Origin of the sequence: Streptomyces sp. NPDC088116, from assembly GCF_044741745.1 — a bacterium.
Classification (GTDB): domain Bacteria; phylum Actinomycetota; class Actinomycetes; order Streptomycetales; family Streptomycetaceae; genus Streptomyces.
The window spans coordinates 115,344-173,014 of the sequence record NZ_JBIUTF010000004.1 but is presented as its reverse complement, the minus strand read 5'-3'; the positions used below and the strand labels follow the sequence as shown (position 1 = coordinate 173,014).

Here is a 57,671-nt window from a genome sequence, read left to right as displayed (position 1 = left end):
TATTGAGGAGTTTCATGGACGCGATCGTCTTCGGAGCGACCGGTTTCATCGGCCGTTCCCTCGTCGCCGAGTTGCTCACCCGTGGGCAGCGCGTGGCGGCAGCCGTCCGCGACGACACGCTCACCCCCTGGCTGACCGCCCAGGGCATCGACACCGGCGGGCTGGAAATCGTCACGGCCGACATCACGCGACCGCTGTCGGGGCTGCCCGAGGTGCGCGACGTCTACAACACCGCCGGTCGCTACGCCTTCGGCCTCGGCGTGCGGGAAGCGCGGGCGACCAATGTCACCGGGGCGCTCAACGTACTGGAATGGGCCGCCGAACTGCCAGCGCTGCGGCGGCTGGTGCACATCAGCGGCTACCGGGTGAGCGCGGCCGACGGCCACCCCGACTACGCCAGGCTGGGAGCGTACGAAGCCTCCAAGGCCGAGGCCGATCGCGCGGTGCGCGCCCGAGCTGACGAATTGAAGGTGCCGCTGACCATCGCCAACCCCAGCACCGTGATCGGGCCGGGCCAGTACATCGGCCTGGCGGCACTCGTCAAGGACCTGTGGAACGGGCGGCTCTCCGCGCTGCCCGGCGGCCACGACACCTTCCTGCCGATCACCACGATCGACTACTTCGTACGGTTCCTGGCGGAGGCCCCCGCGTCGCCCGCCGGTGAGCACTACTGGGTGCTCGACGACACCACCCCACTCCTGCCCGAGCTGATCGGTACGATCGCCGACCACATGGGCGTACGGGCACCTCGCCGGACCGTCTCGGCCGATCTGCTGCGGCGCCTGCCGCGCACGTTGACCGGCGCCGATCCTGAGACGCTGTCGTTCCTGTCGACCGACCGCTATCCGACAGCCTCCGCCGTCGCCTTCGCCGCGAGCGCCGGCCTGGAGATGCCTCCGGCCGCCGACGCCCTGCGCACCTGGGCCGACGACCTGGTGGCCGACCGCTTCGGTTCCGCGTCTCCCCGGCTGAGCCCGTACGGCTTCCGCGCCGTGGCGGGCAGCCGTACCTGGGTGACCGGGGAGCGGCACCGCCCCGCCCATGTCCTGTTGCACGGGCTGCCGATGAACGCCGACCTCTGGGCGCCCCTCGCCGCCCACCTCCCCGATCCGGTGCTGGCCCCCGACCTGCCGGGCATGGGTCGCTCGGCCGCCACGAACAGGCCGGTGGACGAGTGGCTGGCCGACCTGATGAGCCCGGTACGGACCCGTCCCACGCTGGTCGCACACTCCTGGGCGTGCGGGCCCGCACTGCGCTTCGTCGCCGATCATCCGGACCGCGTCAGCGGGCTCGTCCTCATCTCCCCGGCATTCGTGCAGGGCCGCCCCTCGCGGCTCGCCCGCTCGGGCCTGGCCGTACCGATGATGCGCCGCATGTCCGCCGCGGGCCTGGCCCGGACACTCGGCGTCCCCGAGGGGCCGGAGGTGGGGAGCGCCACAGCGGACCTGCGCCGTGGCGGAGTCGCGCGCCGGGTGGTCACGGCCATGCGCACGGATGTCGCCGAGCGAGAGCAGGCGCGGGCGCTGCTGGGCCGGGTGAGCGTCCCGGTCCAGATCGTCGTGGGCGCGGCCGACCCGCTGGTCGCGGCCGTCGGCCACCCGGTGGCCGAGATCGCCGGGGCCGGGCACTACCCCCAGCTGACCCATCCCGCCGAGGTCGCGCGCCATCTCGGCACTGTCTCCGCCTCGATCGGCGGGTAACACCGGGGGCGGTGACCCGGCCGCCGCGGTCTGCCCGGACACCGGCAGCCGGGACAACCGGCAGCCGGGACAACCGGCAGTGGGACCGGCAACCTTTCGGCCGTCGACGGCAACAGACAGGTGAACGGACACCGTGAGAGACAGCGGAGCAAGCCGTAGGAGCTCTTCGACGAGCCGTACCTCCCGCAGCCGTACCTCCCGCAGCCGTATCTCCCACATCTGTATCTCCCGCATCTGTACCTCTCACATCCGTATCGCCCACTGCGCATCCCCGTTCGCGTCCGCAGAGGAACCCGCTCGCCCCTTCGAAGGGACACACCCCCATGTCTGCCACCATCAGCCGGCGCCGCCTGACGGCCCTGCTCGCCTCCACCGCCGCCGTCCTCGCCGTCGGCGCCCTGCCGCAGCAGCCCGCTGCCGCCGCCGAGACCACCCCCATAGGCTTCGGCGCGGGCACGACCGGCGGTGGCAGCGCTTCACCCGTCACGGTCAGCACACTCGCCGCGTTCACCTCGGCCGTCGCGAGCGACACGGCGAAGGTCGTCCGGGTCTCCGGGCTGATCCCGCTCACCGGCCAGGTCGACATCGGGTCCAACACCACGGTGCTGGGTGTGGGTTCGGCGTCCGGCTTCACCGGTGGCGGACTGCGGATCAAGGAATCGGCCAATGTGATCGTCCGTAATCTCAACATCAGCAAGCCCATCGCCCCCGCCGACGGCATCACCGTCCAGAAGTCCACGAAGGTGTGGATCGACCACAACTCCTTCTCGGCAGACCGCACCCACGACAAGGACTACTACGACGGACTGCTGGACATCACGCACGCGTCCGACTCCGTCACGGTGTCCTGGAACACCTTCAAGGACCACTTCAAGGGCTCGCTCGTCGGCCACAGCGACAACAACCCCACGGAGGACACCGGGCACTTGCGCGTCACGTACCACCACAACCAGTTCAGCAACGTCTACTCGCGCATCCCCAGTCTGCGCTTCGGCACCGGCCACTTCTACGACAACTACGTCCAGGGCGCCGACACCGCCTGCCACTCCCGGATGGGCGCGCAGATGCTGGTCGAGAACAACGTGTTCCGCGACACCAAGATCGCCGTGACCACCAACCGCAGCAGTGACGTGGACGGTTACGCGGTGCTGCGCGGAAACGATCTCGGAGGCGCCGCGACCGAGATCTCCCAGACAGGCAGCTTCACCACACCGCCGTACAGCTACACGGCCGAGCCCGCGTCGAGTGTCGTCGCCTCGGTGACGTCGGGGGCGGGGGCCGGCAAGATCTGAGCCGCGGAACGGCGTACGTGGAGTCGTACGCGTCCGGCGGGGCGGGGGCCCTACCGCCCTCGCCCTCCTACCGGCGCGGAACCCACTGGTGAGACAGGTCAACCGGTGCGGCGCGGGGGTCAACTGCCCTTCGAACAAGCCATATGCGACGGGTGTCACCCGCGGTGTTGACGTGTCCCTTTACGTGACGGACTATCAGCGCATCCGCGCGACGGGGTGGGCACCGTGATGTCGAAGGAGCGGTTCATGGGCGGAAGCGGAACGGCCAGGAGCGACAGCGTGACGCGTCCTCGTACGCCCACGATCAGGATCCGGCCGTCGGCCGGAGGAGAGACCAGCGGCCTCGGCCATTCGACCGGCTCCTGATCGGGCCGCCGTGCCGGGCCGCTATCTCACCCTCGACGAACTGACCTCCTGCGCGACGGCGTTGGCCGTGGCGCACCCCGACCGGGCCGTCCTGCGGCGTATCGGATCCTCGAAGGCGGGAGAGCCGATCCGGCTGCTGTCCGTCGGGCGCGGGAGCCGGCATGTGCTTGTGGTCGCCGGGCCGCATGCCAATGAACCCGTGGGTGGCGTCACCGTGTTGAGGCTGGCGCGATATGTGGCGCGGTGCATGGCACGGGGCGGCCGGGCGGGCCGACCGGGCCGGTCGGCGGACAACGACAGGTACGTAGACACGGGTACGCCCGCATCCACTCGGGCGAACAACCACGCGAACAACCACGCGGACGGACGCGTGAACGGGCACACGGACATTCGTGTGAACGGGCAGAGGGCCAACTACCCGGCCAGGGATACGGTCAGGGAAACGACCGGCGATACGGCCGGGGATTCGACCAGGGACGTGAACCGGTTCGCCGACACGACCTGGCACTTCGTCCTCTGCCTCGACCCCGACGGTGCCCGGCGCAACGAGCGCTGGATCAACGGCCCGATGACCTTCGCCCACCACTACCGGCATTTCTTCCGCCCCGGTTTCGCCCGGCAGCCCGAGTGGCTGCCCACGGAACCCGGAGCGCGACCGATGCCCGAGACCCGCGCCCTGCTCGACCTCCAGGACGAGTTGCGTCCGTACCTTCAGTGTTCACTGCACGGTGTGGACGTGGGCGGCAGCTTCGTCCAGCTGACCAGGGGCCTGCCCGGCCTCGCCGACCGGCTCGCCCGGTCGGCGGCGGATAACCGGATCCCGGTGGAACGGGGACCGTACGACGCCTTCTTCTGGCCGAGTCCCGGGCCCGGGGTCTACGACATGCCACGGGCTCAGGAGGCCGACCAGTTTCTCTCGCTTCCGGCGGCCACGGCCGCCTCCACGTGGTTCCATCCGCGCGCGTACGGCACCGTCACCGCCGTCATCGAGGCGCCGATGTGGGGTGTGGAGGAGGTGGGGGACACCTCGCCCCACCCTGATCCGCACGGCGCGCTGGAGACCATCAGCCGTACGCTCCGTCAGGACGCGCGGCTGCTCGACGGGCTGCTGGAGCGCGTGCGACCGGGCCTGCCCGGCATCGCGGCGTCGCTGCTCGCCCCGGTCGAGGAGTACCTCGCCGTCTGCCCCGGGCTCGCGGACGAGTGGGCTCCGGAAGGGCCGCTCGGCGAGGCCGGCGGCCTGGAGGCCGGATACCTGCCGCTGAACCGGGCGCGGATCATGGCGCTCCGGATCGCCGCGCAGCGGCTCGTCGTCCGTACCGCCGGGCTGATGGACCAGATGCTCGACGCCGGGAGCGGACCGTCCGCGGCAGGGCGTGCGGCCGGAGCCGTGAACGCGGACGCGCACGACGTACGCGTCACACTGGACCGCTTCCTCACCCGGCGCTGCGAGATGTTCGAGGCCGGTTGCCGCGCCCGCTGGATCCCGGTCCACGACCAGGTGGAGCACCAGTTCAGGGTCGTGCTGGCCGCCGCCGAGCTGGCCACGCGGTTCGGCGAACCGAGTTCCGTCCAGGTGTGATCCGCCCCGTGCACCCCGAGCACGCTCGCCGACCCGGGGGCACTGTTCGACCGGGCGCGGTCGAACGGCCGAATTAGTGTCGATTCAGGTCCGCGCGGGTCGCTCCACGGCTACGCTCGACCGCGTGACCCGAGCGCGGCTCACCTGCCGCGATGTTCGAGGATGTTCGAGAAAGGGGAGGGATGCCGGTGTACCGGCCGGAGCACGAGGTCGCCCTCCCACTGCTGGAGCGCGAACCCGAACTCGCCACGGCGGCACACGCGGTGGAAGCGCTGGGCCGAGCGACTCCCTCCGGTGGGATCCTCGTCTACCGGGGCGCCGCCGGAGTCGGCAAGACGGCGTTGCTGTCCGAGGTGCGCCGGCTCGCGACGGGACGTTGCGCGGTGTGGTCCGCACGGGGCGGCGAGACCGTCACCTCCGTCCCCTTCCATGTCGTACGGCACCTGTTCCAGCCGGCCCTGGTGGGCGGGCCGGACGGCGAGACCACGGACGCGCGCGAGTTGCTCGGCGACCAGTACGAGATCGTCGGCCCCGCGCTCGGTATAGCGCCGCCCGGTGAGCAGCACGCCGACCCGCAGGGCGTCAAGGACGGCCTGGACGCCCTGGTCGTACGGCTCGCCGAGGTTCATGGCCCACTCGTCCTCATCGTGGACGACGCACAGTGGGCCGATCTGGAAACCCTCTCCTGGCTGGCGTCCTTCGCCCAGCGCCCGCCCGGCGCGCAGCCCGTCCTCGTCGTCATCGCCTACCGCACCGAGGAGGCCGTCGGCGAGACCGTGCGGCACCTTCATACGCTCGGGACGGCGGCCAAACTCCTCGTCAGCCTGCGCGAGTTGACCCCCGATGCCACGGCCGACCTCGCGCGTGCCGCGCTCGGTGAGCACGCGGACGGCCCGTTCTGCCGCGAAGTGTGGGCGGTGACCGGCGGCAACGCGTACGAGACCGTCGAACTGCTCGCGAAGGTGCGGGACAGTGGAATCGCACCTGTTGAGGAGTCCGCCGGTGAACTGCGCGCCCTCGGGGCGTCGGCGCGCGGCAAGGGCCTGATCGACAGGCTGGAGGAACTGGGCACGGCCACCACGCGGTTCGCCTGGGCCGCCGCGATTCTCGGCACGGACATCTCGCTCGATCTGGCCATCCAGTTGGCCGGCATGAGTTACGAGGAGGCCGCCGAATGCGCCGAACGGCTACGGGCCGCGCGCATCCTCGTGGGAGTGGACCCGATGGAGTTCGTCCATCCGCTCATCGCCGGCGCCGTCTACCGCGCGATCCCCGCGGGTGTCCGCACCGCGATGCACGGCCTCGCCGCCTGGGCGGTCACCCGCAGCGGCCGGGGAGCGGCGGCAGCGGCGCCGCATCTCCTCGAAGTACACCCGGACGGCGACGCCGAACTGGTCGAGCAGCTGCGCGAAGCTGCCGCCGAGCATCTCGCCGTGGGCGCCCCGGACGCAGCCCGTCGCTGCCTCGAACGCGCCCTGGAAGAACCGCCGTTGGAGACCATCCGGGCCAAAGTCCTGTACGAACTGGGCTGTGCCACCCTGCTCACCTCACCGGTCACCACGGTCGGCCATCTCCGCGCGGCGCTCGACACGGGGCGGCTCGACGAAGCGTCGCGGGTGGACGTGGTGTTCCGGCTGTCGCAGGCCCTGACACACAACGGCCAGGTCGGGGACGCCGCCCATGTGGTGGCCGCCGAGGCCACCCGTACGGACGACTGCCCCGCCAGGATGCGGCTCCAGGCCGCGCACTTCCTGTGGGAAGGCGTGCAGGCCGTCGAGGACGACGGACCCGAGCGCTCCGCCCGTCTCACCGCGATGGCGGACGGCCTCACCGGTCGCGACAGCACCGAACGGGTCCTGCTGATGCTGCGCGCCTTCGACGCCACGGCCCGCGGCGAGAGCGCCGAGGAGATCGTACAGATCGGTGAACGCGCCCTGCTGGACGGTGGATTGCCACCGGGAGTCGGCTGGACCGACACCGCGTGGGGCTTCGAACCCGCGGCGCTGCTCGGGCTGTCCTACGCCTTCGCCGACCGGCTGGACCGCGCGGAAAGCCTGTTCTCGGAGGCCCTGCGGGCCTTCGAGATCTCCGGCTGGAGCGGCGGCCATCTTGCCTTCGCCCACGCCCTCGTCGGCTACGTCCACCGCAGGCGCGGCCGCCTCATGGACGCCGAGATGTATCTGCGCGAGAGTCTGCGCCTGGCCGACCGGGTCGGCAACGGACTCCCGATGCACTGGGACGCGGCCTGCATGCTCATCGACACACTGCTCGCGCGCGGCCATGTGGACGAGGCACGGAAGGCGGCCGAGCGCTACGCCTTCACCACGCCGTACTCCTCCTCGATCGTGATCCCCGACGCGCCGTCCGTACACGGCCGACTGCTGCTCGCCCTCGGCCACAAGAAGGAAGCCATCGGCGAACTGGACGCGGTGGGAAAGGCGTTGACGGCCCGCGGACGGCACAGCGTTGTCATGGCGCCCTGGGCGTGCGACCTCGCGCGGGCGCTCGCCGACAAGGATCCGGCCCGCGCCGCCCAGCTCGCCTCGTACGCCCGCGACCGTGCCGAACGCTTCGGTACGCACACCGCGATAGGCGTCGCGCTGTGCTGCGCAGCGTCCCTGAAGGAAGGCCCGGCGCGGATCGAGCTGCTGGCCCAGGCGGTGGCTCATCTCGAAGCGTCGCCGTGCGCGTACGAACTGGCCGTGGCCCGTGTCGAGTACGGCATCGCGGCAGGGTTCCCCGCCGAACTGGCCAGCGGGCTCGAACTGGCCGAGCACTGTGGCGCCGACGGACTGGCCGCGCGGGCCCGCGCGGCGCTGGAGTCCCGCCACGCGCCGCGCTGACCGGGCCGTCCGGCACCTCCCGCGCCGTCGGCCACCGGGCTGACCCCGGGCGGTGACCCTGCGTGCCCGCGGGGCGGCGATGGGGTCCCGACCGTCGGCGGCCGACCGGCTCTGCCTCTGCCCCGGCGGAAAGGTACGCTCCACCGAGCCCGCCGGCCCCCCATACGCCCCGGTCCACCCAGACTCAGCACCCGCGACAGGAGACCGGACACCTTGTCCGAGAAGTACGTCCCGACCACCCCTGCACACACCTTCCGTGAACCGCCCGGGGACGGACAGAGCACCACCACAGGCACAGGCACAGGCACCACAGGCATCGGCGCGGGTACAAGCGCCGGCCTCGCAGCCCGCCCCGACCTGCGGGCCGACTGCGAGAACTGCTTCGGGCTGTGCTGCGTCGCCCTGACCTTCGCGGTCTCGGCCGACTTCCCGGTCGACAAGGACGCCGGGGAACCCTGCCGCCACCTGCGGACGGACTTCCGCTGCGGTATTCACCAGCGCCTCAGGCAGCGGGGCTTCCGAGGATGCACGGTCTACGACTGTTTCGGCGCGGGCCAGAAGATCTCGCAGGTCACCTTCGGCGGACAGGACTGGCGGCGAGACCCGGGGACGGCGGAGCGGATGTTCGCCGTACTGCCGGTCATGCGGCAGCTCCAGGAACTGCTCTGGTACCTGAACGAGGCCCTGACCCTGGAGCCGGCCCGGCCGGTCCACGGGGAGATCCGCGGCGCGCTGGACGAGATCGAAGGCCTCACCCGGACCACCGATTCCGACGCCCTGCTGGAGCTGGACGTGGCGGCGCGACGAGCCGCCGTCAACCCCCTCCTGCTGCGTACGAGCGAACTGGTGCGGGCCCAGGTCCGGGGCAGGAAGAAGAACCGCAGGGGAGCCGACCTCTTCGGCGCGAAGCTCAAGGGCGCCGACCTGAGGGGCGCCGATCTGCGCGGGGCGTATCTGATCGCCGCCGATCTGCGGGGTGCTGATCTGAGGCTGGCCGATCTGATCGGCGCGGACTTCAGGGACACCGATCTGCGGGGCGCCGATCTGACCGGGAGTATTTTCCTCACGCAGTCTCAGGTCAACGCGGCGAAGGGCGACTCCGCCACCGCACTGCCGTCGTCGCTGGCCCGCCCCGCCCACTGGTAGCGCGGCTCAGCCTCGGTCGCCCATTGCGCGGGGACCCCTCACTCCCACCACTCGCCCTGTGGGCGGCGCCGGGCTCTGCGCCGTACGAGGAACAGCGCGACCACGGCGAGACACGCCGAGCCGGTGAAGACCACCGGCAGCGGAAAACCGGATCCGGGTCCCTCGCCGTCGGCCCGTGCGGACCGCTCCGCCGTCGTCGCGGGTGCGGTACGTACCGCCTTCGCGATCGCACCGGGCCCGGCGGGCCCCGCCGTGGCCGTGGGACTCGGCGGAAGCGGCGGGACCGGTGGCGCGGGCGGCTGGAGCGAGCCCACCGGCCTGGCCCGCCCCTTGACGTCGAAGCCCCAGTCCAGCAGCGACCTGGCCTCCTCGTACACCTGATGCCCCGAGCCCCACTGCGGGTTCATCACCGTCACCACGAGGGTGCGACCGCCGCGCCGGGCCGCCGCGACGAGGGTGTAGCCGGCATCCGACGTGTAGCCGTTCTTGATGCCGATCAGCCCCGGATACGGCTCGACCCCGTCCTCGCCGCTCAGCAGCCGGTTGGTGTTCACGATGCCGAAGGTGCCCCCGTACCCGGGGAACTGCGCGTCGACGGTCGAGCTGTACCGTACGAACGCGGGTGAGGCCAGGCCCGTACGGCCGAAGACCGCCAGGTCGTACGCCGAGGACACCTGCCCCTCGGCGTCGTAGCCGTCCGGCGAGACGACATGGGTGTCGAGCGCTCCCAGCAGCTTCGCCTTCTCCTGCATCTGAACGACCGTCGCATCCCAGCCGCCGTTCATCTCGGCGAGCGCACGCACCGCGTCATTGCCGGAGCTGAGGAACACGCCCCGCCACAGATCCGCCACTTCGTACGACTCGCCCGCGTTGATACCCACCAGACTGCTGCCCGGTCCGATGTCCTCCAGCTCGGACTCCTTGACCGTGTGCCGGGCGCGTTCGGACAGATGAGGGAGCGCGGTCACGGCGAAGAGCGTTTTGAGGGTGCTGGCGGGCGGCAGTCTGCGATGCGCGTTGCGGGCGGCCAGCACCTCACCCGTACGGGCATCGGCGACCAGCCAGGACAGTGCGGACACGTCGCCCGGCGGCTGGGGAGCGCCGGGCCTGAGCCGTACCTGCGTCCCCGACCGGTACAGCAACGAGCCGTCCACGGGTCCTTCAGGGGCCGCTCCACGGGCCGCTCCGCCGCCCGCTCCAGGGGTTGCCGAGCCGCTGGAGGCAGGGGCCGGAGGCGAGGCCGTGGACGGTCGGGAACCGGGCAGGCCCGAGGTCCGGCCGGGCGGATCGGTCCGGGCAGCGGCGATGGCGGTGGCCGGTGCGGTCACCGGAGGAAGGACCAGCAGGCCGGCGGCGAGTGCCGCCGTCACGGACGCCGTCTTGGAGAAGGCGGAGCGCGGCACGGATCTGATGACCATTCGGCCACGGTAGGAACGGACCGGGGCCCGCGCACCGCGCATGAGCCGACCGGACGTATCCGCGCCCGGCGCCGGGGTGTGCCGCCGGGGCCGTTCCCCGCGCTCGGAGGGGCGCGGATATGTCCGGCAGGCACACGCGTGCTACCGGCGGAAGCCGCTCGGCCGCGTTGTGGAAGTCCCACTCCCCGGCACGCGTGTCACACGCGATAGCGCGAATGGGTGACGTCCACGCCCCGAGCCGTTGACAGCGGGCTCCCCGGCTTCACCGGAGCGCTGCGTGTGACGACGCCTGCGGGTCACCCGGTCGGGTGACCCGCAGGCGTCGGGTGAGCAGCCGCTGGCCGACGACACTCATCGGTCGGCGGAGGCGGCGGCCTGGTCCGTCGCGGTGTCCGGGCCGTGGGGCTCCCCGGCTTCCCGTTCCGGCTCCCGCGCCGGCCCGGCCGGCTCCCGTACGGTCCCGGTGCCGAGCGCGTCGAGCAGCCGGAGCCGGTCGGCGGCCGCCGTGCCGGGCGCGGCGGAGTAGGCGGCGATACGGAGATCGCAGCCCGGCACGGTGAGGGTGTCGCAGTCCAGCGTCAACGGACCGACGTCCGGGTGGTGCACGGTCTTGACGCCGGTGTCGTGGAAACCGGTGATACGGGAGTTCCACAGCGCAGCGAACCGGCCGCTGACGCGCCGCAACTCCCCGATGAGGAAACGCAGCCGTACATCGGTGGGGTAGTGGACCGTGGCGGCCCGGAGATCGGCGACCAGGGCCGCCTCGAACCGCGCCTCCTGCTCCACGGTGTGGGTGATCCGGCTGGGCGCGCCCGTGAAGTGCTGCCAGGCCGCGTTCCGGCCGCGCCCGGAGAGTTCCGACGGGTCCCCGACGAGCGCCGCCCACAGCGGATTCCAGGTGAGCAGGTTCCAGGTGGCGTCGTAGACCCCGACCGGGGTCCCCGGAAGGCGGCCGAGCAGCCGCCGGACGCTGGGGGGCACGCGCTCCGAGACCCGTGCCAGGGCGGGCGGGGACTGTCCGGCGAGCAGGAAGAGGTGCCGGCGCTCGTCGTCCGACAGCCGCAGGGCGTGCGACAGCGAGGCCAGGACCTGTACGGACGGTGAGGTCGCCCGCCCCTCCTCCAGCCGGACGAGATAGTCCACGGACAGGCCGGTCAGCTGGGCCAGTTCCTCGTACCGCAGGCCGGTTTCCGGGCGGGGCTCGCCCACGGGCAGCCCGGCCTCGGCCGGTGCCATCCGGTCACGCCAGCGATGCAGGGCCGTGCCCAGCTCTCCGTGTCGGGTCATGCAGTCAGTATCAGTGGGTACGGCGACGACCGCCTGATACCGCCGGGTACCCCGCGCGGGCGGCGTGGCGGTACGTCGTGGGCGCCGCCCCGGGGACGGTCCTGTGCCGTGACGAAACTTTTCTCCATCACATCGTTCGGGGTGTGTCCCCGGCGCCGGACCTCCCGGGCCACGCACACGACCGGGCGGTCGGCCGTTCCCCGAACACCGTCCCCGGCGAAAGGCGTTGCGAGAAGACGCCAACCGTTCACCTCTCGCCAAGATCCGGATTACGGTTGATCCCGAAACGTGGCGCGGCCTCTGCCGAGCTTCGCCACAGACCGGGGAGCGGGGGAGCGGGGCATGCTGGATCCCATTTCGCTGGGAGCGATCGGCGCGGTGCTGGGCGCCGTGGGCGCGGGAATGGGCAATGAGGCCGGGAAATGGGCCTGGGAGTCGGCCGGCGGCCTGGTGCGCCGCATCGTGGGGCAGGAGGTGGCCGCGCCCGCCGGGCCCGCCGAAATGGAGTCCGTCGCGCAGCGGATCCATCAGGCGGTGCGGACCGATCCGGCGCTCGCCCGTGCCTGGACACTGTTCGCCCGCACGGCTCCCGGTCTCGCGGCGGCCGACGCCGTACCGCGTCTGCCCGCCTCCGTACGGTTCTTCACGGACCGTCAGGGACCGATGAGGCTCCTGGAGCGGGAGGCCTCGCGCAAGGCGGACGGACGGCCCCGGGTCGCGCTGATCCATGGCCCCGAGGGCATCGGCACCAGCGCCCTCGCCCTTCACTGGGGGAGCCGGAAAGCGGACCTCTTCCCGGAGGGACAGCTGTACGCGGACCTGCGGGGCGCCTCGGCGGGGACCGCCGTGGACACCTCCGTCGTGCTGCGGAGCCTGCTCGTCCGGCTGGGAATGAGGCAGGAGGAGATACCGCGGAGTATGGCGGAGCGGCGCGAGACCTTCCGGCGCTGCGTCGCCGACCGGCGCCTACTCGTCGTGCTCGACCACGCCCACTCGGCCGCGCAGGTCCTGCCGCTGCTGACCTCCGCGCCGGGGGTGTTCACCGTGGTGGTCGCCCGCCGCCCGTTGCCCGGTCTGGACGCGTGGAAGGTCCCGGTGGGGCCCCTGTCCGACAGGGACGCGCGCCGGCTGCTCGCCGACCTCACGGAGCAGGAGACACTGGCGGCCGCCCGCCCCGTGCTGCCGCGTGTACTGGAGCGGTGCGCTGGTTCGCCGTACGCCCTGCGGGCAGTGGCACCACAGCTCTCGGAGGAGCACCGACCGCCGGGACCGGCGGGGCTCTCCGGACCGGCGGGGCTCTCCGGACCGGCGGGGCTCTCCGGACCGGCGGGGCTCTCCGGACCGGCGGGGCTCTCCGGACCGGCCGGGTCGACGGAACCGCAGAGGGAGGAGACGGCTGTCATGTCCGGGAGCGACCCCGTCCGTACCGCCGCCGAGAGCGTGTACCGCGCGCTGGAGCCCGGCGTCGCCAGGGTCTACCGGCTGATGTCACTGCGCGAGTGGCCCGCGTTCGACGCGGCGGTCGTCGCGCACACCGTCGGCATACCGGAGGCCGAGGCCGTCCGGTCCCTCGCTGAACTCGCCGACCGGCAGCTGCTGGAGCGGACGGACACCGACCGCTACCGCTACCGCCCGGCGGTCCGTGCCCATGCCGAGGAGGCGGCGAGCCGCGAGGACCGCATCGCGGCCTGCGCCGCGGCTCTGACCCGCACGGTCGAGTGGTATCTGCGCCTCGCCGTGCGCGCACGGCTCGCCGCCCTGCCGCAGGGCTGGGGGATCGGCCCGCTCTACGAGGAGTTGGCGCAGAGCCCTTCCCCGTACGGCGACGAGGGCGAGGCACTGACCGCGCTGGGGGACGAGCTGGGCAATCTGATCCAAGCGGTGTACACAGCCGAGGAGTTGGGCGATCCGGACTCGGTCTACCAACTGTGCCAGGCCTTCTGGCCGCTCCAGCTCAAGGCGGGCCGTCACGACGAACTCCTCCCCGCCCTCCGGGCCGGAGCGCGGGTGGCCGAGGCCCGGCATCCCCGGTCCCGTATGGCGGGGCGGATGCACTCACTGCTGGCGCTGGACCTGATCGAGCTGCGCCAGTACGAGGAGGCCGAGCCCCAACTGGTCGCCGCCGCCGAGGCCGAGGCGGCATCCGGGCATCTGCGCGGACACGCCTCGGCCGTCGAGTCGCTGGGCCTGTTGCGGCTGCGACAGTGGCGCCATGAGGAGGCATACGCCTGCTTCGGCGAAGCCGGCTCCCTTCTCGACGGGATCCGCCCGGGGGACGAGGGCGAGCGCGACCTGCCCCGGGCCCGCGCCCTGCTGGAACGGCACAGCGGCCGGGCGCTTCGCGACCTCGGCAGGTTCGCCGAGGCCCATGAACGGCTGGGCACCGCACTGGAGTTCTTCCGCGCACACGACGCGTACAACGCCGCCCGTACGCTCACGGACCTCGCCGAGACACATCTCGCCGAGGGAGACGCGCGGGGCGCGCTGCCGCTGATCGAGGAGGCGATGGTCCCGCTCGACAAGGAGAAGGCCGGCTACCACCTCGCCCATCTGCGGGCCCTGCGCGAGCGCTGCCTCAACTCGCAGGAGTCGCAAGCGTGACCGATACACGGTGCGAAGCGCCGCCGGTCCGTACGGTCATCCCGCCCGCCGTCAGTTCCTCCAGGGCCTTGCCCGCCGCCAGCCAGGCGTGCAGGGCGGAGGCATAGGCGGCGGGGTCGGCGGCCGGGGGATCGCCGACGAGGCGTAGCAGCGAGCCGTCCCGAGTGCGGACGGTGCAGCTGCCGCCGTCGGTGACGTACGACGCCAGGGCACAGTGCGGATGGCGCGCCAGCACCTCCGCCGACCACTGCCCCGGAGTGCCGAACCGGACGTCGTCCGCCATGCCGTACCGGTAGATCACATCGGCCAGGGCGAGCCTGCCCGGATCGAGGGTGTCCTCGTGCACGGCCGTGTGCGCGTCGCCGTCTCCCGCCGGTTCCGACCGGGGCTCCGCGTAGCGGCTCACCCCGATGTCGCCCGTGCCCAGCAGCCTGGTCACCACACGCATCGGAGCCGTCCGTTCCACCCGTTCGTACGGCGGCAGCGGCAGCGGGTCCAGCAGGGCGGGTTCCGGCGGCTCGGGGGCACCGATGAGCTGGTAGAAGTGGCGGCGCAGCAGTGTCGCGGCCTCTCCCGGTACCGACGAGACCAGCTCCGCGGGACCCGGTGCGGGCAGGTGCTCGGGCCGCGGTCCCGGCCCGTCCAGCAGGGCGTCCAACTGGGCCCGCAGCGGTGCGGACGGCGCGAGCCGCGGAGCCTGCCGTACGAACGCGGCCACCGGGGAGCGCGCGTCGAGGCCGTGGGCCGATCCCGCTCCCAGCAGTACGGGCGTGCCGAGTGCCGCCGCGTAGTAGCTGACGGAACCGGTGTCCCCGATGACCACGTCGGCCGCGATGAGCGCCTGACGCCACCCCTCCAGCGGATCCACCAGGGCCAGCCCGCCCCGCCGTGCCCGGTCCGTCCAGGCGCGGATCTGCCCGGGGCCGTGACCGTTCCAGATATTGGGGTGCAGCACGGCCACCGGCCGGTACTCGTCCGCGGGGAGTTCGGCGGTCAGGCGTGGCAGCAGCGACGGCAGGAGGTCCTCACCGCCGCTGTCCCCGAAGAGGGAGTCCGGGTTCCAGGTCGAGTTGAGCAGGACGAGCCGCTGGCCTGCCCGTACATCGAGGGCCCGGCGGAAGCGTTCGCGCTGGGGCAGGGCTGCCCGTATGCGGTCGAAGCAGGGATCACCGGCGAGGACGGCGGTCGAAGCCGCCTCAGGGCAGGCGGCGCGCAGCCGCTCCAGCTGTTCGGGGTGGGAGAGGACCATCGCGTCCGCGATGGGGGAGCCGTCCGAGAGCAGCCACTCGGGAGACATGCCGAAGACGGGCGGAGCGGCAACGGGATCGGGATCGGGATCGGGATCGGGCGAAGGGCGCCCGGTGTCCGGTGTCCGGTGTCCGGTGTCCGGTGTTGCCAGCCTCTTATTGTAGCCAACGCCATGCGAGAGAACGGTCAATCTGCCGTCTATTCGGTGAAGTTGGCCGCCGAAACTCGCGGAGATGGCCAGCTCCACCGGGAGGTCGACCGCCTGTTCCCACGGCAGGACAGGTACGCCTGTCCCCGCCAGCAGCTCGGCCACGCCGGCCTGGAACGGCGAAGACCCGGTGCAGGTCGCGAGCAACTGCACCCGCAGGTCGTCGCGGAACAGCGGCAGGACGTCCAGCAGCCGGGTGGCCGAGGTCACGTTGTGCACGACGAACAGGACCCGCAGGCATCGTCCCCGTGTCGCCCAGCGTGCCGAGCCGGCCCCCACCGGCACCCGGATCCAGTCGGTCCGCCCCTCGATCACCGTGTGTCCCCCCGCTTGACCGCCACGCCCTCATGGCGCTCACTGGCCTCATCCGTGACCGGCCACGATAACCAAAGCCCCCTGTTGTGGAGTGCGGGGGCGGTTGGCTTCAGGGCAAGCGCGAAGCAAGTGAGGCCCTGTCAGGGGCTGTTGGCCATGACGTATCCGTGGCGGGTGGCCCCGTAGTCGTTTCTCGATCAGGGGTTCCCCGGTCGCGCAGAATCGTCACTCGTCGTGCTGTCGCGTGAGCGCAGCGTGTAAACGCGCGAGTCTATGTCCGATGGGGTGGCCTGTGTGTGGGGTTGCAGAAATATGCGGATGTGGCGAACCGGTCGGGCTAAGCTCTGGCGGAGCGCGCCGAGTTGATACGTAATCAGGCACTTGTTCCCATGTGTCTCGATCGTTCGAATGACCCCGATTGAATCGACCGCCAGAGGGCTTACATGGTTCGTCTCGAAGCACCCCCGAATGAACAAGCGTCCCCAGCCGCCCGTGCTCTGGTCATCCCCGCCGTCCTGACGGCGGCGGCTACGGCCGTCGTGATCGCCGCGACCCCCGAGGCCGCCCGGATACCGCTCGTGCTGTACGGCACGGTGGCGACCGTCGTCGTCGCCTGGTGCGTGATGGAACTGTCCCGCCGCGCCAGGACGGTTCGTATGCTCCACGAGCACTACGCCCAGCGCGTCGCCTCGTTGGACCGGCGGCTCGCCGAGCACGACGAGGAGACCGTACGGCTCGGCAAGGATCTGATGCCGGCCGCGATCCACCGCCTTCGTCAGGGCGAATCACCCATGGAGGTGATGCGCGCCGTCGTGGACGGTGACGAGCGGTACCGCGAACTCCCCGAGGCACAGCGCTCCTTGCTCCACTCCGTCCTGCGGATCATCGACGACGAGGAGGCGATGCGTGAGTCCGCGCAGCGTTCGTTCGTCAACATCGCCCGCCGCGTGCAGTCCATCGTGCACCAGCAGGCCAGCGAGCTGAGGGAGATGGAAGATGCCCACGGCCGGAACCCCGAGGTCTTCGACGACCTGCTGCGGATCGACCACGGCACCGCGCTGATCGGCCGGCTCGCCGACAGTATCGCCGTGCTCGGCAAGGCCCGCCCCGGACGCCAATGGCCCAAGCCCGTACCGCTGTTCAGCGTGTTGCGGGGTGCGATGTCCCGGATCCTGGAGTACCAGCGGGTCGATCTGCACTCGATCGCCAAGGTCGCCATCATCGGCACGGCCGTGGAACCACTCATTCACGCGTGCGCCGAACTCCTCGACAACGCCACCCGCTACTCGCCGCCGCAGACCCGCGTCCATGTCACCGCCGTCGAGGTGCAGACGGGGATCGCGATCGAGATTGAGGACGGTGGCGTCAGCCTCAGCGAGGAGGCGCGGACCCGGGCCGAACGCATGCTCGCGCAGGCCCAGGCCGGTATCGACCTCAACGACCTCGGTGAGACACCGAGGCTCGGTATGGCCGTGGTCGGCCGCCTCTGCCAGATGTACGACTTGCAGGTGTCCCTGAGGCAGTCCGCGTACGGCGGTGTCCGCGCGGTCCTCATCGTGCCGCGTGATGTCGTCACCACCGGACCCGCGCCCGGCATCGCCCATGGCATCGGCGCCTCGGCGCTGCCCCGCGGCAGCGGCGCCGGGCTGCCCACGACGGACGTGCTGCGTCCCGCCGACCGGGTACCCCGGCCGGCCGGCGGTCCACAGCCGTCCGCACCTCTGGTGGTGAGCATGGACGACGACGTACCCGTGGTCACGGAGTGGACGGAGAACGGGCTGCCGCAGCGGCGCAGCCGCGGCCGCGCCCCGCTCGGCTCGCACAACCTCGGCCCCCGGGGCGGGGCGCACGCGCCGGCCGGCGGGCGCCGTAACGGAGTGCCGAACAGGGCCCCGTTCGGTACCCGTTCGGGTATCGGCAACGGTGTCCCGGCCGACGGCGGCAGGGACTCGGAGAGGGGTTATGGCAGGGACGGGGGTCACGGCACCCGCCGGGGTCCCGGCAATGGTCGCGATCCCGGGAACAGCCCTGACTCCGGCACCGGCCACCAAGGCGGTACGGCGGACAGCGAACCCGGGCCCGGCATCTGGCTCGAAGCATTCACCAAGGCGGTCAACGGCACTCCCCAGCAGCCGTCGACCGGTTCCGGGGAGACGTCGGCACAGCCCGGCAACCGCGGAGATTCCGACGATTTACGGGGCAAGGGAGATCTGAAGTGATCCAGCAGCGGGCGAACATGGACTGGATGCTCAAGGAGCTGGCCGACGGGGTGCCGCAGATCCAGCAGATCGTGGTGCTCTCCGCCGACGGGCTCCGGATCGCCCGGCACGGCGGCGATCCGGATGTCGCCGACCGGCTCGCGGCCGCCTGCGCCGGACTTCAGAGCCTCGCCGCCGCCGTGGCGGTCGAAATCCCCCACAGCGACGGCCGGATGCGGCTCGTCGTCATCGAGGTCGGGGGCGGCTTCTTCTATCTGATGGAGGCCGGGGCGGGCGCGTATCTCGCGGTCCTCGCCGACGAGACGGTGGACGCGGGGCTGGTCGGGGCCCGGATGCGGGACATGGTCGTCCGTATCGGCGCCCATCTGACAAGTCCCCCACGCCACGACGGGCAGGCCGGATGACCCCGCCTCCCCGACGAGAACGCCGGCACCCCGAGGCGGAGGCGGTCGACCCGGAACGGTTGTACGTGATCACCGGCGGGCCGGACGGCGCCGAACGGGCACCGTTCGATCTCGTCACCATGATCGTGGCGCGTGACGAACCGTCGCCGACGGTGCAGCCGGAACAGGCCGCGATCCTGCGGCTCTGCCGGGCACCGCTGTCCGTGGCCGAGATCTCCGCCTACCTCAGCCTCCCCTTCAGCGTGGTGACCGCGCTGCTGACCGAACTCCTCGCGACCGAGCTGGTCGAATCGCGCGCGCCCATAGTCCGCGCCGCGCTTCCCGACCGGTCCCTTCTCGAAGCGGTGATGCATGGACTTCAGAAACTCTGACACGATCACGGGCCCCAGGAGCGAGGACGTCCTGCCCACCACGGCCACCTCCGCGGTGAAGGTCGTGATCGTGGGCGGATTCGGGGTCGGCAAGACGACGATGGTCGGCTCGGTCAGTGAGATCCGTCCGCTCACCACCGAGGAGACCATGACCCAGGCCGGGGTGGGGGTGGACGACAACTTCGGGGTGGAGAGTAAGACCGCCACGACCGTCGCCATGGACTTCGGCCGGATCAGCATCACCGAACAGCTGGTGCTCTACCTCTTCGGCACACCTGGCCAGGAGCGCTTCTGGTTCTTGTGGAACGGGCTCTTCGAGGGGGCTCTGGGAGCGGTGGTGCTGGTCGACACCCGGCGTCTCGAAGTCAGTTTCGACGTGATCGGACGGCTGGAGGAGCGCGGCGTACCGTTCGTCGTCGCGATCAACACCTTCCCGGACGCGCCGCATCACCCCGTCGAGGCGCTGCGAACCGCCCTGGACCTGCCCGACGAGGTCCCGATGGTGGACTGCGACGCGCGGTTGCGGGCGTCCAGCCGCGATGTCCTGCTGACGCTGATGCGGTACCTGCACTCGCTGACCGTGTCGCCCGGCTGACGGATCTCACCGTAAGCCGGGCTCCACCAGCGCGTCGCAAGCCGTGCCCCACGAGCGCATCGCAAAAGCCGTGCCCCACGAGCCCTACGAGACCCACGAGTTCTACGTGCCTCATATGCCCCATGAGTCCCACGCGCCCCTGGCGTCTTCGCGAGCCGTGCTCCGTCCGTACGAGCCCCCATCCCCGCGCGGTCGCACCCACCCCGGCGCGGCGGGTGCCCGTGCGCCCCGAGAGCTGTCCCCGTACCTCTTCGGCCTGATCCCCGAATCGGCCTGATCCCTGGAGTGACCGTGACCACCCCCTTTTCCCACCGGCCCGGACCGGACGGCCATGCGGCGCCGCCCCCCGGCTGCCCGGCCCACGGCCTGACCGCCAACGGCTTCAGCGGCAAAGGCCTCACCGCCGACGGTGACAGCTGCACCGGCCCCGCCTCCACCCGCCCCCGGCGGCTGTACGGGCCGGAGGCCGAGAACGACCCCATGGGCCTGTACGAGAAGCTGCGCGCCGAACACGGCTCCGTAGCACCGGTGTTGCTCCAGGGCGACGTGCCGGCCTGGCTCGTCCTGGGACACAGCGACAACCTGCACATGACGCGCACACCGTCGCAGTTCTCCCGGGACTCCCGGCGCTGGCGCGCGCTCCACGACGGCACCGTGGCCCCCGATCATCCCCTCGCCCCCATCTTCACCTGGCAGCCCCTCTGCGTCTTCGCCGACGGCGCGGACCATGAGCGGCTGCGCGGCGCGGTCACCGAGTCGATCGCGCGCATCGACCACCGGGGCGTCCGGCGCTACATCAACCGCTACAGCAACCGGCTGGTCAACGAGTTCTGCCAGGACGGCAGGGCCGACCTCGTCAGCCGTTTCGCCGAGCATCTGCCGATGATGGTGATGGCACAGATCCTCGGTATGCCGGAGGAGTACAACGAACGTCTGGTGCAGGCCGCCCGCGACATGATCAAGGGCACCGAGACGGCCATCGAGAGCAATGAGTACGTGATGGCCGCACTGCGCCGGCTGGTGGCCCGCCGCCGTGACGCGCCCGAGGAGGACTTCGCGACCTGGCTGACGGAGCACCGCGCGGGGCTCACCGACGACGAGGTCAGCCAGCACCTGCGGCTGGTCCTCATCGCCGCCTACGAGACCACCGCCAACCTCATCGCCAATGTGCTGCGCATGGTGCTCACCGACCCGCGGTTCCGGGCCCAGCTCAGCGGTGGCCATATGACCCTGCCCGAGGCGGTCGAGCAGACGTTGTGGGACGAACCCCCGTTCACCACGATCTTCGGCCGCTGGGCGGTCGGCGACACCGAGCTGGGCGGACAGCACATCAAGGCGGGTGACGCGCTGGTGGTCGGGATCGCCGCGGCCAACGTGGACCCGGTGGTACGCCCCGACCTCGACGCCTCCATGCAGGGCAACCGCGCCCATCTCGCCTTCAGCGGCGGCCCGCACGAGTGTCCGGGACAGGACATCGGACGGGCCATCGCCGACACCGGTATCGACGCGCTGCTGATGCGATTGCCGGATCTGCAACTTGCCGTGGAGGAGCACGAGTTGCGCTACTCAGCGGCTCTGATGTCCCGTCAGTTACAGGAACTGCCGGTGACGTTCGCGCCGAGGCCACCGCAGGACATCACCGGGCCGCCGAGCCCGTCCGCCCCCGTACCGCGTCCGCAGTGGCAGGTGGATTCACCCCGGCCCGGCTCCGTACCGCAGTCTCCGGCCGCTTCGGCGGTTCCGCCCGCTTCCGCGGCTCCGCCAGGAGCGCGGCAGACCGAGGAACCGGCGGCATCAGCACCGCCCGCGGAACCGGCGGCGGTGATCCCGGACCAGCGCTCGGACAGCGCACCGCGGCGCGCCTGGCAGAGCGTGACCCGCTGGTGGCGCGGGTACTGACGGGCGGGTCCCGGCGGGGAGCCCATCGCGCCGTATCCGCAGGTCGGCGGATACGGCCGGTGTCCCGAGCCGTCCCGTGCTCTCCGCCCTCGACCGATCGCCACCGAAGACCGGCCGCCGACACCGTTTTGCCGGATCGGCAACGGGAGTGGCGTGACCGGGATACGGCGGGCGAGGGTGGTCCCGTGACCAACGACATCGCAGCGGGATCGCCCGCATCCGACGCCCCTTCGCCTGCCGACGGATACATCGGAGACCCCGCGCTGCGGGCGGAATGGGACAACCGGTACGCCGACCGACAACAGCTGTGGAGCGGCCGGCCCAACGGTGCGCTGGTGGCCGAGGTCGCCGGGCTCACCCCCGGGCGGGTGCTCGACATCGGCTGTGGCGAGGGCGCGGACGCCGTCTGGCTCGCGCGTGGCGGCTGGGACGTGACCGCGCTGGAGGTCTCGGGTGTGGCGCTGGAGCGGGCGGCCGGGCACGCGCGGGACGCCGGCGTCGCCGTTCGCTGGGTACACGCCGCGCTGACGGAGGCGGCGCTCCCGCCGGCCTCCTTCGACCTGGTCTCCGCGCAGTACCCAGCCCTGCTGCGTACCCCGGACGCCGCGGCCGAGCGGGCGCTGCTCGCGGGCGTCGCGCCCGGGGGCGTGCTGCTGCTCGTACACCACGCGGGGATGGACACCCAACAGGCGCACGACAGCGGGTTCGACCCGGCCGACTACGTCTGGCCCTCGATGGTCTCCGCTCTGTTCGACGACGACTGGGAGGTGGAGGTCGACGAGCAGCGGCCACGCGTGGCACCCGAGGGTGGTGCGGGCGCGCACCATACCGACGACCTGGTGCTGCGTGCGCGTCGGCTGCGCTGACCTTCGCTCATCAGTCCGTCGCGTCGCGTCGCTGAGCAGCGCGTTGAGTGGCGCGCTGCTCGGTTCCCCGGCCCGGTCGTCCTCGTGGGTGGTGATGAGCGCGGCCGCGATCGATCCGCCGCTGAAGGAGCCACTCGCACCACTCCCGAGGTCAGTTCGGCTGCCGACGGGCCCGCTTCACCTCGCGGTCGATGGCCCAGGCGTCGGCGACCGGCCCGATGTGGCGGATCTTGTCGGGATTGAGCAGCCCGCGGATGGTCTGAATCCGCCCGTCGAGCACCTCGACGACCATGAGGTAGAGCACCTTGCCGTCCCGGTCGCGGAGGATCGCGCCGGGCTGGCCGTTGACCTCGTGCGGCTCGATCGACACGTCGATCCGGAGCAGCCAGGGGAAGGCCGCGCCCAGCACCCGCGCCACGTTCTCCGCGCCCATGATGGCCTTGGCGAATTGCGGGGCCTTGCCGCCGCCGTCCCCGACCAACTGCGCATCGGCGGCCAGCAGATCCGTCAGCCCGCCCACATCGCCGTCCTTCAGCGCGTCGAAGAACCGCGTCGCCAGCTCCTGCCGCTCCTGACCGTCCGCCGCGAACCGCGGCCGCCCGGCCTCCATGTGCCGCCGCGCCCGTACCAGCAGCTGCCGGCACGCCGCCTCCGAGCGCCCCACCGCCGCGGCGACCTCGTCGAACCCGAAGGCGAACACCTCCCGCAGGACAAACACCGCCCGCTCCAGCGGGCTGAGCCGCTCCAGCAGCAGCAGCGCGGCCATCGACACCGAGTCGGCCAGCTCCACCGACCGCGCCGGGTCCTGATACGGATCGCTCAGCAGCGGCTCGGGAAACCATGGCCCGACATACTGCTCCCGCCGCACCCGGGCGGAACGCAGCACATCGATCGAGATCCGGGTCACCGCGGTCGACAGAAAGGCCTTGGCCGACGTGGGCCGGGTCGCCGAGCCGTCGAAGCGCAGCCATGTCTCCTGCACCGCGTCCTCGGCCTCACCCACACTGCCCAGAATCCGGTAGGCGATCGAAAACAGCAGCGGCCGCAGTTCCTCGAACTCCTCGACCTTGCTCACACTGAATCCTCTCCCCGTGAAGTCCCGTGAAGCCCTCCCACCCCGGCGTACTCGCCGGCGCGGGCGGCCTCCGGTGACATCCGGACCACTGGTGGGCCAGAGTAATGCCCCGTGCCCCCGTCCCGGAGCCCTCAAGCACCCGAGCCCGGAGCCCTCAAGCACCCGAGCCCGGAGCCCTCGGCCGGACCCCGGGCCGGTCATTGATGCCGTTCAGTGAAACTGTCCGGGCTCGTAGTCGCCGGCCGGCCGCTGGGCGATGACGTTCAGCCGGTTCACCGAGTTCATGAAGGAGACCAGGATCACCAGGGCGGAGAGCTGCTCCTGGCCGTAATGCTTGGCGGCGTGCGCCCACACCTCGTCGCTGACCCCGCCCGCCGCGTCCGCGACCCGGGTCCCCTCCTCCGCCAGCTCCAGAGCCGCGCGCTCGGCCTCGGTGAAGACCGTGGCCTCCCGCCACGCCGCGACCAGGTTCAGCCGCACCGCGGCCTCACCGGCAGCGGCGGCCTCTTTGGTGTGCATGTCGATGCAGACGGCGCAGCCGTTGATCTGACTGACGCGAAGAGCCACCAGCTCCTGCGTGACGAGCGGCAGCGGCGAGTCCTTGAGGACCTTGCCCAACGACATGAAGTACTTGAGGGCCTTGCCGGCGGTCGGGTCGGCGAAGTAGTCCAGTCGCGCGTCCATGGTGTGCTCCTTCGGGGTCGTCAGTGGCTACACCCCTTGAGACGAGGCAGGCCGCTCCCCTGTGACATGGCCCAAGGACTCTTCCCGCACATGATCTTCCCTCCCCGCCGCGGCCGGTGGTCATGTGGTCATTGATGTGTCCTGAAGGGCGAGGTCTCCGAAGTCGCTTTGCGGACGGTTGAGTTGGGCCAGCCGGCGGCCGTCTCGTCAGCACGCCGTGTCCAGTTGGTCCCACCACCAGGCGATCGTGGGAATCGGAAGCGGCTCCAGGCTGTTGTCGGCCGGCTGCTGCTTCCACCATCCGCCGGGTGCCGCCCTCGGGCCCGACGGTACGGAGTAACGGGGGCAGATCGACGCCCAGTCGAGATGGCCCCGGACGAACTGCCCCAGCCCCTTCACGTACTGCCGCAGACCGCTGTCCGCCTCCTTGAGGACCTGTGCGGCCAGCCGGTCGAAGAGCACCATGACGCGGTCCCGCATGGCCACGGCGCGTACCAGGGCGTGACGCGGGCCGCAGTCCTGCTCCTGGCACAGGACATCGATCAGATTGAGGTTGTCGCCGGCCCGCAGCAGTTCCTTGTTGCGGGAGTAGAGGTCGTTGTCCCAGCTGACCAGTGTCCAGGTGATCTCCGTGAGGGCACGCACCCGCGCGTCCTGCATGGCGTCCTCCGCCACGGAGAAGCCGCCGACCACCTCGATCATCGCGGTGGAGGGGGCCATCCCGATGGCACGCATCCACAGCGTGATGTAGTCGTCCAGCGAGGGCAGTTCCGCGTTGCGGCGCCAGGACGCCTCCCACACCAGTCCCGACGTGTAGACGCGCATCGCCTCCGTCAGCCGGCGTACCTGGACCGGTGACGCGAATCTCTCCAGCTCCAGCCTGAGCCGGCGCAGCGCGGTCGTGTGCGGTGAGTCGCTGGGCGCCCGCGCGTCCGGGGCCTCCACGGCGCGCATGATGCGCGAGGTCTCCTGGGCCAGCAGGTCAGGCGTGGCTTCGGATTCGTCGCACACTCCGTCGTCCAGCGAGAAGAGCACGGCGTGGAACTTGGCCATCAGGGCGAGTGGTTCGAGCCGTCCGTACGGCATGGTCGCGGCGGCCAGGCCGCCGAAGTCGCAGATGGCGAGACGTTTGAGCTGGTGTTCGTCGGTATCGAGCCGTTGTTTGAGCATCCACCGTACGGTCTGGTCATTGAGGACCTCGACGGACGGATGTCTGGCGGGCGGAACCGGACAGTAGAACGGCACTGCCGGAAGCTGTTGGACCAGACTCTGTTCCAAGACATCCGGGACACAGGTCATGAGTCGGCCTCCTGGTGCAGCATGCGGGGCGGCTGGTGTGGCTGGGACAGGTGGGGCGGAGATGCGGTGGGGCGTTGTGCGTGGGCGAGCGTATATGTCCGTGTCGGATCGTTGGCAACTATGCAAGTGGGCAATGCCTGGCCGGAATTGACTACTTACGAGGCGGGTTTATCACTTCCTGTAGGGATTCCGCGAGACCTCGGACAGAACGCGTTCAGCTCCCCGAACAGCGCCCGCCCATTTGTCTACTGGCCTCGACCGCTCTCCATGTGGCCAAAACGCCGCTGCCGGTGGAGCATTTTCAGCATGCCCCGGAACGGATATGGGCAGGGCCCGGAAGGTCGGCCGTACATAGATCGGCGTAGGTAAGGCTGGTACGGATGTACGAGGGTTCTTCTGGACGTGCCAGTGCTGGTACCGGCGGCCGGTGGGGCCGGGCAGCGGGCGTGCGGACGGCATCTTCCTGCACTTCGGCGGGAGTTGAGATGGATGGCGGCGACACCGCCGCGGCCGTGTCGTTGACGAAATCTGTCCGCTCATGCCGGTGGGCCCTCCCCCCAAGGAGGGCCCACCGGCCGGGAAGTGCGCCGCTCCCGTCCCCACGGTGCGGCGCGGGCGGGTCGTCGTCCTCCGCTCGGACGACGACCCGCCGGTCATGAGGGCGCGGGAACTCGCAGCCCGAGCGCGGGGAAGACGGAGGCCTCCAGGAAGCGGTTGAGATAGGCCTCGTCCACGGGCCGGCCGTCGATCATCATCCGGGCCCGCATGACGCCGATGAGCTGGACGGCCACGAACTCGACGGCGGGGTTGCCGGCCTCGATCTCGCCGCGTGCCACGGCGCGGCCGATCATCGCCTCGATCGCCGTGATCTCCGGCTCTATGACGGCCTCGCGCAGCGCCTGGAGCAGCTCCGGATTCTGCAGGACCGCGTGGCCGAGCGCGTGCATGAGCGCGGTGTCGCGGCCGGATCCCACCACCGCGGAACGGGTCGCCGCGCGCAGATCCCCCGCGAGGGTCCCGGTGTCGACGTCCGCGAGCCTGACGCAGCTGGTGCCCCGGAGCGCGGCGGCGACGAGCTGCGGTTTGGTGCGCCACTGGCGGTAGAGCGTGGACTTGCCGCAGCGGGAGCGCGCGGCGACACCCTCCATGGTCAGCGCGTCATAGCCGCTCTCCCTGAGGAGATCGAGGGCGGCCTCGTAGAACTCCCGTTCCCGTTCCGGCGTGATCTTGGAGCGGCGCTGTGGCGGCGTCATCGTCTCTCCTTGTCCGACCCTCGCGGGCGTCGGTACGACAGTGTACCGATACGCCAGTGTACCGATACGGAACCGTATCGGTACACTGGCGTATCGATAGGGCGGGGTCCCGCACCACGCCACCGCACCACCACGCCGTCACCTCGCGACGTGCCGTCCCATGCAAGGGGGCCGGGTGATACCCACCCGCACGGGGCCCGTCGAACGGGAGCAGGACACTTCCGCCCGACCGCCCCTCGTACGAGAGCTGCCATGCGTCGTGCCGGGCACGCCACCGCATGTCTCACCGGGCGTTCCGTCAGGGGCGGCCCGATGAACGGCGCGATGCCGGTCGCCGTCGTGCTGTCACTGGTCTCCGCCGTCGCGTACGCCTCCGCTGCCGTGGCGCAGGAACGGCTGGCCGCCCGCACCGAAGCCGGCGTCGGGCTGCTCACTCTGCTGGGGCGCGGTGCCTGGTGGGGGGCGGTCGGGCTGAACGCGACCGGGGCGCTGCTGCATGTGGTGGCGTTGACGTACGGGCCGCTCACCGTGGTCCAGCCGTTGGGCGCGCTCACGCTGGTCGCGGCCGTACCGCTGGGCGCGCGCCGGGCCGGGCGGCAGGTCAGCCGAGGCGAGTGGCGCGGCACGGCCTTCACGCTCCTCGGCCTGGCGGTGATCCTGCTGACGGCCGCGGGCGCTGCTCCGAACGTCACCCTCACCCTGCCGCAGGCGCTCGCGGCCGCGGGTGTCGCGATGGCGCTGGTGGCCCTGTTGACCAGGCCGGGAGCCCGTCCGGGGCTGCGGCACGCGGCGGCCTCGGGGATCACGTCGGGGGTTGCCTCGGCGCTCACCCAGACGGTGACGGTCGCCGCCACGGCGCGCGGCGCGGACGCGTTGCCGCTGTGGCAGGTGGGGGCCGTGGCGCTGGTGGTCGCGGCCTTCGCGTCGGGCGGTCTGCTGCTGTCCCAGACCGCCTACCGCGGCGGACTGGGGGCGCCCCTCGCGGTCCTCACCCTGGCCAACCCCGTCGCGGCGTCGGTCATCGGACTGGTGCTGCTCGGCGAACGCCTCCAGGGCGGCGCCGTGGGCGTCGCGGCGGCGCTCGTCGGCGCGGTGGTCGCGGCGCGTGGGGTGGTCCTGTTGACGCGGGCGTCGGCCACGCGGGCGGGGGAAGCGGGACTCGGGTGGGATCCGGCGGAGGTCTCGGATCCAGAGCGAGAGCCAGAGCCGGATCCGAAGCCGGATCCGGAGCCGGGACCAGATCCGGAGCCGGGACCAGATCCGAAGCCGGATGTGGAACTGGTGTCCCTGGATTCCGTGATGTCTCCGGGGGCTGTGGTGCCTGCGGGGTCTCCGGCGGTTCCGGGGCCCTCGGCGGTTGCGCCGGAGACATTGCCCGCGGCCCTGGCGATGTCCGGTTCGCCCGGCGGCACCACCCGGTTGGCCGTGCCCAGGGTCCCCGTCCGGGGAGCACCGGTTCCCCTGTCGCCGTTGCCCGGCGACCTTACCGGGCAACCGTCCTCCCTGGGCCCACAAGGGCGGGCGCCGAAGCGGCGGCGGTGCAGGAGGCGTTCCCGCGCCGGGGCGTGAAGCTGCGCTGTTGGGCCGGTTAAGAAATCCTCGATGGACTGGACCGGTCGGTGATCGGCAGATTGGTGCACGACCACCGATCAGTGATCACCGCCGCGATCGTCGATCACGCGGAGAGCACCGATCACCGATCACCAATCACCGATCTCGACCGTGATCGACGATCTCCGCACGATCACTGATCACCACGGAGCGCACCGATCTCCGTCGCGATCACCGATCAGCACCATCACCCCGGGAGCCGCGCCCATGAAGGCACTTGTGAAACAGAAGGCCGAGCCGGGGCTGTGGCTCATGGACGTGCCGGAACCGGAGACCGGGGCCGGGGACGTACTGATCAAGGTGCTCCGTACCGGCATCTGCGGCACCGACCTGCACATCCGCTCCTGGGACGGCTGGGCCCGGCGGGCCGTCGACACGCCCCGCGTCCTCGGCCACGAGTTCGTCGGCCAGGTCGCCGCCGTCGGCGCCGGTGTCGAGGACATCTCCGTCGGCGATCTCGTCAGCGGTGAGGGCCATCTGGTCTGCGGCAAGTGCCGCAACTGTCTCGCCGGCCGACGGCATCTCTGCCGCAGTACCGTCGGCCTCGGCGTCGGCCGCGACGGAGCGTTCGCGGAGTACGTCGCTCTGCCCGCCTCGAACGTCTGGGTGCACAGAGCCGAGGTGGACCTCGATGTCGCCGCGATCTTCGACCCCTTCGGCAACGCCGTGCACACCGCGCTCTCCTTCCCGCTCGTCGGTGAGGACGTACTGATCACCGGCGCGGGCCCCATCGGGATCATGGCGGCGGCCGTGGCCCGGCACGCCGGCGCGCGCAATGTCGTGATCACCGACGTGAGTCCGCACCGCCTCGCCCTCGCCCGCAAGGCCGGTGCCACCCTTGCCCTCGACGTCTCCGGCGCGGGCACCGGCATCGCGGACGCGCAGCGGCAACTCGGCCTCAAGGAAGGCTTCGACATCGGCCTGGAGATGTCCGGACGGCCCGAGGCGCTGCGCGACATGGTCGACAACATGACGCACGGCGGGCGCATCGCCATGCTCGGACTGCCCGCCGAGGAGTTCGCCGTCGACTGGTCGAAGATCGTCACCTCGATGATCACGGTCAAGGGAATCTACGGCCGCGAGATGTTCGAGACCTGGTACGCGATGACCGTGCTGCTCGAAGGCGGGCTCGACCTCACGCCCGTGATCACCGGCAGTTACGCGTACGAGGACTTCGACGAGGCGTTCGACGAGGCGTCCACGGCCCGCAGCGGCAAGATCATCATCAACTGGGCGGCGTGAACCGGTCCGTAGCCGGACCCCTGTACCGGACCGTGAACCGGTCTGTGAGCCGCCTCGTACCGAAGGCCCGTATCGCGCCCACCGGCCCCGGCCACCCCGCCGTAGGCGAACCGAGACCCCGACACCCCAAGGAGCCCTCCATGTACGCGTCCGTCAGGGACGAACTGTCCGCCACCCTCGGCGAGATCCGCGAGGCCGGTCTCTTCAAGCCCGAGCGCGTGATCTCGACCCCGCAGAGCGCCTCCGTAGCCGTGAGCACCGGAAGCACTCCCAGCACCTCCCGTACTCCCAGCACCTCCCGTACTCCCAGCACCTCACGTACCCCCGGCGCCGGCACCGCTCCCGGCGAAGTCCTCAACTTCTGCGCCAACAACTACCTCGGCCTCGCCGACCACCCCGCGGTCGTCGCCGCCGCCAAGGACGCGCTCGACCGCTGGGGTTACGGCATGGCGTCCGTACGCTTCATCTGCGGCACCCAGGAGATCCACAAGGAGCTGGAACAGCGCCTGTCCGCGTTCCTCGGCCAGGAGGACACGATCCTCTACTCCTCCTGTTTCGACGCCAACGGCGGCGTCTTCGAAACGCTCCTCGGGCCGGAGGACGCGGTCATCTCCGACGCGCTCAACCACGCCAGCATCATCGACGGCATCAGGCTCTCCAAGGCCCGCCGCCTGCGGTACGCCAACCGCGACCTCGCCGAACTGGAGACCAGGCTCAAGGAGGCGCAGGACGCTCGCCGTCGGCTGATCGTCACGGACGGCGTGTTCTCCATGGACGGGTACGTCGCCCCGCTCGCCGAGATCTGCGACCTCGCCGACCGCTACGACGCGATGGTCATGGTCGACGACTCGCACGCCGTGGGCTTCGTCGGTCCCGGCGGCCGAGGTACCCCCGAACTGCACGGCGTGATGGACCGTGTCGACATCCTCACCGGCACCCTCGGCAAGGCGCTCGGTGGCGCCTCCGGCGGCTATGTCGCCGCCCGCGCCGAGATCGTCGCGCTGCTGCGCCAGCGCTCCCGTCCGTACCTCTTCTCCAACTCCCTCGCCCCCGTCATCGCCGCCGCGTCGATCAAGGTGCTGGATCTGCTGGAGAGCGCGGGCGAGCTGCGGGACCGGCTGAACGCCAACACCGCGCTCTTCCGAGAGGAGATGACCGACGCGGGCTTCGAGATCCTGCCCGGCGATCACGCCATCGCCCCGGTCATGATCGGCGACGCGGCGCAGGCGGGCCGGATGGCGGAGCTGCTGCTGGAGCGCGGCGTCTACGTGATCGGCTTCTCGTACCCCGTCGTCCCCATGGACCGCGCGCGGATCAGGGTGCAGCTCTCCGCCGCGCACTCGACCGACGACGTGGAGCGTGCGGTCGCGGCGTTCATCGACGCGCGCGAGGCGATGAAGCGCGAGCGGGGCTGAGGGGAAGAGGACGGGCCGACGACGTGCCTTCGCGCCCCGGCCCGGCTCGCCCGAATCGGCCCGCCCCACCTGGCAATATGGCCGAGTGATCGACTCCCGACGGCTGCGCCTCCTGCGGGCCGTGGCGGACCACCGCACGGTGACCGCCGCGGCCGCGGCGCTGTACCTCACCCCCTCCGCCGTCTCCCAGCAACTCGCGGTGCTGGAACAGGAGACCGGTCACGCCCTGCTGACCCGCAGCGGCCGGGGTGTACGGCTGACCGCCTCCGGCGAGATCCTGCTGACCCACGCGCACGCCGTCCTCGCCCAGTTGGAGCGGGCCGAGGCGGAACTCGCCGCGTACGCGGGCGGCGTGGCCGGGGAGGTCACCGTCGCCGCCTTCGCCACCGGCATCGCGGAGGTCCTGGCACCGGCCCTTCAGCGGCTGGCCGGGCCGCACCCCGGTATCCGGGTCCGGGTCCGGGACGCCGAGGGCGACGAGAGTCTGCCGCTGGTGCTCGACGGGCGGGCGGACCTCGCCGTCGCGGTCGAGTACCGGGGCGCCCCGAGCGAGGACGATCTGCGGCTGTCCCTGGTGCCGTTGTACGCGGAGCCCTTCGACGCGGTCCTGCCCGCCGCGCACCCGCTCGGACTCGGCGCCGATGTCGCGCTCGCGGAGCTGGCCGACAGTGACTGGATCGGTCCGTATCCCGGCAACCCCTGCCATGACGTCATGCAACTCGCCTGCGAACGCGCCGGTTTCCAGCCGCGTCTGGTGCACTCCTCCGACGACTTCCGCGCGGTCGTCGCCCTCGCCGGCGCGGGCGCCGGGGTGGCGCTGGTCCCGCGTTCGGCGCTGCGCGGCATGGAGCTGAAGGGCACGGTCGTACGTCCCGTGTCGGGCCCCGCCGCGACGCGCCGCGTCTTCGCCGCCGTACGACGGGGAGCGGAGGACCACCCGCTGATCCGCCCGGTCCTGAACGCCCTGGCACAGGAGGCTCAGGACCTGCCGAGGGTCTGACCCGACCGGCCGGCCCTCCCGAGGCGGGCGCCACACGACACGTAACACCTCTCGGCGCTACACCCTTCAGTGCGACAGCACCAGCACCAGCAGCAGAACCAGGGCCAGTCCCGTCGCGATCGTCGCCACGCGCGAGACCTTCCGGCGTGAGGGGAGCTGGACCACTTCGGTCCGCTCCCTGCCGGGGAAGACGTAGAAGACCCGGTTCGGTTCGGTCACCAACTCGACCCGGACCACGTTGAGGTGACGGATGGTCACACGTCGGGCGACCTCCCGTGCCCGTCGGACGAGGCGCCGTTCGATCTCGGCGCGGTGTTCCGGGGCCACATCGTCGGGCAGCGGATGGAACCCGGTGAGGACGGTCCGCTTCCAGTCCCCGACCCGTGCCATCCGGCGCCGGACCTGATAAGGCGGACGTTTCGCCGGCAACGACACCTCGTCGCTGCCGGGAGTGTGCCGGATGGTCCCCTCCCTCCAGGAGGTCCTCCGGCCCTTCCCGCCGCACGCCGGGTGCTCGACCACGCCGGAGGCCTTGCAGCGGGCGCAGTTCACGGTCCCCTTGCCCTTGCAGTCCGGGCAAGGGACGACACCGCGCCCACGGCAGGCCGGACAGGCCGCGTCCGGTCGGCCGCACGTCGTACAGGTGACGCGCTCCTCCGGCTGCCCGGATGTCCGGCGTCCCGCCGCCTGCCCTCCGGACGCCCGCTGCGCCGAAGCCCGTTGCGTCGAAGTCCCCTGTCCCGAAGCACGCTGCCCAGCGGTCCGTTGCGCGGAGGCCCGTTGCGCGGAAGTCGGTCGGCCGCCCCCGCGCTTACGGTTCGCGCTCTCCGCGCACGCCGTGCACGCCTCCACCCCGAGGCAGCCCTCGCACACCACCGTCGGCGGGCAGTCGTACCGACCGCTTCCCGTACAGCGCGGACACTGTGTCTTGCCGTCCTCGCACACGCAGACGACCTCGCGCACCGAGTCGCGCAGCACCATCGTCAGTCTCTGCGGTGTCGTGGGGTCCTTGGGCGGCTCGAAGTGGTGATCCTCGATGGTGTCGTACGCGGCGCGCCCCGACAGATCGACCGAGCCGGGCTCCGACCTCTCGATCTCCGTACGGGCCTCGATCGACCGGTCGATACGGAAGTCGATGACCTGCGACCGCTCGACCGGCAGCGCCTGGGAGACCAGATGCGATCCTTCGCCGGGCAGGCCGATGTGCTGGGCGACGGCCTTGAATATGGCTTCTTCGGATGGCACTTCGGCCATGGCCGGCTTCCTCCGTCCCCGACGCGGACTGCGCCGCGCAGACCGAAGGGTAGAAGGATTTCTGATGCCCTCTCAAGTAGCACGCGAGGGGCGCACGTTGCGCGGTGGCGGGGGCGCGGGGCAGCGCCACGCCGCTCCCTGCGCCCCCACGCTCCCCACGGCCCGCCCCCGGTCCGCGACGAGCGACCGGACCGGAAACCCGCCGACTCCTCAGGCTCCCTGCGTACTCATCAGGCTCGGCGCCGCCCTGTCCAGCACCGATCCCACCCGCTCCCATGTCTCCATGTCCCGCTCCACCGGGGGGAGTTCGGTCCCGCCACCGGTCTTCCAGGATGTCGCGATCGCCACCGGGTCCTCGCCGGTCGCGGCCCCCGCCGCCAGGGCCGCCGCGCCGAGCGCCACCAGTTCGCCGCTGTCCGGGATGATCAGCTGGCGGCCGGAGAGCCGTCGTACCGTATCGACCCACATCCGGCCCTGCGCGCCGCCGCCGACCAGCCGCAGCGGGCGGCTGGTGACCTCCGGGTCGGCGGGGTCGAGGCCGCAGGCGCGCAGCACCTCGTCCAGCGCGCGCAGCACGGTCACGGCCGCGCCCTCGTAGGCGGCGCCCAGCAGTTGGCGCGGTGTGGTGTCGTGGCGCAGCCCGGTCAGCAGGCCCGACGCGGCCGGCAGGTCGGGGGTGCGCTCGCCGTCGAGATACGGCAGCAGCACGGCTTCGCCGCCGGGCACGGCGTCCTCCCGGTCCAGCCGGAACAGCTCGGCCACCTTGTCCACGGCGAGGGTGCAGTTGAGGGTGCAGGCCAGCGGCAGATACGTACCGTCCGCCGCGGCGAATCCCGCGAGCGCGGGGGAGCCGGGGCGGGTGCGGGTGGCGGCGAACACCGTGCCCGACGTCCCGAGGCTGAGCACCGGGTGGTCCAGCAGTCCGGCGCCTCCGAAACCGAGGCCGACGGCCGCGCTCATGTTGTCGCCGGTACCGGCGGCGACGGCGATGCCCGCGGGCAGACCCAGCTCCGCCGCGGCTCCCGCGGTGAGCGAGCCGACGCGGGTGGCGCCGGTCGTGGCGACGGCGGGCAGCAGATCCGCGTCGAGGCCGAGCAGGGCGAGCAGTTCGGGGTCGTACTCACCGGTGGCCGTCGAATACCAGCAGGTGCCCGAGGCGTCCCCGGGGTCGGTGGCCGCGGTGCCCGCGAGGCGTTCGGTGAGGAAGTCGTGGGGGAGCCTGATGGCGGCCGTGGCCTCGGCGACGGCCGGGTCGTTCTCCCGCAGCCACTGCCACTTCGAGGCCGTCATCGAGGCGACCGGTACGGAGCCGGTCTTCGCGGTCCAGGCGTCGGGGCCGCCGAGCGTCTCCGTGAGGACGGTGGCCTGCGGAGCCGAACGGGTGTCGTTCCAGAGCAGTGCCGGGCGCAGCGGCCGTCCCGCGCGGTCCAGCACCACCAGGCCGTGCTGCTGGCCGGCGACCGCGATCCCGGCCACGGCAGAGGGGTCGACGCCGGACTCCTTGAGCCCGGCTGCGACGGCGTCCCGCAGGGCGTGCCACCAGACCTCCGGATCCGTCTCGCGCGCGCCGCCTTCGCCGGTCACCCGGTGGGGTGCGCGGCCCACGGCGAGCAGCCGGCCGGTGGCGGCATCCGTGAAGGCGGCCTTCGTGGACTGGGTGGAGCTGTCCACGCCGATGACGACCGGGCTCCGCGACATGGGCGTACCTCTTCCTGACTGGCTGCGCCGACTTCACCGGCCGCGCTGAGCGCGCCAGGCGCACCAGCCGCACCGGGTCCACCGGTGTGAAGAGCATTTTTGGATGTGCCAGAAACAAATTACGCGAAGGTGTGCCCGACGGGAACGGGGGTGGCGGTCCATCCACCACCCGTCCTTGGGCGGACGCATGCGGGTGTACTCGGGGGTTTTCCGTGCCCGTGCCCCCGTGCATTATTAGTCATGTCAGGAAACAAAAAGGTCGGCGCATGCCGGACCTGAGGTATCGAAGGTGGCCAGCGAATGACGGAACGCTTCACTCCCACCCCCGCGGACAAGTTCAGCTTCGGCCTCTGGACGGTGGGCTGGCAGGGCAGGGACCCGTTCGGGGACGCGACCCGCCCGGCCCTGGACCCCGTCGAGACCGTCCAGCGCCTCGGCGAGCTGGGCGCGTACGGCGTGACCTTCCACGACGACGACCTCATCCCGTTCGGCTCGTCCGACACGGAGCGCGAGTCGCACGTCAAGCGGTTCCGGCAGGCGCTGGACGCGACCGGGGTCGTGGCCTCGATGGTCACCACCAACCTCTTCACCCACCCCGTCTTCAAGGACGGCGCCTTCACCGCGAACGACCGCGACGTCCGCCGCTTCGCGCTGCGCAAGACCCTCCGCAACATCGATCTCGCGGCCGAGTTGGGCGCCAGGACCTTTGTGGCCTGGGGCGGCCGGGAGGGCGCCGAGTCCGGTGGTGCCAAGGACGTACGGGTCGCTCTCGACCGGATGAAGGAAGCCTTCGACCTGTTCGGCGAGTACGTCACGGAACAGGGCTACGACCTCAGGTTCGCCATCGAGCCCAAGCCGAACGAGCCGCGCGGTGACATCCTGCTGCCGACCGTCGGCCACGCCCTGGCGTTCATCGACCGCCTGGAGCGCTCCGAGCTGTTCGGGGTCAACCCGGAGGTCGGCCACGAGCAGATGGCCGGGCTGAACTTCCCGCACTCCATCGCCCAGGCCCTGTGGTCGGGCAAGCTCTACCACATCGACCTCAATGGCCAGAGCGGCATCAAGTACGACCAGGACCTGCGCTTCGGCGCCGGTGATCTGCGCGCCGCCTTCTGGCTGGTGGACCTGCTGGAGACCGCGGGCTGGGACGGCACCCGGCACTTCGACTTCAAGCCGCCGCGCACGGAGGACTTCGACGGCGTGTGGGCCTCCGCCGCCGGGTGCATGCGCAACTACCTGATCCTCAAGGAGCGCGCCGCCTCCTTCCGCGCCGACCCGCTGGTCCAGGAGGCGCTGCGGGCCTCACGGGTGGACGAACTGGCCCAGCCGACCGCCCCCGACGGGGTGGCCGGGCTGCTGGCCGACCGCAGCGCGTTCGAGGAGTTCGACCCCGAGGCGGCCGGCGCCCGGGGCATGGCGTTCGAGCACCTCGACCAGCTGGCCATGGACCACTTGCTGGGAGCGCGCTGACCGTAGGCGCGCGGCACCTTTCGGCACATGGGCCTGCCGGCCTCCGGGCAGGCAGGCCTACGGCTTCGTCGGCCGACGCGGTACGTACGCCACCGGATCGGCCAGTACCGCCCGTACGACCAGCCCCGCCGCGCCGCGTGCCGCGTCTCCCGCCGAGGAGGACGCGCGTAGGAGCCCGCCGTCACGTGGCCACAGTCCCGACACCACGCGAGCGCTCAGCTCCCGGTCGGCCGCCGGTGACAGCCACGGCATCAACTCCCGGTAGATCCCGCCCAGTACGACGGCTTCCGGATCGAAGAGATTCACCGCTCCCGACACCACCCGGCCCAGCATCCGCCCGGCCTGTCCGATGGCGGCCAGGGCCCGCGCGTCGCCGGCGTGCGCCCGGCGCTCCAGCTCGGCGACGCCGGACGCTCCCGAGTTCTCCGCGATCCCGGCACCGCGCAGCAGTGCCGACTGACCGGCGTACTGCTCCAGACAGCCCCGGGAGCCGCAGCGGCACAGCGGCCCCGTCGCGTCGGCGACCACATGGCCGATCTCCCCGGCGAACCCGTGGGCACCGCGCAGCAGTTCGCCGTCCAGCACCAGCGCGCCGCCGACCCCGATCTCACCGGTCAGATAGAGGAACGTACGGATCGGGCCGAGAGAGCCGAACCACAGCTCGGCCAGCGCCGCCAGGTTGGCCTCGTTCTCCGAACTCACCGGCAGGGCGGGCTCGGTGGGCCGCAACCCGGCGAGCGCCCGCGCGAACAGCTCTTCGGCCGCAACGTGGTTCCAGCCGAGATTCGGTGCCTGCCGGACCCTGCCGTCCGACACCAGCCCCGGCAGGGCCAGTCGCACCCCGACGGGCAGCAACTCCAGATCGGCGGCCGACTCCAGCGTGCGCGCGGCGATCTCGGCGGCACGGGCCAGGACCTCACCGGGCGGGGCGCCCCGGTTGTCGATGTGCTCGGTCAGCCGGACCCGGTCGGTGCCGGACAGATCGACCACACACACCGATACGTAGTCGATATTGATCTCGACGCCGATGCCGGCGGGTCCCGAGCGCGTCACTTTCAGTACGGTGCCGGGCCGCCCGGCGTGCCCACTGAACGTCTTGCCGTACTCGGAGAGGAATCCGCTCTCCAGCAACTGTTCGACCAGCGACGACACGGCCGCCCGAGTCAGGCCCACGCGCGCCGCCACACCCGCTCGGGTGGCCTCGCCCTCGTCCCGCACGGCTCTCAGCACCAGGCTCAGATTGTGCCGGCGTACGGACTCTTTGTCGGCTTTGGGACCGAGGGATGTGTCGTTGGTGTTCATCTCACCGATGAGCCTATGTGATCGGCATCCCGCGGTGGAGGCGCTGTTTCAAGAGGGTCACCGAACCGCATCCGGGCCGGAACACTCCCACCCCCGGGCGACCTGCTGCCACGACCGGATCCTTCTGTAACCATCGCACCGCCACGTACCTCGTACCTCGATGGGAGACCACATGCCCCGCACCACCGCGCGAACCGCTCATCTGCGCGTGGCCGGAGTGAGCTTCGTCGTCGAGCTCTCCGATCCGCTGCCCCGAGTCCTGCACCGGGGTGAGGACCTCGGGGAACTGACGGACGAGGACATCGCCGCGCCGGTCCTCACGGCCGACGGCGCCGTGCTCAACAACTCCCTCGACACACCACGGCAGTTCACGGTCTGGCCCACCGAGGCCGACGGCCGGTCCGGCACCCCGGCCCATCAGGGGCACCGGGGCGGCGCCGCCACCACACCCCGGCCGCGGCTGGCCGGGGTGAAGGAGACCTCCGACGAACTGGTCCTGTTCCTCGCGGACTTGGTCAGCGATCTCGACATCCACCTCACCTGCCGGCTGGAACCGTCCGGGGTGCTCACCGCGCGTACGGTCGTCGTGCGGCCAGGGGGCCTCGCGGGGCCAGGACCCCACCCCGTACGACCTCACCGGAGTGACCACACTGCTGCCACTGCCGGGAAGGGCCGGCGAGATCCTCGACTTCACCGGCAAGTGGTGCCGCGAGAGGGCCCCGCAGCGAAGCCCGCTCGCCTTCGGCGGCCATGTACGGGAGGTACGGCGCGGCCGTCCCGGCCAGGACTCGCCGCACCTGCTCACCGTCGGCGTCCCCGGCTTCGGATTCCGTACCGGCGAGGTGTGGGGCCTGCACGTGGCATGGAGCGGCAACCAGCGCTGGCTCGCCGAGAGGCTCCCCGGGCGCGGGGGTGCACGCCGCCGCGATCGGCGGCGGCGAACTGCTCGCGCCCGGCGAGATCCGGCTCGCGCCCGGGGACTCGTATTCCGCGCCCGTCTGCCACTTCGTCTGGGCCGACGAGGGACTGGACGGGCTCGCCGACCGGTTCCACACGCTGCTCAGGTCACGGTCCACACACCCGGCGAGCCCCCGGCCGCTGACCCTGAACACCTGGGAGGCCGTCTACTTCGACCACCGGCTCGACCGGCTGCTGGAACTCACCGAACGGGCCGCCGCCACCGGCGTGGAACGTCTCGTCCTGGACGACGGCTGGTTCTCCGGCCGCCGCGACGACACCGCCGGTCTCGGGGACTGGACCGTCGACGAGACGGTGGCCGGAGGGCCTCGGCCCGCTCGCCGACCGGGTGCACGGCCACGGCATGCAGTTCGGACTGTGGGTCGAGCCCGAGATGGTCAACCTCGACTCCCGGCTCGCCAGGAACCACCCCGAGTGGATCCTCGGCCCCTCCGCCGGTCTCGGCCCGTGGGTACGCCTCCCAGGAGCCGTACTCACAGGGGCGGGCATCCCGATGCCGGCACTGAACCCGGGCCAGGCGCTCCTGCTGGAGGCGGTACGCGAGGAGTGAGCGGGAGGGGGCGCAGGAGGTGCGTGTCCGGCCGCCGAAGCGTGATGCGTGGGAGCACACGGCCCGCAGGCGAGGGACCGGCGGGAGGGGGCCGGGGGTGCAGGAGGTGCGTGTCCGGACACTAAAGCGTGATTTGTGGCGCACACAGACCCGCACCCGAAATTCAGACCCGCAGAGCGCCGTAAATCATGCCGTCCGGACATGCACCTCCGGAGGCCCCGGCCCCCGCACCACCCACAAGCCGTACTCGCCCCCCCCGCGCCCCCGCCGGACGGCGACCGTCACACCCGCCGCCGAGCCCCCACAGCCCCCGGCTCACCAGGCGCGCCCTCCGTCCAGGCCGGCGCCGTCCCCGTCAGCTGGCAGACCATCAGGTAGAACGGGATCGGCGGCGTGTACGGTGTTGGCGCCTCGGGCCAGTGGATCAGCCGGGGGTGCGTCGCGGGCACCGTTGTCCCGGCGATGTAGCGGACCGGGGAGGGCCACGTCAGGTCCAGGTTCGAGCCCGCGGGGACGATCCACCACCACATGTCCGCGTCCGCGAAGACGCAGCCCGTCCTGGGCAGCCGCGCCATGAGCCGGAAGCCGTGCTGTGCCGGGACGCCCACCGCGTCGCAGCCCAGCGTGGCCGGCAGCGTCGGGGGCAGCGGCAGTTGAACCCGGCGGGGCGAACGCGCGGAGCCCGGAGTGGGAGAGCCGGAGGCGTAGGCAGAGCCTGACGGTTCGTCACGCAGTGTGCGCGTGAGGCGATGCAGCGCGGTCCTCAGCACGGCGGCTCCGTCCGGACCGCCGTGGCCCGCGCGGCTCGTGCCAGTTCGGCCCAGACGACCCGCCCCGGCCCGTACCCCGACGTGCCGTGCGTTCCCCAGCTGCCGCACAGCGCGTCGACGAGGAACAGCCCCCGCCCGCCCTCGCCTTCACTCTCGCCGACGGCGACATGGTGCAACTGCGGTCCCGTGGGGCCGTATCCCTGGTCCTCCACCGCGATGCGCAAGTGCCCCTCGCCATCTCGCACTTCGCAGATGACATGGTCACCGGCGGTGTGCACGATCGCGTTCGTCACCAGTTCGGAGACGATGAGCACGGCGGTCTCGCGGGTTTCTTCCTCTATGTCCCAACGGTTGAGCCGATCGAGCGTCAGCTGCCGTGCGCGGGCGACGGATTCCGCATGCGCGGGCAGTTGAAACCCGTAGCGGCGGACAACGTTGCCAGGGCACAGGGCGGTGAGCTGAGGGGTGAGCGCGTTACCAGGTGCCACGACCGATTCCTAACGGTGGGGGAGCGGTGGCCGAGCGTGATGCTCTCCCATGGCAGAGCTCGACTATCCGCGTGAACTGGTTCACTCACTCACTCTCCACCCGCCGGGGACACTTGGCAAGTAGCACTCTGAAAATTACAGAGTGCCGTGTTCTTCGTCGTGGAGTCATGGCAGACTGCTGCCAACCGTGCGTGGGGAGGTCCCGAAGTGAGTGAACCGCGGTCCGCCCCGACCGTGGGTCAGGTCGTACTCGGCAGACGTCTACAGGATGTGCGTGAGCGTTCCGGCTGGAAGCGTGAGGAAGCCGCCAAGGTTCTGCGCGTGACCTCCGCGACCGTGCGCCGGATGGAGACGGCCGAGGTCGCTCTCAAGATTCCCTATGTACAGGTGCTGTTGAGGGCCTACGGGATTCCCGAGGACGAGGCCGACGCCTTCGTCGAGCTCGCCGAGGAGGCCAACAAGCCCGGTTGGTGGCAGCGATTTCACGACATCCTGCCGGACTGGTTCAGTATGTACGTCAGTCTGGAGGGCGCGGCCGCGTTGCTGCGGACGTACGAACCGCACTTCGTGCCGGGACTGCTCCAGACCGAGGAGTACGCCCGCGCGGTGATGCGCGCCGGGGCCGTGGGGCAGGCCCAGCCGGAGGGTATCGAACGCCATGTGGCGCTCCGTATGGAACGTCAGTCGCTCCTCACGCGTGAGGGTGCGCCAAAATTCTGGGTGATCATGGACGAGACCGTCCTGCGTCGCCCGGTGGGGGACCGTCCGGAGGTCATGCGGGATCAGGTCGACCGGCTCATCGAAGCCTCCGATCTGTCCAATGTGACCTTGCAGATCGCGGAGTTCTCGAGCGGGCACCATCCCGGTACCTACGGGCCGTTCGTGATCTTCCGCTTTGCCGTACCAGAGCTGCCGGACATGGTCTACAGCGAGTACCTGACGGGCGCCGTCTATCTCGACGCGCGTCCCGAAGTGGCCACTCACCTGGAGGTCATGGACCGGATGGCGGCTCAGGCCGCAACTGCACAACGCACGAAGGAGATCCTCAAGGATGTCCGCAAGGAGCTGTGAATGGATCCGATATACAACGGCATGCCCGCCGCTGACCTCGGTGCCGAAGGCTGGCGCAAGCCGTGGAGCGGTGGCAATGGCGGCAACTGCATCGAGGCCCTGAAGCTGGCCGACGGCAGAGTCGCCGTGCGCCAGTCAGCCGACCCTGAAGGCCCCGCACTGATCTACACCCACGGCGAGATCGCCGCCTTCATCCAGGGGGCCAAGTCAGGGCAGGCGGACTTCCTCCTCACCTGATCGGACATCAGGTCGGATCCGGCCCTGACCAGGCCGGGTCCGCCACACGCAGCTCTACCACCCGTTACACCCGGTCGCATCCCAACTGCACAGCGCATGATCCCGAACGCATCCCCCGTGCCACTGAATTCGCCGGCTCACCGAACCTGAGACTCATGGAGCACACATGACCGGGCCTGACCCCATCGACACCAGCAAGCCGCATCCGGCGCGGGTGTACGACTGGTTCCTCGGAGGCAAGGACAACTATCCGGTGGACGAGGAGATGGCGCGGCAGCTCCTCATACTGGATGCCAGGGGGCCCGACATGGCCAAGGTCAACCGGGCGTTCATGCACCGGGCCGTCCGCTGGCTCGGCACCACCGGCGGGGTGCGCCAGTACCTGGACATCGGTACGGGCATCCCGACGGAACCCAATCTTCACCAACTGGCCCAGGAAGCGGCCCCGGAATCCAGGGTCGTCTACACGGACAACGACCCGATCGTCCTGAGGCATGCCGAGGCGCTGCTGCGCAGCACCCCGGAGGGCGTCACGGCCTATGTGCAGGCCGATGTGCGCGAGCCGGAGGCCATCATCGAGGCGGCGGGCAAGGTGCTCGACCTCGACCGGCCGGTCGCGCTCTCGCTCCTCGCGCTGCTGCACTTCGTCTCGGACGAGGACGGCGCCTACGAGCTGGTGCGCCGCCTGCTCGACCCGCTGCCGTCGGGGAGCTACCTGGTCCTCTCCCACGCCACGGGGGACTTCGACCGGCGCAGCGCCGACTCGGCCCGGGAGATGTACGAGCAGCGGGGTCTCACCCTCGCCATCCGCTCGCGGGAACAGTTCGCCAAGTTCTTCAAGGGGCTCGAACTGGTCGAGCCCGGTGTCTCGTTGGCCGCCGACTGGCGCCCGGATCTGGGCGAGGTCGTGCCGGTCCCGGGCGACGAGCCCGTCCCGGGATACGTGGGCGTGGCCCGCAAGATCTAAGCCCCCCATTGCCGGTCGGTCCAACACGGGGGCGCGGCGTCGCAGCTCTTTCAGGTGTGCTGCGGCGCCGCGCGTACCTCTCTCGCGAGGCGGTCAGGGCGGTGAGGCTTGTCAGGCACCCACCCGGCGCTTGTTCCACACGTCGAAGCCCACCGCTGCCAGGAGCACCAGCCCCTTGATGACCTGCTGGTAGTCCGTGCCGATGCCCACCAGCGACATGCCGTTGTTGAGCACGCCCAGGACGAGTCCGCCGATGATCGCGCCGAACACCGTGCCGACACCGCCGCTCATGGAGGCGCCGCCGATGAACGCGGCCGCGATGGCCTCCAGTTCGAAGTTGATACCGGCCTGCGGTACGCCCGCGTTGAGCCGCGCCGCGTAGACGACCCCGGCCAGCGCCGCGAGCACGCCCATGTTGACGAAGACCAGGAAGGTGACGCGCTTGTCCTTGACGCCGGACAGCTTCGCCGCCGCCTGGTTGCCGCCGAGCGCGTACACATGGCGGCCGACGACCGCGTTGCGCATGACATAGCCGAAGCCGATGAGCAGCACCGCGAGGAGCAGCAGTACGACCGGTACCCCGCGGTAGCTGGCCAGTGTCATGGTGAAGGCGAGCACGGCGGCGGCCAGCGCCACGCACTTGGCGACGAAGAGATTGAGGGGGAGGACCTCCAGGTCGTACGCCTGCTGCCGGCGTCGGTCGCGGAACTCCTGGAGCAGCGCGAAGGCCAGCAGCGCGAGACCCAGCAGCAGGGTCAGGTTGTGGTAGTTGGTGGTCGGTCCGACCTCGGGCAGATAGCCGGTCGAGATCTTCTGGAAGCCCTCCGGGAACGGGCCGAGCGAGCGCGAGCCCAGGAGGATCTGCGTACCGCCGCGGAAGAGGAGCATCCCGGCGAGTGTGACGATGAACGACGGAATGCCGAGGTACGCGATCCAGAAGCCCTGCCAGGCCCCGGCGGCGGCGCCGATGAGCAGCGCCAGGACCAGGGCGAGGACCCATGGGATGTCGTGCTCGACCATCATCACCGCGCAGGCGGCGGAGACGAACGCGGCCAGTGAGCCGACCGAGAGGTCGATATGGCCCGCGATGATGACGATCATCATGCCGATGGCGAGGACCAGGATGTAGCTGTTCTGGAGGACCAGGTTGGTGACGTTGTTCGGCTTGAGGAGCACACCGTCGGTCCAGATCTCGAACAGGACGACGATCAGGCCGAGCGCGATGAGCATGCCGTACTGCCGCATGTTGCGGCGCGCGGCCTCCAGCAGCAGCTCCTTCGTCGTCATGCGTCCGGACGTGGGTGGCGGAGCGTCCTTCGGTGTGTCGCCCTTCGGCGTGTCGGTGGTGACCGGACCCATGTCGACTACCTCGTGTTCTTGGTCATGTGGCGCATCAGGACTTCCTGGGTCGCATCGGCCCGGGGGATCTCACCGGTGAGCCGGCCGGCCGCCATCGTGTAGATGCGGTCGCACATGCCGAGCAGTTCGGGGAGTTCGGAGGAGATGAAGACAACGGCCTTGCCCTGCGCGGCGAGTTGATCGATGACGGTGTAGATCTCGTACTTGGCGCCGACGTCGATACCGCGGGTGGGCTCGTCGAGGATCAGCACTTCGGGACCGGTGAAGATCCATTTGCTGAGGACGACCTTCTGCTGGTTGCCGCCCGACAGCCGGCCGACCTGTTCGAAGACGGTCGGTGCCTTGATGTTCATGCTCTTGCGGTACGACTCGGCGACCCGGGTCTCCTCGTGCTCGTCCACCACACCGCGCCGGGACACCTTGGACAGGGCGCCCAGCGTGATGTTCCTGCCGATGGTGTCGATGAGGTTGAGCCCGTACTGCTTGCGGTCCTCGGTGACATACGCGATGCCGTGGGCGACGGCCTCCGGCACCGTTTTCGTACGGATCTCCCGGCCGTCCTTGAAGACCGTCCCGCTGATGTTGCGACCGTACGAGCGGCCGAAGAGGCTCATCGCCAGTTCCGTGCGGCCCGCGCCCATCAGGCCGGCGATGCCGACGATCTCGCCCCTGCGGACATGGACCGAGACGCCGTCCACGACCTTGCGCTGCTGGTCGATGGGGTGGTGCACGGTCCAGTCGCGCACTTCGAGCGCGGGCCGTGCTTCCGGGTCGCCCGGGTACGGGGTGCGTTCGGGGAAGCGGTGGTCAAGGTCGCGGCCGACCATACCCCGGATGATCCGCTCCTCGGTGGTCGACCCGGCACGCACATCGAGGGTCTCGATGGTCCGGCCGTCGCGGAGGATCGTGACGGAGTCGGCGACCTCGGAGATCTCGTTCAGCTTGTGCGAGATGATGATCGAGGTGATGCCCTGGGACTTCAACTCGCCTATGAGGCGCAGCAGCTGGGCGCTGTCGGCATCGTTGAGCGCGGCCGTCGGCTCGTCCAGGATCAGCAGCTTCACCTCCTTGGCGAGCGCCTTCGCGATCTCCACGAGCTGCTGCTTGCCGACACCGATGTCGGCGACACGGGTCTGCGGATGCTCGTTCAGCCCCACCCGCTTGAGCAGCCGGGCGGCGTGCCTGAGCGTGTCGTTCCAGTTGATGACGCCCCGGGACGCGTGCTCGTTGCCCAGGAAGATGTTCTCTGCGATCGACAAGTAGGGGACCAGGGCCAGTTCCTGATGGATGATCACAATGCCCTGTGACTCACTGGCCCTGATGTCCCGGAAGGCGCAGGGGGAGCCCTCGAAGAGGATCTCCCCCTCGTAACTCCCGTGCGGATGAACCCCGCTGAGCACCTTCATCAGCGTGGACTTGCCCGCTCCGTTCTCCCCGCAAATGGCATGCACCTCCCCCGGGGCCACCGTCAGGCTGACGTCGGAGAGAGCCTTGACCCCCGGGAAGGTCTTCACGATGGAGCGCATCTCCAGGACAGGGGCGGTCACGTCAGGTCACTCGCCTTGATGTAGCCCGAGTCGACCAGTTCCTTCTGGTAGTTGGTCTTGTCGACGCTGACCGGGTTCAGCAGGTACGCCGACACGACCTTGGTCCCGTTGTTGTACGACTTCTCGTCGTTGACCTCGGCCTTCTTGTCGTTCAGCACGGCGTCCGCCATCTGCACGGCCTGCTTCGCCAGCGCCCTGGTGTCCTTGTAGACGGTCATCGTCTGGTTGCCCGCGATGATCGACTTGATCGAGGCGACCTCGGCATCCTGGCCGGTGACCAGCGGATACGGCTTGGAGGGCGTCCCGTAGCCGTCGGACTTGAGCGCGGAGAGGATGCCGATGGATATCCCGTCGTACGGGGAGAGCACCGCGTCCACGTCCTGCGAGCCGTACGACTTGGTCAGCAGGTCGTCCATCCGCCGCTGGGCCGTGCCGCCGTCCCAGCGCAGCGTGGTGACCTGGTCCAGCTTGGTCTGGCCGCTCCTGACGACGAGCTGCTTCTTGTCGATGTACGGCTTGAGGGTCTTGAACGCGCCGTCGAAGAAGTAGCCGGTGTTGTTGTCGTCCGGGGAGCCGGCGAACAACTCGATGGTGAACGGGCCCTTCTTGCCGCTGTTCAGACCTAGCTTGTCGACGAGGTACGAGGCCTGGAGGACACCGACCTTCTCGTTGTCGAACGACGCGTAGTAGTCGACGTTCTTGGTGCCCAGGATCAGCCGGTCGTACGAGATCACCTTGATGTTCTGGTCGGCGGCCTGCTGGAGGACATCACTGAGCGCCCGGCCGTCGATGGCCGCGATGACCAGCACGTCCACGCCCTTGGTGATCATGTTCTCGATCTGGGCGACCTGTTGGGCAACGTTGTCTTCGCCGTACTGGAGGTTGGTCTTGTAGCCCAGCTTCTCGAACTGGCTGACCATGTTCTTGCCGTCGGCGATCCAGCGCTCCGACGACTTGGTCGGCATCGCGATGCCGACGGTGGATCCCTTGCCGCCCTTCTTCTCCTCCTTGCCGCCGCCGTCACTGCTCTGCCCGCAGGCGGCCAGGGAAAGGGCGAGGGTCACGGCGGTGACAGCCAGTGCGGCTCTGCGCGTGCGCATGGTGCATCAGTCCTTGTCGTCGGTGACGTCGTCGGTGACGTCGGTGAGGGAGAAGCGGCTGAGAGGACCCGGCAGCCGGGAGCCGAGCGGCGACATTCCGCCGTCGGCGCCGTGCCGGATGAGCAGATCGAGGACGAGGCGTCCGCGCCGGACCCGTTCGCGGGCGCTGCTGAGCGCCGTCTCGCGCAGCTGGGCGCCGTACGGATAGATCCCCGGGGACTTCGACAGGCCGAACTTGAGGTAGAGCGGGGAGCCGCGCCGGATCAGCTCGGCGGCCTCGTACATCCGGACATAGCCGCCGAGGTCGTCGGGCGCCTCGATGTAGAGGTCCATGGGGGCACGGCTGGTCCGCCGGATCTCGGTGAACTGGGCGAGCGTCAGATCCGAGGGGATGTTGACCGAGTCGGCCCCCAGATGCTCGAACACCGAGTACGACGCGGGGTTGACCGGGCCGATCAGCGCCGAGACCTTGAACGTGGTGTCGGCTGGCAGTACGCCCCGGGCGCGCAGCCGGTGCAGTGTCCACAGCACGCCCTCGTCGGCGACGAGCAGGCACTTCACACCGAGTTCCGTGGCGCGCACGGCGTCCTCGACGCAGCCGGCCAGGGCGCTGTGACCGCGCGCCCGCAGGCCCGCGCCCCCGGAGTCCGTACGGGTCGAGGCGCCGGTGTCCCAGGTGCCGCGCGGTCCGGTGAACAGGCACAGCTCGATGTCGCGGGCCGCGCAGGCGTCGACCATCTCGGTGATGTCGGCGTCGGAGAGCATCCACACACCGCTGCCCTGGCTGATGCGGTGGACCGGTACGTCGAGGCGGGAGGTCTCCTTGAGGACCTCGGCGAGGCACTCGGGCCCTTCGACGGAGGGGATCTCGGTGCGCCAGCGGCCCCCGTCGGGGAAGGCGTGGGGAGAGGCGTCGGCGGGGTGGTCGGCGGGCGCGGCCAGGCCGAGCGTGGCGAGCGCCTGCTCGCCGGGGCGGCGGGGGACGGGTGCTGATGCGTCGGTCACGGACGAGTCCTTCGGTTCGGTCGAGCGCGCCGGTCATGCGCGCCGGTCGTGTGCGGGGCACAGCGGGTATGCGAGTGCTTGTACGGCGTATGCGGTGCGGGCGGGCGCTCAGGGGCGCAGCAGCACCTTTCCGGTGCCCGGATCACCTCCGCCGACCAGCGCCACGGCCTCCTCGTACCGCTCCAGCGGGAATTCGTGGGTGACCAGCGGCCCCGGGTCCAGCAGGCCAGTGGTGAACGCCCGTACGGCGAAGGCCCAGGCGGCGGACGGCGCGCCGAAGACACTGCGTACCGTCAGCTGGTTCACCGACAGATGCGCCGGGTCGATACCGCTCGCGCCGGGTGCGAACATCCCGGTGAGCGTCACCCGGCCGCCGCGCCGCGCCAGCAGACAGGACGAGGCGGCCGTGGTCGGTGCCCCGGCCGTCTCCACGACCAGGTCGTACCGCCCGTGGGCTTCCTTCGCCTCCTCCGGTGCCAGAGCCCCGGTCGCCCCGGACTCCCGTGCCTTGCGGCCCCGTTCGGACCTCGGATCGATCACGGTCAGCTCGCCGGGGGAGGAGGCGGCGAGCAGCTGTACGGCGAGCAGCCCCAGCGTTCCGGCGCCCACCACCGCGATCCGCTCACCCGGCTCCGGATGCGAGGACCGTACGGCGGCGGCCACCACGGCGGCCGGCTCCAGCAGGGCGGCGGCCCGCAGGTCGGCGTCGTCGGCGAGTGGGTGCAACAGCCGGGCGGGGACGACGACATGGTCGGCGAACGCACCGGGACAGGTGAAGCCCGTCTCCTCGTACCCGGCTGTGCACAGCGACGTCTCGCCGCTGCGGCACCGGTCGCACACTCCGCAGGCGCGGAACCCCTCGGCGACCGTCCGGCGGCCGATCAGCCCGCCGTCGACGCCCGCGCCCACCGCCTCGACGGTGCCCGACCACTCGTGCCCCGGAGTGACCGGGTAGCGGACATAGTCCGGGTCGCGCCGGCCGTCGTACAGTTCGCGGTCGCTCATGCAAATGCCGGCAGCGGCGACCCGCACCAGCACCTCGCCAGGGCCCGGCACCGGCTCGGCCCCGCTCACCAGCCGGTGGACGCCCGGCCGTTCGACGACGACGGCGCGGCTGGTCATCGGGGCGCCTTCGGCGCGCGCTTCTCCCAGCCCTCGGCCCACAGGTCGAACCGCGCCTGCTGCTGCGGGAATTCGGCCGCGGCCTCCGCGTTGAACTCGACACCGAGCCCCGGCGCGTGCGACACCTCGAAGCAGCCCGTCTCGGGGTCGACCCGCGGAGCCCCGGTGACCACCTTCTTGATGTCGGCGTCCGCGAAGTCGTTGAAGTGTTCGAGAATCTTGAAGTTGGGTGTACAGGCGGCCACTTGGAGACTCGCGGCGGTCAGCACGGATCCGCCGACATTGTGCGGCGCGATCAGCGTGTAGTGCGTCTCGGCCGTCGCGGCCAGCTTCCGGGTCTCCAGAATGCCCCCGATGTGCCCCACATCCGGCTGGATGATGTCGGCTGCCCCCGACTCGAACAGCTCACGGAACTCGATCCGGTCGTGGATGCGTTCGCCGGTCGCGATCGGCAGCTCCACCTTGTCGGCGACCTTGCTCAGCGCCTTGAGGTTCTCCGGCGGCACCGGCTCCTCCAGCCACGCCGGGGCGTACGGGGCCATCTCGCGCGCCAGCCGTACGGCGGTCGACGGGCTGAACCGGCCGTGCATCTCCAGCATCAGCTCGGCCTCGGGCCCGATCGCGTCCCGTACCGCCTCGATCAGCGCCACCGCGTCATTGCTCGCGGCCCGGTCCAGCTCGAAGTGCCCGGTCCCGAACGGGTCGATCTTCAGGGCCCGGTAGCCGCGCGCGACCACCGCTTCGGCTGCCTTGTGGTAGGCGTCCGGGGTACGCTCGGTGGTGTACCAGCCGTTGGCGTACGCCTTCACCTTGTCCGTGACCTTGCCACCGAGCAACTGCCACACCGGAACGCCCAGCGCCTTGCCCTTGATGTCCCAACAGGCCATCTCCACGACGGCGATGCCCGACATCACGATCTCGCCGGCCCGCCCGTAGTCGCCGTACTTCATCCGTCGTACGAGGTCCTCGACCGCGAACGGATCGGAGCCCTGGATGTGGTTGGCCTCGGCTTCGCGCAGATAGCCGATCAGCGCATCGGTCCTGCCGAGCATGCGGGTCTCACCGACACCGGTGAGTCCGTCGTCGGTGTGGACCAGGACGTAGGTGAGGTTACGCCAGGGCGTACCGACCACGTGTGTGCTGATTCCCGTTATGCGCACGGCACTTGCCCCTCGCTGTTCGAAATTTCGTCACACGTTCGAAATCGTGGCGTGACGGTATTCAGGCAGTCCAGGGGGTGTCAATGGGTTGCGCGGCGGTTAGCCTGTGTTCGTCATTCCGGCCGCTGGCCGAAGTACCGAACGAAGAGGTGGGGGTGGTCGGCCATGGGACGGCTGGTCCCCGCGGTGACGCGGGCCCTGGACATACTCGAACTGTTCCTGGAGGGCGACGGCACGCTCTCCGCACCCGATGTCATCCGCAAACTGCAACTGCCGCGCACCACCGTGCACGAACTGCTCACCACACTCGCGGCCCGCTCGTATCTGGCGCCCGTTCCCGCCCAGCCCGGCCGCTACCGGCTCGGCGTTCGGGCCTACCAGCTCGGCAGCCGGTACGCGGAACAGCTCGACCTCGCGGCCGAGGGCCGGCAGGTCGCCCGTGAGGTCGCCCAGACCTGCGACGAGACCGTCCATGTCGCCATCCTGGAGGGCACGGACGTCATCTACATCGCGAAAGTGGACTCCACCCACGCGGTCCGCATGGTCTCCGCCGCCGGGCGCCGACTGCCCGCCCACTGCACCTCGGTCGGCAAGATGCTGCTCGCCTCGCTGCCCCAGACCGAGCTTGAAGTACGCATCGCCGAACATGAGTTCATCGCGATGACCCCCGCCAGCCTGACCGACCCGGAGGCGCTGCGGGCGGAGCTCGCGGGGATCAGGGAGCGCGGAATCGCCGTCGAGCACCGGGAGTCCAACCCCGATGTGAGCTGTGTGGCCGCGCCGGTGCGGGACAGCGCGGGCCGGGTCGTCGCGGCGATGTCCATCTCCGTGCCGATGATCCGCTGGAGCGACGAGCGCGAGGAGGAACTGGCGCAGCTGGCCGTCAAGGGTGCCGGCGCGCTGTCCGTACGTCTCGGACACCGGGGGCAGCCGTAGCGCGGGCGTGAGCGGCGAGGTCGCCGCGGGCCGGACCGGAGCACGTGCGGCGCGCGGGCAGAATGGGGGCATGTCCCGACGCCCCACCTCGCGCGCGGCCCGGTCCGCCGTGACCGCCGCCTCCCCCTGCCCCTGCGGTCTGCCGGCCACGTACGGCGACTGCTGCGGGCGGTTCCACACCGGCCCCGCCACCGCGCCCACCCCCGAGCTGCTGATGCGTTCCCGCTACAGCGCCTTCGTCGTCGGTGACACCCGGTATCTGCTCACGACCTGGGCCCCCGCCACCCGCCCGCCGGACATGGACCTCGACCCCGCGATGCGGTGGACCGGCCTGGAGATCCTGGACACCACGGACGGCAGCGCGTTCCACACCACCGGAACCGTCACCTTCCGTGCCCGCTTCACCCGTCAGGGCAGCCCGGGAACCCTCCACGAGCGCAGTCGCTTCGCGCGCCACGAGGGCGCCTGGGTCTATGTGGACGGCACCTTCGAGGAGTAGGACGGCACCTTCGAGGGGCCAGGGGGGCGTCCTCAGGATCCGGGCGGCTCCGCCCGGTGCCCCGGCGCCGCCAGCACCTCCGCCAGGTCGTACCGCACCGGCTCCTCCAACTGCTCGTACGTACAGCTCGCGGGCGTACGGTCCGGACGCCAGCGGCGGAACTGCGCGGTGTGCCGGAACCGGTCACCCTCCATATGGTCGTACCCGACCTCGCACACCAGATCCGGCCGCAGCGGAAGCCACGACAGGTCCTTCGTACCGGACCAGCGGCTCGGCGCGCCCGGCAGCCGGGCGGTCTCGTGGGCAGCCTCGTCCGTCCAGGCGGCCCAGGGATGGCCCTCGGCCGACTCCATGAGCAGCGGCGCCAGTTCGCCGACCAGCTCGGAGCGGCGCTTCATCGAGAACGCGGCGCAGACCCCGACGTGCTGAAGGACGCCCTGAGCGTCGTACAGGCCGAGGAGCAGCGATCCCACCACCGGACCGCTCTTGTGAATGCGGTAGCCGGCGACGACCACGTCCGCCGTCCGCTCGTGCTTGATCTTGTACATCGACCGGGTGTCCGGCCGGTACGGCAGATCGAGGGGCTTGGCGACCACGCCGTCGAGCCCGGCCCCCTCGTACTGCTCGAACCACTCCCGGGCCAGCTCGATATCGGTGGTGGCGGGCGCGAGATGCACCGGCGGCCCGGCTCCGGCGAACGCGGCTTCCAGCGCCTCCCTGCGCCGCGCCTGCGGGACCGCGAGCAGTGAGCTGTCGCCGAGGGCCAGCAGATCGAAGGCCACGAAGCTCGCCGGGGTCTGTTCGGCGAGCATGTCCACCCGGGACTTCGCCGGATGGATACGTTCGGTGAGCCGGTCGAAGTCCAGCCGGTCCTCATGGACGATCACGATCTCGCCGTCCACCACACAGCGCTCGGGCAACTCGGTGCGCAGGGCTGTGACCAGCTCGGGAAAGTAGCGGGAGAGCGACTTCCCGGTCCTGCTGCCGATCATCACCTCGTCGCCGTCACGGTGGACGATCGCCCGGAAGCCGTCCCATTTGGCCTCGTACAGCATTCCGGGCGGGATACGCGCCACGGACTTGGCGAGCATGGGCCTCACGGGCGGCATCACGGGCAGATCCATGCCCCGATTGTGCTCGGGAACCGCTCCCTCCGCCCGATATGGGCCGCCGCATACGCACCGCCCGGCCGCCCGATATGCGCCTCCCGGCCACCCCGCCTACCGTGACCCACATGGGTGCAGCGGTGGAGCTGGAGGCGGACGGCAGGCCCGTACGGCTGTCCAGCCCGGACAAGGTCTACTTTCCCGAGCGCGGCTTCACCAAGCTCGACGTCGCGCGGTACTACCTGGCCGTGGCGCCGGGGATCACCCGCGCCCTGCGCGACCGGCCGACCACCCTGGAACGCTTCCCCGAGGGCGTCGAGGGCGAGTCCTTCTTCCAGAAGCGGGCGCCCAGGAACCTGCCCGACTGGATCCCCACGGCCCGGATCGAATTCCCCAGCGGACGCTCGGCCGACGAGATCTGTCCGACGGAGGTGGCCGCCGTCATCTGGGCGGCGAACCTCGGCTGCCTCACCTTCCACCCCTGGCCGGTACGCAGGGACCGCACCGACCACCCCGACGAGCTGCGCATCGACCTGGACCCGCAGCCGGGCACGGACTTCGGGGACGCGGTCGCCGCCGCCCACGAACTGCACGCCTTCCTGGACGAACAGGGGCTGCACGGCTGGCCCAAGACATCCGGCGGCCGTGGCCTCCATGTCTTCGTACCGATCGAACCGCGCTGGACGTTCACCGAGGTGCGCCGGTGCGCCATCATCATCGGGCACGAGCTGGAACGGCGGATGCCGGGCCGGGTGACCACGGCCTGGTGGAAGGAGGAGCGCGGTGAGCGGATCTTCGTCGACTACAACCAGACCGCCCGCGACCGCACCATCGCCTCCGCCTACTCCGTACGCCCCAAGCCGCACGCGCCGGTCTCCGCGCCACTGCGCTGGGCGGAGCTGGACGATGTCGCGCCACGCGACTTCGATCTGGCGACCATGCCGGTGCGCTACGCCGAACTGGGCGACGTCCACGCGGGGATGGGGGAGCGGCTGGACAGTCTGGAGGGACTGCTGGAGCTGGCCGACCGGTACGAACGCGACCACGGGCTGGGCGACAAGCCGTATCCGCCGGACTATCCCAAGATGCCGGGGGAGCCGAAACGGGTCCAGCCGAGCCGGGCGCGACACCAGGAGCCATAGGGCGTGTTGGTGCCCCCTCTCCGCGCGGACCGCACGGAGAGGGGGCACCACACCTTTGGGACCGGGACTGCCTCTCTACAGCTCCTGGATGCGGATGTCGCGGTACGAGATCACATCCGTCGTGCCGTGGACCTGGAGCCCGACATAACCGGTGGCGTACCGCCGGCCGTCCGTGCCCGGGTCGCCGGCCCGCTCCGGGTAGAACGTCTGGCCGGCCACATTGTCGAACTCGTTGATCACGACTCCGTTGCGCAGAATCGTGAAGTGCTGGCCGACGGCGCGGATCTCGTAGTCGTTCCAGGTGCCCTTCGGGGTGACGCCCGCGCCGCCCAGGCCCACCCGGTCGAAGCCGTAGACCGAGCCGGTCTTGTACAGGTCGCCGTCCGGGCGGTCGAGAATCTGCATCTCGTGCCCGTAGTTGATGGCGACCCACTCCGGCCGGGACTCCTCCGGGTGGTTGTGGACGTTCGGGAAACGGACGAAGACACCGCCGTTGGCGTTGCCCGTGCCCGGGGCGTCGTCACGGAACTGGAGCTTCAGCGAGAAATCGCCGTACGTGCGCTGCGGGAACCACAGCATGCCCATGCCGTCGACCGTCGTGCTGCTGGTGATGGCACGGTCGCCGGTGAGGGTGAACTTGCCGCCGCCGACCTGCTCCCACTTGGCGAAGGACTCCGCCGTGCCGTCGAAGAGATCGCGGTAGCCCTCGGTCTGGCCGGGTGTACCGATCTTGGACTGCTTGGCGGCCTTGGTGATCGCCGTGAACTCGCGCGCGTCGATGACCGTGTCGGCCAGCAGCTTGTCGAGCACACTGTCGACGTGCTTGAGGAAGAGGGCCTGGGAGGTCCACTCCTTCTCGTCTTCGATCAGCTCGTTGACGGTGCACCGGCTACGAGTGAGCCGGTTCGGCACACCCGAGTCGACCGTGCCGACGATGACCGTCAACCGCTCGTCGAACTCCGGACAGTTGGGCGCCGGAACGCCGCCGCCCCGCGCGATGGTGAACGACAGCTGCTTGGCCTGCGCGGTGTTGCCCGCCTTGTCGGTCGCCCGGTACGCGAGCGCGTGGTGGCCGACCTTGTCGACGATCACGGGCGTGGTGTACGTGAGGTAGGGACCGCCGTCCAGGGAGTACGCGATCTTGTCCACACCCGACTCGGCGTCGGTCGCGGTCAGTGTCACCTTGGCGCTGGTGATGTAGGCGCCGTTGGAGTTCTTGGTCCCGTCCACGACCGCCCCGGCCACCGGCGGCGTGGTGTCCTTCACCGGCGGCTTCACGACGGTGAAGTCGACGGACTTCTCGGCCGCCGCGTTGCCCGCCTTGTCGGTCGCGCGGTAGCGGACCTTGTGGGCGCCGGTCTCGTGCACCATCACCGGAGCGGTGTACGGCTGCCAGGCCCCGCCCGCCCCGAGCGCGTACTCGATGGTGTTGACGCCCGAGCCGGTGTCCGACGCGGTGACGGTGACCGTGGCCATCGACAGGTAGTTGCCCGCGTCGTCCTTCTCGCCGCTCACCGTCGCCGAGGTCTCCGGCGGTGTCTTGTCGTCGGTCGACGGAGCCACCACCGCGAAGCCGACGGATTTCTCCGCCGCCGCGTTGCCCGCCTTGTCGGTGGCCCGGTACCGGATGGTGTGCTCGCCGACCTGGTCGACCACCACCGGGGCGGTGTACGGCTGCCAGGCGCCGTCGGCCCCGACCGCGTATTCGGTCGTCGCCACACCGGAGTCGTCGTCGGTGGCCGTCACCGTCACCGTCGCGGAACCGACGTACGCGCCGTCGGCGTTCTTCTGGCCGTCGACCTTGGCAGCGGTCACGGGAGCGGTGGTGTCGTCGCCGCCCGCCTCGGTCACGGTGAGGACGCCGTTCATCGTGCCGTGGCCCGGGATGGAGCAGTGGAAGCGGTACTTGCCGGGCGTCAGGTTGACCTCGGCGGTGTACTTGCCGCCGTTGGCGTCACCGGGGTTGGCCAGGATGTTCAGCTGCACGTCGCTGTTGTACTCGGGGTCGGACGTGTCGAAGGTCAGCGTGTGCGGCATCCCGGTGGTGTTGCCGGTGGCCGTGCTGTTCTCGAAGACGATCGTGGTCGCCCCGGCCACCGCCGTGGTCGGGAAGCTGAGGTACTTGTCGATGGGATCGCCGGCCGTCCAGGTGAGCACCTGGGCGGCCGCCTTCGGCGCGGCCGGACTGTCGTCCGCACGGCCGTAGGCCGCCGTGGAGGTCAGCCCCAGCACCATCAGGAACGCGCCCACCAGGGCCGTCCACAGGCGCGCGGGCCGTGACCTCAGGAAGTGTGGCCGCGAAGCCCGCCACGGGCGTTGTGGTCGGTGTCTCACTGCTCCGCCTTTCTGACCAGGTCGGCGGCGGCGGGAGTCGGCTCGCCGCCCTTGTACGTCACACGCCACAGCGCGGACTCGGCGTCGGAGGTGAAGAATCCGCGCCCGTAGTCGAGGACGTAGAGCGAACCGTCCGGGGCGAACTTCCAGTCCATGAGGTTACGGATACCGCCCTGACCGACCGGGATGATCTTCTTCAGCGACTCGGCGTGCACGGGCAGGCCGCCCTTGCCGACGGTCTTGGGGTCGGTCATCACCGCGTGGCGCGGGCTGGCCGCCGCGTCGTAGAAGTCACCGACGAACCACTTGCCGTCCCAGTACTCCGGCCACTTCTGCGCACTGGCGCTCCGCGCGTCGTACCGGTAGAGCGGGCCGTCCATGGTCGCCTGGCCGCCGCCCTTGAGCCACGGCAGGAGGTAGGTGGCCTCCGACGTCTTGTAGCTGGGGACGCCGTTCGCGTCGCGCGGGTAGTCCGGGGCGCCGCCCTGCGGGGAGTACCAGATGGTGTTGCCGGTGACGGGCGGCAGGTTCACCAGACCGTCGTTGTTGGGGGACTCGTTCTTCGGGGCGGCACAGTTGTACCAGCCCAGCGGCTTGGACGGGTCGGGCAGATTGCGGTCCCGGTAGGGCTGGTTGTTGCCCATGCAGAACGGCCAGCCGTGGTTGCCGGCCTTGGTGATCGCGGAGAACGTGTCGTACTTCGCCGGGCCCCAGGTGGTGCTCGGCTCGCCCGCGTCCGGGCCGACCCAGCCCGCGTACAGGGTGTCGGTCTTCTTGTCGATGGAGATGCGCGCCGGGTTGCGCACGCCCATCACATAGATCTCGCCGCGGGTCTTTCCGCCGCCCTCGGCCTGCTCCTTGCCCGTGAACAGGTTGCCGTCGGGCAGTGTGTACGTGCCGTCGGCCTCCGGGTGGATACGCAGGATCTTGCCGTTGAGGTTGTTGGTGTTGCCCGCGGTGCGGCGCGCGTCCGCGAAGGAGACGCCCTTGTAGTTGGGCTGGGGGTTGTTGCCCGAGTAACCGTCGCTGAACCCCGACGAGTTGTTGTCGCCCGTCGCGATGTAGAGGTTGCCCTTGGAGTCCCAGGCCATGCCGCCGCCGGAGTGGCAGCAACTGTGCACCTGCACCGGCCACTTCAGCAGGACCTTCTCGGAGGCGAGGTCCAGCTTGTTGGTCGTCGGGTCCAACGTGAAGCGCGAGACGCGCCGTTCGGCCATCCGCGTGTCACGGTTGAGCTGGGAGTGCGGGGTGTAGTGCAGATACACCTGGCCGTTGGATGCGAAGGCGGGGTCCAGCTCGATGCCGAGCAGCCCCTCCTCGACCTTGATCAGCTCCTCGCCGCCGCCCTTGTTGCCGAAGATCGTCAGCGCGCCGGCGAGCGTCACCTTCTTCGTCTTCGGATCGTAGACATGGATCTGGCCCACGCCCTTGCCGACGTCCGGGTTGTTCCAGTCGGTCACCACGGGGGCGCTGTTGTCGCCACCGCCGCGGCCGATGTACAGCACCCGCCCGTCGGGCGCGACGACCACGCCGTGCGGTTCGCCGATCTGGTCCTGCTGGCCGGCCTGGTTCGGCTGAGTGAGGCGCTCCGCCTTGTAGTTGGAGTCGACCGTCGCCTTGCAGTCGGCGCGGGAGAT

43 protein-coding genes and 3 pseudogenes (1 of these 46 only partly in view) are annotated in these 57,671 nt (G+C 70.6%); 25 read left to right on the top strand and 21 right to left on the bottom strand.

Annotation, left to right across the window (positions count from 1 at the left end; translation table 11 throughout):
* Positions 1 to 14 precede the first annotated feature (14 nt).
* The 5 genes from ACIOJD_RS17725 to ACIOJD_RS17705 all read left to right on the top strand — a co-directional run bounded on the left by ACIOJD_RS17725 (position 15) and on the right by ACIOJD_RS17705 (position 8,929).
* A complete protein-coding gene (locus ACIOJD_RS17725) occupies positions 15 to 1,700 on the top strand; it encodes an alpha/beta fold hydrolase (protein ID WP_401914237.1) in 1,686 nt (561 codons plus the stop codon).
* 323 nt (positions 1,701 to 2,023) lie between these two features.
* On the top strand, positions 2,024 to 2,992 hold the full coding sequence (locus tag ACIOJD_RS17720; protein ID WP_401914235.1) for a polysaccharide lyase family 1 protein: 969 nt from the start codon (positions 2,024 to 2,026) through the stop codon (positions 2,990 to 2,992).
* A gap of 376 nt (positions 2,993 to 3,368) precedes the next feature.
* Positions 3,369 to 4,940 (top strand): M14 family zinc carboxypeptidase, encoded by a 1,572-nt coding sequence (locus ACIOJD_RS17715; protein ID WP_401914233.1) that lies wholly within the window; start codon positions 3,369 to 3,371, stop codon positions 4,938 to 4,940.
* 182 nt (positions 4,941 to 5,122) lie between these two features.
* Positions 5,123 to 7,783, top strand: a complete 2,661-nt coding sequence (locus ACIOJD_RS17710) for an ATP-binding protein (protein ID WP_401914230.1) — start codon at positions 5,123 to 5,125, stop codon at positions 7,781 to 7,783.
* Positions 7,784 to 8,098: 315 nt separating this feature from the next.
* The gene (locus tag ACIOJD_RS17705; protein WP_401915486.1) at positions 8,099 to 8,929 is read left to right on the top strand and encodes a pentapeptide repeat-containing protein; all 831 of its coding nucleotides are present in this window, start codon (positions 8,099 to 8,101) and stop codon (positions 8,927 to 8,929) included.
* Positions 8,930 to 8,967: 38 nt separating this feature from the next.
* Here the strand turns inward: ACIOJD_RS17705 and ACIOJD_RS17700 are convergent, their stop codons facing one another.
* Together ACIOJD_RS17700 and ACIOJD_RS17695 are read right to left on the bottom strand one after the other, a co-directional pair.
* Positions 8,968 to 10,347, bottom strand: coding sequence for a D-alanyl-D-alanine carboxypeptidase family protein (locus ACIOJD_RS17700; protein WP_401914228.1), 1,380 nt, complete (start codon positions 10,345 to 10,347; stop codon positions 8,968 to 8,970).
* Positions 10,348 to 10,698: 351 nt separating this feature from the next.
* Positions 10,699 to 11,634: a helix-turn-helix transcriptional regulator gene (locus ACIOJD_RS17695; protein ID WP_401914226.1), complete on the bottom strand. Its 936-nt coding sequence runs from the start codon at positions 11,632 to 11,634 to the stop codon at positions 10,699 to 10,701.
* 342 nt (positions 11,635 to 11,976) lie between these two features.
* Between ACIOJD_RS17695 and ACIOJD_RS17690 the strand changes: the two genes are divergently transcribed.
* Positions 11,977 to 14,235: a tetratricopeptide repeat protein gene (locus ACIOJD_RS17690; RefSeq protein ID WP_401914223.1), complete on the top strand. Its 2,259-nt coding sequence runs from the start codon at positions 11,977 to 11,979 to the stop codon at positions 14,233 to 14,235.
* On the opposite strand, the gene ACIOJD_RS17685 is transcribed toward ACIOJD_RS17690, so the two are convergent.
* A complete protein-coding gene (locus ACIOJD_RS17685) occupies positions 14,210 to 16,006 on the bottom strand; it encodes a hypothetical protein (RefSeq protein ID WP_401914220.1) in 1,797 nt (598 codons plus the stop codon). The genes ACIOJD_RS17690 and ACIOJD_RS17685 overlap by 26 nt on opposite strands.
* Before the next feature lie 443 nt (positions 16,007 to 16,449).
* Between ACIOJD_RS17685 and ACIOJD_RS17680 the strand changes: the two genes are divergently transcribed.
* The 6 genes from ACIOJD_RS17680 (at position 16,450) to ACIOJD_RS17655 (ending at position 22,360) form a co-directional block, all read left to right on the top strand.
* A complete protein-coding gene (locus ACIOJD_RS17680) occupies positions 16,450 to 18,225 on the top strand; it encodes an ATP-binding protein (protein WP_401914217.1) in 1,776 nt (591 codons plus the stop codon).
* Positions 18,222 to 18,629, top strand: coding sequence for a roadblock/LC7 domain-containing protein (locus tag ACIOJD_RS17675; protein WP_401914214.1), 408 nt, complete (start codon positions 18,222 to 18,224; stop codon positions 18,627 to 18,629). Before ACIOJD_RS17680 ends, ACIOJD_RS17675 begins: the two co-directional genes overlap by 4 nt.
* Positions 18,626 to 19,000: a DUF742 domain-containing protein gene (locus tag ACIOJD_RS17670; RefSeq protein ID WP_401914211.1), complete on the top strand. Its 375-nt coding sequence runs from the start codon at positions 18,626 to 18,628 to the stop codon at positions 18,998 to 19,000. The genes ACIOJD_RS17675 and ACIOJD_RS17670 overlap by 4 nt, the downstream gene beginning before the upstream one ends.
* Positions 18,981 to 19,595, top strand: a complete 615-nt coding sequence (locus tag ACIOJD_RS17665) for a GTP-binding protein (RefSeq protein ID WP_401914208.1) — start codon at positions 18,981 to 18,983, stop codon at positions 19,593 to 19,595. The genes ACIOJD_RS17670 and ACIOJD_RS17665 overlap by 20 nt, the downstream gene beginning before the upstream one ends.
* Positions 19,596 to 19,886: 291 nt before the next feature.
* Positions 19,887 to 21,494, top strand: a complete 1,608-nt coding sequence (locus ACIOJD_RS17660) for a cytochrome P450 (RefSeq protein WP_401914206.1) — start codon at positions 19,887 to 19,889, stop codon at positions 21,492 to 21,494.
* 185 nt (positions 21,495 to 21,679) lie between these two features.
* A complete protein-coding gene (locus ACIOJD_RS17655; protein ID WP_401914204.1) occupies positions 21,680 to 22,360 on the top strand; it encodes a class I SAM-dependent methyltransferase in 681 nt (226 codons plus the stop codon).
* A 151-nt stretch (positions 22,361 to 22,511) separates the two neighbouring features.
* On the opposite strand, the gene ACIOJD_RS17650 is transcribed toward ACIOJD_RS17655, so the two are convergent.
* From ACIOJD_RS17650 to ACIOJD_RS17635, 4 genes are all read right to left on the bottom strand, one after another.
* On the bottom strand, positions 22,512 to 23,435 hold the full coding sequence (locus tag ACIOJD_RS17650) for an RNA polymerase sigma-70 factor (RefSeq protein WP_401914201.1): 924 nt from the start codon (positions 23,433 to 23,435) through the stop codon (positions 22,512 to 22,514).
* A 210-nt stretch (positions 23,436 to 23,645) separates the two neighbouring features.
* Positions 23,646 to 24,119 (bottom strand): carboxymuconolactone decarboxylase family protein, encoded by a 474-nt coding sequence (locus ACIOJD_RS17645; RefSeq protein ID WP_401914198.1) that lies wholly within the window; start codon positions 24,117 to 24,119, stop codon positions 23,646 to 23,648.
* Between the two features lie 207 nt (positions 24,120 to 24,326).
* Complete coding sequence (locus ACIOJD_RS17640; RefSeq protein WP_401914196.1) at positions 24,327 to 25,418, bottom strand: hypothetical protein; 1,092 nt, start codon at positions 25,416 to 25,418, stop codon at positions 24,327 to 24,329.
* Positions 25,419 to 26,071: 653 nt separating this feature from the next.
* Complete coding sequence (locus tag ACIOJD_RS17635) at positions 26,072 to 26,671, bottom strand: TetR/AcrR family transcriptional regulator (RefSeq protein WP_401914193.1); 600 nt, start codon at positions 26,669 to 26,671, stop codon at positions 26,072 to 26,074.
* Positions 26,672 to 26,983: 312 nt separating this feature from the next.
* Here ACIOJD_RS17635 and ACIOJD_RS17630 point away from each other — a divergent pair.
* From ACIOJD_RS17630 to ACIOJD_RS17615, 4 genes and pseudogenes are all read left to right on the top strand, one after another.
* A pseudogene (locus ACIOJD_RS17630) lies at positions 26,984 to 27,815 on the top strand (hypothetical protein); the annotation flags it as partial.
* A gap of 674 nt (positions 27,816 to 28,489) precedes the next feature.
* Positions 28,490 to 29,524 carry an L-threonine 3-dehydrogenase gene (gene tdh / locus ACIOJD_RS17625; protein WP_401914191.1) on the top strand — a complete coding sequence of 345 codons (1,035 nt, stop codon included), beginning with the start codon at positions 28,490 to 28,492 and terminating at the stop codon, positions 29,522 to 29,524.
* Between the two features lie 140 nt (positions 29,525 to 29,664).
* Positions 29,665 to 30,939 (top strand): glycine C-acetyltransferase, encoded by a 1,275-nt coding sequence (locus ACIOJD_RS17620; RefSeq protein ID WP_401914189.1) that lies wholly within the window; start codon positions 29,665 to 29,667, stop codon positions 30,937 to 30,939.
* A gap of 85 nt (positions 30,940 to 31,024) precedes the next feature.
* Positions 31,025 to 31,939, top strand: coding sequence for a LysR family transcriptional regulator (locus ACIOJD_RS17615; protein ID WP_401914186.1), 915 nt, complete (start codon positions 31,025 to 31,027; stop codon positions 31,937 to 31,939).
* A 66-nt stretch (positions 31,940 to 32,005) separates the two neighbouring features.
* Here ACIOJD_RS17615 and ACIOJD_RS17610 read toward each other — a convergent pair whose 3' ends face one another.
* Positions 32,006 to 33,193: a hypothetical protein gene (locus ACIOJD_RS17610; RefSeq protein WP_401914182.1), complete on the bottom strand. Its 1,188-nt coding sequence runs from the start codon at positions 33,191 to 33,193 to the stop codon at positions 32,006 to 32,008.
* Between the two features lie 210 nt (positions 33,194 to 33,403).
* Complete coding sequence (xylB, locus tag ACIOJD_RS17605; RefSeq protein WP_401914180.1) at positions 33,404 to 34,891, bottom strand: xylulokinase; 1,488 nt, start codon at positions 34,889 to 34,891, stop codon at positions 33,404 to 33,406.
* Positions 34,892 to 35,191: 300 nt separating this feature from the next.
* On the opposite strand from xylB, the gene xylA reads away from it, so the two are divergent.
* A complete protein-coding gene (xylA, locus tag ACIOJD_RS17600) occupies positions 35,192 to 36,361 on the top strand; it encodes a xylose isomerase (RefSeq protein ID WP_401914177.1) in 1,170 nt (389 codons plus the stop codon).
* A 57-nt stretch (positions 36,362 to 36,418) separates the two neighbouring features.
* Here the strand turns inward: xylA and ACIOJD_RS17595 are convergent, their stop codons facing one another.
* The gene (locus ACIOJD_RS17595; RefSeq protein ID WP_401914174.1) at positions 36,419 to 37,663 is read right to left on the bottom strand and encodes an ROK family protein; all 1,245 of its coding nucleotides are present in this window, start codon (positions 37,661 to 37,663) and stop codon (positions 36,419 to 36,421) included.
* Positions 37,664 to 38,304: 641 nt separating this feature from the next.
* On the opposite strand from ACIOJD_RS17595, the pseudogene ACIOJD_RS17590 reads away from it, so the two are divergent.
* Positions 38,305 to 38,502, top strand: a pseudogene (locus ACIOJD_RS17590) (glycoside hydrolase family 36 N-terminal domain-containing protein); the annotation flags it as partial.
* A pseudogene (locus tag ACIOJD_RS17585) lies at positions 38,414 to 39,191 on the top strand (alpha-galactosidase). The pseudogenes ACIOJD_RS17590 and ACIOJD_RS17585, both read left to right, overlap by 89 nt.
* A gap of 281 nt (positions 39,192 to 39,472) precedes the next feature.
* Here the strand turns inward: ACIOJD_RS17585 and ACIOJD_RS17580 are convergent.
* Both ACIOJD_RS17580 and ACIOJD_RS17575 read right to left on the bottom strand, forming a co-directional pair.
* On the bottom strand, positions 39,473 to 39,961 hold the full coding sequence (locus ACIOJD_RS17580) for a hypothetical protein (RefSeq protein WP_401914172.1): 489 nt from the start codon (positions 39,959 to 39,961) through the stop codon (positions 39,473 to 39,475).
* Positions 39,955 to 40,449 (bottom strand): ATP-binding protein, encoded by a 495-nt coding sequence (locus ACIOJD_RS17575; RefSeq protein ID WP_401914169.1) that lies wholly within the window; start codon positions 40,447 to 40,449, stop codon positions 39,955 to 39,957. Before ACIOJD_RS17575 ends, ACIOJD_RS17580 begins: the two co-directional genes overlap by 7 nt.
* A gap of 207 nt (positions 40,450 to 40,656) precedes the next feature.
* On the opposite strand from ACIOJD_RS17575, the gene ACIOJD_RS17570 reads away from it, so the two are divergent.
* From ACIOJD_RS17570 to ACIOJD_RS17560, 3 genes are all read left to right on the top strand, one after another.
* A complete protein-coding gene (locus ACIOJD_RS17570; protein ID WP_401914167.1) occupies positions 40,657 to 41,520 on the top strand; it encodes a helix-turn-helix domain-containing protein in 864 nt (287 codons plus the stop codon).
* The gene (locus tag ACIOJD_RS17565; RefSeq protein WP_401878841.1) at positions 41,521 to 41,757 is read left to right on the top strand and encodes a DUF397 domain-containing protein; all 237 of its coding nucleotides are present in this window, start codon (positions 41,521 to 41,523) and stop codon (positions 41,755 to 41,757) included. It begins immediately after the preceding gene.
* Positions 41,758 to 41,923: 166 nt separating this feature from the next.
* Complete coding sequence (locus ACIOJD_RS17560; protein ID WP_401914166.1) at positions 41,924 to 42,724, top strand: SAM-dependent methyltransferase; 801 nt, start codon at positions 41,924 to 41,926, stop codon at positions 42,722 to 42,724.
* A 111-nt stretch (positions 42,725 to 42,835) separates the two neighbouring features.
* Here the strand turns inward: ACIOJD_RS17560 and mmsB are convergent, their stop codons facing one another.
* The 6 genes from mmsB to ACIOJD_RS17530 all read right to left on the bottom strand — a co-directional run bounded on the left by mmsB (position 42,836) and on the right by ACIOJD_RS17530 (position 50,017).
* Positions 42,836 to 44,083, bottom strand: coding sequence for a multiple monosaccharide ABC transporter permease (gene mmsB, locus ACIOJD_RS17555; RefSeq protein ID WP_401914164.1), 1,248 nt, complete (start codon positions 44,081 to 44,083; stop codon positions 42,836 to 42,838).
* Between the two features lie 5 nt (positions 44,084 to 44,088).
* Positions 44,089 to 45,630 (bottom strand): multiple monosaccharide ABC transporter ATP-binding protein, encoded by a 1,542-nt coding sequence (gene mmsA, locus ACIOJD_RS17550; RefSeq protein WP_401914161.1) that lies wholly within the window; start codon positions 45,628 to 45,630, stop codon positions 44,089 to 44,091.
* Positions 45,627 to 46,730 (bottom strand): multiple monosaccharide ABC transporter substrate-binding protein, encoded by a 1,104-nt coding sequence (gene chvE / locus ACIOJD_RS17545; protein ID WP_401914158.1) that lies wholly within the window; start codon positions 46,728 to 46,730, stop codon positions 45,627 to 45,629. Before chvE ends, mmsA begins: the two co-directional genes overlap by 4 nt.
* Positions 46,731 to 46,736: 6 nt before the next feature.
* Positions 46,737 to 47,735: a hypothetical protein gene (locus ACIOJD_RS17540; protein WP_401914155.1), complete on the bottom strand. Its 999-nt coding sequence runs from the start codon at positions 47,733 to 47,735 to the stop codon at positions 46,737 to 46,739.
* Between the two features lie 108 nt (positions 47,736 to 47,843).
* Positions 47,844 to 48,857, bottom strand: a complete 1,014-nt coding sequence (locus ACIOJD_RS17535) for a zinc-binding dehydrogenase (RefSeq protein WP_401914154.1) — start codon at positions 48,855 to 48,857, stop codon at positions 47,844 to 47,846.
* Positions 48,854 to 50,017: a mandelate racemase/muconate lactonizing enzyme family protein gene (locus tag ACIOJD_RS17530; protein ID WP_401914152.1), complete on the bottom strand. Its 1,164-nt coding sequence runs from the start codon at positions 50,015 to 50,017 to the stop codon at positions 48,854 to 48,856. The genes ACIOJD_RS17535 and ACIOJD_RS17530 overlap by 4 nt, the downstream gene beginning before the upstream one ends.
* A 165-nt stretch (positions 50,018 to 50,182) precedes the next feature.
* Between ACIOJD_RS17530 and ACIOJD_RS17525 the strand changes: the two genes are divergently transcribed.
* A complete protein-coding gene (locus ACIOJD_RS17525; protein WP_401914149.1) occupies positions 50,183 to 50,953 on the top strand; it encodes an IclR family transcriptional regulator in 771 nt (256 codons plus the stop codon).
* A gap of 70 nt (positions 50,954 to 51,023) precedes the next feature.
* Positions 51,024 to 51,452 (top strand): YchJ family protein, encoded by a 429-nt coding sequence (locus tag ACIOJD_RS17520; RefSeq protein WP_401914146.1) that lies wholly within the window; start codon positions 51,024 to 51,026, stop codon positions 51,450 to 51,452.
* A 32-nt stretch (positions 51,453 to 51,484) separates the two neighbouring features.
* Here ACIOJD_RS17520 and ACIOJD_RS17515 read toward each other — a convergent pair whose 3' ends face one another.
* Positions 51,485 to 52,576, bottom strand: a complete 1,092-nt coding sequence (locus ACIOJD_RS17515; protein WP_401914144.1) for an ATP-dependent DNA ligase — start codon at positions 52,574 to 52,576, stop codon at positions 51,485 to 51,487.
* A gap of 110 nt (positions 52,577 to 52,686) precedes the next feature.
* On the opposite strand from ACIOJD_RS17515, the gene ligD reads away from it, so the two are divergent.
* A complete protein-coding gene (gene ligD, locus ACIOJD_RS17510) occupies positions 52,687 to 53,700 on the top strand; it encodes a non-homologous end-joining DNA ligase (RefSeq protein ID WP_401914141.1) in 1,014 nt (337 codons plus the stop codon).
* A gap of 75 nt (positions 53,701 to 53,775) precedes the next feature.
* Here the strand turns inward: ligD and ACIOJD_RS17505 are convergent, their stop codons facing one another.
* Positions 53,776 to 55,935 (bottom strand): OmpL47-type beta-barrel domain-containing protein, encoded by a 2,160-nt coding sequence (locus tag ACIOJD_RS17505; protein WP_401915484.1) that lies wholly within the window; start codon positions 55,933 to 55,935, stop codon positions 53,776 to 53,778.
* A 95-nt stretch (positions 55,936 to 56,030) separates the two neighbouring features.
* Positions 56,031 to 57,671: the 3' portion of a ThuA domain-containing protein gene (locus tag ACIOJD_RS17500; RefSeq protein ID WP_401914139.1), read on the bottom strand. 627 nt of this gene lie beyond the right edge of the window; the window shows 1,641 of its 2,268 coding nt (coding positions 628–2,268); its start codon lies beyond the right edge, outside the window; its stop codon occupies positions 56,031 to 56,033.

Bases quoted from the DNA above. Each gene is read 5' to 3' on its own strand.
- ACIOJD_RS17725 (WP_401914237.1), top strand. From the start codon at position 15: ATGGACGCGATCGTCTTCGGAGCGACCGGTTTCATCGGCCGTTCCCTC.
- ACIOJD_RS17720 (WP_401914235.1), top strand. From the start codon at position 2,024: ATGTCTGCCACCATCAGCCGGCGCCGCCTGACGGCCCTGCTCGCCTCC.
- ACIOJD_RS17710 (WP_401914230.1), top strand. From the start codon at position 5,123: ATGCCGGTGTACCGGCCGGAGCACGAGGTCGCCCTCCCACTGCTGGAG.
- ACIOJD_RS17700 (WP_401914228.1), bottom strand. From the start codon at position 10,347: ATGGTCATCAGATCCGTGCCGCGCTCCGCCTTCTCCAAGACGGCGTCC.
- ACIOJD_RS17695 (WP_401914226.1), bottom strand. From the start codon at position 11,634: ATGACCCGACACGGAGAGCTGGGCACGGCCCTGCATCGCTGGCGTGAC.
- ACIOJD_RS17690 (WP_401914223.1), top strand. From the start codon at position 11,977: ATGCTGGATCCCATTTCGCTGGGAGCGATCGGCGCGGTGCTGGGCGCC.
- ACIOJD_RS17680 (WP_401914217.1), top strand. From the start codon at position 16,450: ATGGTTCGTCTCGAAGCACCCCCGAATGAACAAGCGTCCCCAGCCGCC.
- ACIOJD_RS17670 (WP_401914211.1), top strand. From the start codon at position 18,626: ATGACCCCGCCTCCCCGACGAGAACGCCGGCACCCCGAGGCGGAGGCG.
- ACIOJD_RS17665 (WP_401914208.1), top strand. From the start codon at position 18,981: ATGGACTTCAGAAACTCTGACACGATCACGGGCCCCAGGAGCGAGGAC.
- ACIOJD_RS17645 (WP_401914198.1), bottom strand. From the start codon at position 24,119: ATGGACGCGCGACTGGACTACTTCGCCGACCCGACCGCCGGCAAGGCC.
- ACIOJD_RS17640 (WP_401914196.1), bottom strand. From the start codon at position 25,418: ATGACCTGTGTCCCGGATGTCTTGGAACAGAGTCTGGTCCAACAGCTT.
- ACIOJD_RS17635 (WP_401914193.1), bottom strand. From the start codon at position 26,671: ATGACGCCGCCACAGCGCCGCTCCAAGATCACGCCGGAACGGGAACGG.
- tdh (WP_401914191.1), top strand. From the start codon at position 28,490: ATGAAGGCACTTGTGAAACAGAAGGCCGAGCCGGGGCTGTGGCTCATG.
- ACIOJD_RS17620 (WP_401914189.1), top strand. From the start codon at position 29,665: ATGTACGCGTCCGTCAGGGACGAACTGTCCGCCACCCTCGGCGAGATC.
- ACIOJD_RS17610 (WP_401914182.1), bottom strand. From the start codon at position 33,193: ATGGCCGAAGTGCCATCCGAAGAAGCCATATTCAAGGCCGTCGCCCAG.
- xylB (WP_401914180.1), bottom strand. From the start codon at position 34,891: ATGTCGCGGAGCCCGGTCGTCATCGGCGTGGACAGCTCCACCCAGTCC.
- xylA (WP_401914177.1), top strand. From the start codon at position 35,192: ATGACGGAACGCTTCACTCCCACCCCCGCGGACAAGTTCAGCTTCGGC.
- ACIOJD_RS17595 (WP_401914174.1), bottom strand. From the start codon at position 37,663: ATGAACACCAACGACACATCCCTCGGTCCCAAAGCCGACAAAGAGTCC.
- ACIOJD_RS17565 (WP_401878841.1), top strand. From the start codon at position 41,521: ATGGATCCGATATACAACGGCATGCCCGCCGCTGACCTCGGTGCCGAA.
- ACIOJD_RS17560 (WP_401914166.1), top strand. From the start codon at position 41,924: ATGACCGGGCCTGACCCCATCGACACCAGCAAGCCGCATCCGGCGCGG.
- mmsB (WP_401914164.1), bottom strand. From the start codon at position 44,083: ATGGGTCCGGTCACCACCGACACGCCGAAGGGCGACACACCGAAGGAC.
- chvE (WP_401914158.1), bottom strand. From the start codon at position 46,730: ATGCGCACGCGCAGAGCCGCACTGGCTGTCACCGCCGTGACCCTCGCC.
- ACIOJD_RS17535 (WP_401914154.1), bottom strand. From the start codon at position 48,857: ATGACCAGCCGCGCCGTCGTCGTCGAACGGCCGGGCGTCCACCGGCTG.
- ACIOJD_RS17525 (WP_401914149.1), top strand. From the start codon at position 50,183: ATGGGACGGCTGGTCCCCGCGGTGACGCGGGCCCTGGACATACTCGAA.
- ACIOJD_RS17520 (WP_401914146.1), top strand. From the start codon at position 51,024: ATGTCCCGACGCCCCACCTCGCGCGCGGCCCGGTCCGCCGTGACCGCC.
- ACIOJD_RS17515 (WP_401914144.1), bottom strand. From the start codon at position 52,576: ATGGATCTGCCCGTGATGCCGCCCGTGAGGCCCATGCTCGCCAAGTCC.
- ligD (WP_401914141.1), top strand. From the start codon at position 52,687: ATGGGTGCAGCGGTGGAGCTGGAGGCGGACGGCAGGCCCGTACGGCTG.
- ACIOJD_RS17505 (WP_401915484.1), bottom strand. From the start codon at position 55,935: ATGGTGCTGGGGCTGACCTCCACGGCGGCCTACGGCCGTGCGGACGAC.